Source organism: Arsukibacterium sp. MJ3 (assembly GCF_000987765.1).
Taxonomy (GTDB): Bacteria; Pseudomonadota; Gammaproteobacteria; order Enterobacterales; family Alteromonadaceae; genus Alishewanella.
Map to the genome: position 1 here is coordinate 1 of NZ_LAHP01000008.1, position 57,671 is coordinate 57,671.

The window sequence follows — 57,671 nt, forward strand, 5'->3', positions numbered from 1 at the left end:
TTATGTTTAAAATGCATAAAAATACACTGCAAAAAGGAGCGGTAAATACAAAATGCAGCTTACGCCTGCCACTAAACGCATTTTATTTTTACCCATAACCTCAGCAGCATAAACCAACTTAGGTGACCAAAAAATAGGTAATAGAGACCAGACTATGGCGATGAATAGCCAGCCCTGCCAGAAAGCTGGCGTGAGATAAGCCTTGCCCGCAATGAAGCCGTAAAAAGCGACTAGACACAAAGCCATAAATAATGCATTTGCTACTTCTTCTACTTTTACGATCCGAGGGCTTTTATCCTTTCCAGATACATACTCAAAGACCTTAAACGGAAAAGGCAGAACGATTAATGCAACCAATATCCAGAAGGTTACTTGCCAAAACATGGTTTAACTACTTTTAAACATAACAACTTAGTGTTTTATCCGGCACGTTGTTCATTGACGGATAAACGCCTGTTGAACGGCCCGGCTCACTTAATTTTTGGTATGGCTGATGCTAATGGAATTTGTATATTTAGGGAACAATTAATTTACAGACTTTTGTTACATAGGTGATTTGCTTTAGTGCCTTTTTATTGCTTCTCATCATATTATTAATCAGCTCTTTTCAAGATATGCCAACCATTGCGTAATACTTGGCCTCAGGCAGCTTTAGCCTGTTTTTGTTCACTCTACATCCTTACTGCTCAGCCGTCGGGGTTACCCTCAGGGCGATGCGCTATAACTGACGCCAAATGTAGTGACCCAACCTGACAATGCGAGCAACGCCAACACGGTGTTTCCCGCTCAGTAGCCGTTGCTTCATCTTTGGGTTTACGCTGCGCTTCCTGCTGCCTGATTATCGTCAGCTTTCGCTTGCGACATCGATTGGCCAACAAACCATAGTGCCTGATCCGCATAAAGCCTTTGGGTAAGACATGGCTCAGATAACGCCGGATAAACTCTGGTCCGCTTAAGGTCATCGCTTTACGTTTGTTGTCATCCCGATAGTCCCGGTAGCTAAAACTCACACCCTCTGCACTAATCCGCTGTAAACGGCTCTCATGTAACACACCTTTGCGGGTATAACGTCCTAGATAACGCAGTACCGTCTGCGGTTTACACAGGCAAGCTTTGCTAAACACCGTCCAAGGTGTTGTCAGCAGTGCATCCTTGTCCGGGATACTCAGTTTCTCATCACGCAGTTGTTGTAACATCTTTGCCCGGAACACCGTAGATAGCGCCTTCACCGGGAACAAGTAACCCTTATCTATCACCTGCCAGCGTTCTGCCTTGCTTAACATCCCCCCGGGGATTAAACAGTGCAAGTGAATATGCTGCGTTAATGTTTGGCCCCAGGTATGCAGTACGGCTGTCATACCCAGCTCTCCTGTGCTTTTACGATGCTGCAGCGCGAACTTACTCAGTGTTTGCCACACCGCACTAAAAAGACTTTTGTAGAGCTTTTCCGGCGCATACTGGCTAATGACATTCAGTTCATGTGGCAGAGTAAACACCAGGTGGAAGTACTTTACCTGCAACAGATTGGCCGCCTGCGCCTCTATCCAATCACGGGTACGCTGCCCCTGACATCGCGGACAATGCCTGTCTCTGCATGAGCAGTAAACTACTTGTTGCTGCTGGCAGTTATCACACTGCCATAGCTGCTGCCCTAAGGCTAAGGTACGACATTGCAGGATGTGTTTACAGGCGGCTTGTTGCTGCCAGTTCATTGCATAATGTTGTTGATAATCCGGTAAAAACCGCGTTAACACATCACTCAGGTGTAGGCTCATCATGTCGTCCAGCCCGCCAGTAAATCTCTGGCACCGCTGCCCATCTCCGGCAGCCAGTGAAGATAACGCTGAGTTGTCTTAATGTCGGTATGGCCTAATTGGTTTTGTAATTCATACAACGGCATCCCCGCAACCAACTGATGTGTCGCATAGGCATGCCGTAAACTATGGAGACTACATTGATTTGATATACCAGCAGCTCGAACCGCTTCTTTAAATGGCTTGGTAATACAACTGCTGGACATTGGCTTATCCATGCCACGACCAGAATAAAACAGATAGTCTCGGGGGCGATATAACTGCCAATACTCACGAAGTAAGTTAAGCACTGCCGGTGCAAGCACTACGTACCGGTCTTTATTGCCTTTACCAGCCAGCACTCTAAGTGTGCTTCTCTGGCCATCAATGTCAGCGACTTTGGTGTGGATTAGCTCCATTAATCTTAAGCCGGTTCCGTAGCAGGTCATTAACATAAAGCGATGCTTTCTGTTAGGACACAGTGAAATGACTAACTGTACTTCTGTTGGTTTTAGCATTACCGGCGCTTTAACCGGCCGCCTTGATAGCGGCTTGGTGATAGTAATCTCCTTGTGAAGCACCGCTTTAAAAAAGAAACAGATACCATTGAGTTGAACATGAATAGTATTGCGCGCTAACTGTTTCTCTAGCGTCAGATACCTGAAGTATTGCTCAAGCTGCTCTTCACTAATAGTGTCCGGCCGTTGGTGGTAGTGACGGCTTAACTGCTCAACCGCATACAGATAAGTTTCTTCGGTTCTTATAGCAAGACCACGCAACCGACATTCGTCGATCATCGCCTGACGTAACGGGGTCATGATTATTCTCCGGTTATGTAGGGAACATTCCCGGAGTAAGTGTGGCTCAATATCAGGGGGAGTGCTGAGAGCTCCGCGCAGCGGCTTAGTTCAACAGCTTATTAGTTTGGAATATCCACGCTTTCACACAGTGTAAATTCCATTCTATCTTTTGTAAAAAAAATACATTATCTAATAACCATCGGTAAATCAACAAATTTTTGTAAGTTGTATAGGAACAGCTTGGAGAAAGCGTGGTTTAAACTTGCGATTTACTTGCTAACAATAAATTTACCTAATACTGTATATTTATACAAATTAATTTATTTTAGGAGCATTGCTTATGTCATCGCCTTTTTTACAGTACCTTGCTGAATTTATGTTTGCACGTCGTTATGCGAAAAGAACTGTTGAAGCTTATGTTTACTGGGTTAAGTTTTATATTCTTTACCACAAAAAGCAGCATCCATCGTCATTGTCAGAGCAGGATGTTGAGGCGTTTTTAAGCTTTTTGGTTAATCAGCGCAATGTAGCCCCGCGAACCCAGGCTACGGCATTAAATGCGCTGAGTTTCTTATACAGTAAAGTGCTACAGCAGCCGCTATCACTAAATTTAAATTTTAATCGTTCCCACGTCTCACCTAAGCTACCCGTGGTATTAACCCGTGCTGAAATTTCGGCGCTGTTAAAAGTAGTCGACCCTAAATATAAACTGCTAACACAATTAATGTACGGCAGCGGGCTGCGACTGATGGAGGCGGTTAGATTACGCGTGCATGATATTGATTATGATTACTTGTCTGTAATGGTGTGGCGAGGCAAGTTGGTTGGCAATACTTATTTCCGTCCGGCAAACTGAGTACTGATCCAGACAGTAAACTGCTGCGCAGACATCATCTAGACGAAACCTGCTTAAGGCGTGAAGTTAAAATTGCAGCTAAAAAAGCTTCAATAGCCAAAAATGTCACTTGCCATACGCTGCGTCATAGCTTCGCTACCCACTTATTAGAATCGGGTGCCGATATCCGCACCGTTCAGGAACAACTCGGTCATTCGGATATTCGTACTACCCAAATTTATACCCACGTACTTAATCACGGCGCCAGTGGAGTGAAAAGCCCATTGTCACAATTGCTATAAAAAAGGGCGCTAAAGCGCCCCAGGTTAAAAATAGTTTTGGTTAAAAACAATCACCCGGCACTCGTACCGAGCCTTCCATTAACACCCTGGCGCTGCGGCTCATAATGGCTTTAGTTACAGACCAGTTGCCATTAATTAGCGTGGCTTCTGCACCAACTTGTAAAGTGCCTGACGGATGACCAAAGCGCACGGCTTGGCGCGCCCCTCCCCCTGCAGCCAGGTTAACGAGTGTACCGGGAATAGCGGCAGCAGTACCAATAGCCACGGCTGCCGTGCCCATCATGGCATGGTGTAGTTTGCCCATCGACAGCGCCCGCACCAGTAAGTCGATGTCGGTAGCGGCAACAGTTTTACCACTAGACGATACATAGGTTTGTGGTGCTGCCACAAATGCCACTTTTGGTGTGTGCTGGCGCATGCTAGCCTGGTTAATATCGTTTATCAGGCCCATTTTAAGCGCACCATAGGCGCGAATGGTTTCAAACCGCGCTAACGCGGCGGCATCGCCGTTAATCGCATCCTGCAATTCGGTACCGCTATAACCAATATCGGCAGCATTAACAAAAATAGTCGGAATACCAGCATTAATTAAGGTGGCCTTAACGCTGCCAATACCTGGCACATCTAATTGATCAATCAGGTTGCCAGTCGGGAACATGGCGCCGCCGCCCTCGCCTTCATCAGCCGCCGGGTTTAAAAACTCAATTTTCACTTCTGCTGCCGCAAAAGTTACGCCATCTAGCTCAAAGTCACCGGTTTCTTGTACTTCGCCGTTGGTGATGGGCACATGGGCAATAATGGTTTTACTAATATTGCCCTGCCAGATACGTACCGTACAAATACCGTTTTCTGGAATACGACTTTTGCTCACTAAACCATTGCTAATAGCAAATGAGCCCACTGCGGCACTTAAGTTACCGCAGTTACCACTCCAGTCAATAAAGGGTTTGTCTATCGCTATCTGGCCAAAAATGTAATGAACGTCGTGATCGGCCTTGCTGCTTTTACTTAAAATAACTGCTTTGCTGGTGCTAGAAGTAGCGCCGCCCATGCCATCGGTATGTTTACCATAAGGGTCGGGGCTGCCAATTACCCGCAGCAATAATTTGTCGCGGGCTGCGCCCGGCATCCGGGCAGCTTCTGGTAAGTCGTCGAGTTTAAAAAACACGCCTTTACTGGTACCACCACGCATATAGGTGGCTGGAATTTTGATTTGTGGTGTAGTCATAGTTGTTACCCATTGAAATCTATAAATTTGCTGGGAGTACGAGCCGAAAACCCTATTTTGCTTGCCGCAGCAACTCGCTCACGCTTGCGCGCTCACTCAGACACTCTACGGCAACAAAACAGGGCATCGGCTCTCCCATATCAAATTCGGAGTATAATTCCAGAAAAAATTGCTGCTCTTTCTAGTCGATATCTGCGGGACTTGATAGCGAAGCCAAACATAATCACTTCAAACGTTATACAGCACCCTGCAAAAAGTCTTGCGCAAAGCGCTGCAGTACACCACCTGCTTCGTAAATCGACAGCTCTTCTGCTGTATCCAGCCTGCAGATCATCGGCACTTCAAACGTTTCACCATTTTTGCGGTGAATAACCAGCGTTAAGGTTGCCCGTGGCTTACGCTCACCGGTTACGTCATAGGTTTCAGTGCCGTCTAATTGCAGCGTAGTGCGGGTAGTGCCGGCTTTAAACTCTAACGGTAATACACCCATACCAATTAAATTAGTACGGTGAATACGCTCAAAGCCTTCTGCGGCAATGGCCTCTACCCCGGCTAACCGCACACCTTTGGCCGCCCAGTCACGTGACGAGCCCTGGCCGTAATCGGCGCCGGCCACAATAATTAGTGGCTGTTTACGCTGCATGTAGGTTTCAATGGCTTCCCACATGCGGGTAACTTTACCCTCTGGCTCTAACCGGGTTAACGAGCCTTGTTTTACTTTGCCGTCTACCACAGCCATTTCGTTAATCAGTTTCGGGTTGGCAAAGGTGGCGCGCTGAGCAGTTAAGTGATCGCCCCTATGGGTAGCGTATGAGTTAAAATCTTCTTCTGGCAAACCCATTTTGTGTAAATACTCACCGGCCGCACTGTCTAACATAATGGCGTTTGACGGCGATAAGTGGTCAGTAGTGATATTGTCACCCAATACCGCCAATGGTCGCATGCCGGTTAAGCTGCGCTCGCCGGCAATAGCACCCTCACCTTCGGTTGCCCAGTAAGGTGGCCGGCGAATGTAAGTACTTTGTGGCCGCCAGTCGTACAACGGGCTTATTTGCTCACCAAAATCGACCGCCACGGTAAACATGGGCTCGTAAACCCGCCGAAATTGCTCGGGCTTAACGCTTTTTGCCACTACCGCATCTATTTCAGCATCATCTGGCCAAATATCTTTTAAAGTAATCGCGGTACCTTTATCGTCGTAACCCAGTATGTCTTTTTCAATATCAAAGCGAATGGTACCGGCAATGGCATAGGCTACCACTAAGGCCGGTGAGGCTAAAAACGCCTGCTTGGCATACGGGTGAATGCGGCCGTCAAAGTTACGGTTACCCGATAATACAGCGGTAGCGTATAAATCGCGGTCAATTACTTCTTGTTGAATAACCGGGTCCAGTGCACCACTCATACCATTACAAGTAGTGCAGGCAAAACCGACAATACCAAAGCCCAGCTGCTCTAGCTCAGGGAGCAAGTTAGCGTCTTCTAAATATAATTGCACCGTTTTTGAGCCAGGCGCCAGCGAGGTTTTTACCCAGGGTTTGCGGCTTAACCCTTTAGCATTAGCATTACGCGCCAATAAGGCCGCGGCAATAACGTTGCGCGGGTTAGAGGTATTAGTACAGCTGGTAATAGCAGCAATAATAACCGCGCCATCAGGCATTTTGCCCTCTTCCAGCAGGTACTTACCAGCAATACCACGCTCAGCTAACTCGCTGGTGGCTAAGCGGGTATGTGGGTTTGACGGGCCCGCCATGGTGCGACCCACACTGGATAAATTAAACTTAAGCACCCGCTGATATTGCGCCGTTTTTAAACTGTCGGCCCATAAACCGGCTGTTTTAGCGTAGGTTTCTACCAGCTGCACTTGCTTGGCTTCACGGCCGGTTAAGGTTAAATAATCCAGCGTTTGCTGATCAATATAAAACATGGCTGCGGTAGCGCCGTATTCCGGTGTCATATTAGAAATGGTGGCTCTGTCGCCCAAACTTAAACTGGTGGCGCCTTCGCCATAAAACTCTAAATAACTGGATACCACTTTTTGCTGGCGCAAAAACTCGGTTAACGCCAACACAATATCGGTGGCCATAATGCCAGGTTGGGCTTTACCGCTTAGCTCTACGCCAATAATGTCGGGCAGGCGCATCCAGCTGGCCCGGCCGAGCATTACGCTTTCTGCTTCCAGACCGCCCACACCAATAGCAAGCACACCCAGCGCGTCAACGTGTGGTGTGTGGCTGTCGGTGCCTACCAAGGTATCGGGGAACGCCACGCCATCTTGCGCATGGATCACCGGTGACATTCGCTCTAAATTAATCTGGTGCATAATGCCGTTACCCGGCGGAATAACATCGACGTTTTTAAAAGCTTTTTTAGTCCAGTTAATAAAATGAAAGCGGTCGTCGTTGCGCCGATCTTCAATAGCGCGGTTTTTTTCAAAGGCATCTTTATCAAAGCCAGAAAACTCTACCGCTAATGAGTGGTCGACAATTAATTGGGTGGGCACTACCGGGTTAACCTTAGCAGGATCGCCGCCCTGCTCGGCAATAGCATCACGCAAACCAGCTAAATCGACTAAGGCGGTTTGGCCTAAAATGTCATGGCATACTACCCGTGCTGGATACCAGGGAAAATCTAAGTCGTTCTTGCGATAAATAAATTGCTTTAAAGAATCGGTTAGCGTGGCTTTATCGCAGCGACGGACTAAGTTTTCAGCAAATACCCGCGAGGTATAAGGCAGTTTGGCATACGCGCCGGGTTCAATGGCATCGACAGCAGCCTCGGTATCAAAGTACTCGAGGTTGGTGCCGGGCAGTTTTTTACGATATTCACTGTTCATTATAGTTACCTGTGTTTCTCAGTGGTAGCGGCGAGATAATTTAAGAGCTGCAGCAACGGCCGAGTTGCTGTGGTGAGCATGGCGGGTGTTGCAACCGATCAGTTGCCATACCCGCTAACCTTAAAGTAAATACTTACCGCTCGGTAATCGGCTTAACGCTGCGTGGCTCTACGCCAACGTAGTCGGCACTTGGCCGGATAATACGGTTATCGGCGCGCTGCTCCATTACATGGGCGGCCCAACCGGTTAAGCGGCTACAAACAAATATTGGCGTAAACAATTTAGTTGGAATACCCATATAGTTGTAAGCCGAGGCATGGAAAAAATCGGCATTACAAAACAGCTTTTTCTCCCGCCACATTACCGCTTCGCAGCGCTCAGATACGTCATACAAGCGGGTATCGCCATTGGCCTTTGCTAACTTCTCTGACCAGGCTTTAATAACCGCATTACGGGGATCTGACTCTGAATACACCGCATGGCCAAAGCCCATGATTTTTTCTTTACGCGCCAACATACCCAGCAGTTTTTGCTCAGCATCATCGGCATTATCCATTTTTTCAATCAGCTCCATTGCCGCTTCATTAGCACCCCCATGCAGCGGGCCGCGCAACGAGCCAATAGCACCGGTAACACAAGAATGCATATCACTAAGGGTAGAAGCGCACACCCTTGCCGTAAAGGTAGAAGCATTAAACTCATGCTCGGCGTATAAAATTAGCGACGACTCCATTACCTCGGTGTGTAACGCCGACGGCTTCTCACCATGCAGGGTCCATAAAAACTGCTCGGCAATAGAATTGGCATCTGTTTCTACTTCAATCCGCTTATTATGATGGCTGTAGTTGTACCAATAATTCACCATGCCCGGAAATAGCGCCAGCATTCTATCAGTAACATCTTGCTGCACAGCAAAGTGTTGCTCGGTTTCCAGGTTACCCAGCATGGAGCAGCCCGTGCGCATTACGTCCATCGGGTGGGCTGAGGCCGGTATACGCTCTAACACGTCTTTTAGTGCCTGCGGCAGGCTGCGCATTCGCTTTAATGTAGTTTTGTATTCGGTTAGCTCACCTTTATTGGGTAACTCACCTTTTAAAATTAAAAACGCCACTTCGTCAAACGCGCAATGTGCTGCTAAATCTTTTACATCGTAGCCACGATAGGTTAAGCCTGAACCGGTTTTACCCACGGTTGATAAGGCAGTTTTACCGGCTACCTGACCACGCAGGCCGGCACCAGATAGTTGTTTTGCATTTGCCATTGTCTTGCTCCATATTTCTAAGAATTCGGTTGTTAATTCAACAGATATTTAGTCTGTTAATACATTCGCGTTGGCTTACTTATTTTTGCCGTCGTTAAACAAGGCATCAAGTTTTTGCTCAAAGCTGTGATAATTTAAAAAATCGTATAACTCAGCCCGGGTTTGCATGGTCTCTACCACCGCTTTCTGATCGCCATTGGCCAGAATAGACTGATACACCTTTAGTGCAGCTTTGTTCATCGCCCGAAATGCGCTTAGCGGGTACAACACCATTGCTACCCCAACGTTGGCTAGCTCGGCAGTATTAAACAGTGGCGTTTGGCCAAACTCGGTAATATTTGCCAACACCGGTATTTTTAACGCCTTGGTAAAAAGCGTGTATTGCTCCAGCGTGTGCACCGCTTCAGCAAAAATGGCATCGGCACCGGCAGCTTCACAAGCCAAGGCTCGCTCTAATGCCGCATCAACACCTTGCTGGGCTAACGCATCGGTGCGGGCCATAATAAAAAAGCTTTCGTCAACACGCGCGTCAACACTGGCTTTTACCCGGTCAACCATTTCATCTAACGACACAATTTCTTTATTTGGCCGATGGCCACAACGCTTTTGCGCTACCTGATCTTCAATATGAAAGCCAGCCGCACCGGCCCGGCTCATTTCTTTAACGGTACGGGCAATATTAAAAGCACCACCCCAACCCGTATCGGCGTCAACTAACAACGGCACGCTGGTTGCGGCCGTAATACGCCGGATATCTTCACAAACATCATTTAACGAGGTCATGCCTAAATCGGGTAAACCAAATGAAGCATTAGCTACGCCCGCGCCAGAAAGGTAAATAGCCTGATGGCCACTACGCTCAGCCATCATGGCGGTGTAAGCATTAATGGTACCGACGATTTGTAATGGTTGGTTTGCCGTAATAGCTGCGCGAAATTTGGCGCCAGCAGAAAGTGTATTAGCCATATCAAGTTCCCATTTGTTCAAGTTGTAATTCAATGTTACGCCGCGATGCTGCTATATGGCGGCGCATTAATAAATCGGCCAGCTCACCGTCACGGTTGGCAATAGCAGTAATAATAGCTTTATGCTCGTCAAACGCACGCGACACCCTGGGGCCATTCATACCAAGTTGCACCCGGTACATTCGTACCAGATAATACAGTTCGTCACATAAAATATTAATTAAGTAACTGTTTTTACTACCTAAAATAACCCGATAATGAAAATCTAAATCGCCCGCTTCCTGGTAATAACTTTCTCCCTCACGCACCCGCTGCGAGGATAAATGCTGATCCAATAACTGGCGCACTTCGGTTATTTCATCGTCGCTCATGTGTTCTGCCGCTAATTTGCAGGCCAGCCCCTCCAAATTCTCCCGTAACTGATACAACGCCAATAAGCCCGTTGTCGACAATTTTACTACTCTGGCACCGGCATTAGGAATGCGTTCAATTAAATGGCAGCGCTCTAGTCGCGCTAATGCTTCACGCAGCGGTGCGCGGCTTAAGTCGAAACGGCGGGCCAGCTCTGGCTCGCTAATTTTGCTACCAGCGGCCATATCACCGTCTACTATTGCCCGCTGAATTTCTTGTAAAACTCTATCGGCCGCAGTAATGGGTTTACGTAATGCAGGATGAGGCTGATACATATATTGTCGACATAATTAATCACGTAGTACTTTTTAAGCGCATTAATGGCTTATGTCAAGTTAAAATAGGACGCATTGTCGACAATATGCGCCTAAAGTAGTAATTCAATATAATACAAATACGCTTTATCTCAGCCGCTACCCTAGCGGCCCCTGCTGTAACTAGCATTTATATTTAGATTTTTTTGCTATTAAAATTACAGAAAAATGTTAAATCATATATAAACAATATTTGCCCCTAAAAAAGGGCGAAGGCGGCAAAACTGTGAAGTAGCGGCATTAAAGGGGTGGATAAGCTGGGGGTAACCTGAGCACAAACGGTGGGTAACCTGATTAAAGCAAGCAATTACAGCGCAACAATAAACAGGAAAAAGTGAAGTAGCTTTACTACACTTACATTACTTTATTGGTAACGTCTTTTCGATAGCGCACGGCTCATTCCCTATGAGCCATTCCCCTAGGCCCAGAACAATTTAGATTGGTTCTGGGCTTCTTTTATCTGCAACACCCTAATTGTTTTTTAATATTTATTTTATATCAATGTTTTAATTTCGTTTTACACAGTGGAAATAACTGATAAAAATTAGCGGTAGTTTGCTCTGCTAAAGCCGCCACGCTAATGCCTCGTAAGTCACTAATGGCTTCGGCTACCGCAGTAACATAGGCTGGCTGGTTAGTCTTGCCGCGAAACGGTACTGGCGCTAAATAGGGTGAGTCAGTTTCAATTAACAACCGATCAAGTGGTAACTTTTTAACCACAGCCCGCAGCTCATCGGCGTTACGAAAGGTCATAATGCCGGAAATGGAAATATAAAAGCCCAGATCAAGCGCCGCTTTGGCCATCTCGTAGCTTTCTGTAAAACAATGCAGCACCCCGCCTGCTTGTTCAGCGCGGTGTGATTTTAATAAGGCAATGGTATCAGTGCGGGCATCACGGGTATGCACAATTAAAGGCTTGTTTACCTGCCGTGCCACGTTAATATGGCTGACAAAAGCAGTTTGCTGCGCCCGTTTCGAGTCGGGGGCATAAAAGTAATCAAGCCCGGTTTCTCCAACAGCCACCACAATGGGTTGCTGGCATAGTGTTAGCAACTGCTGCTCATCTACGGTATCGGTTTGGTGCAGCGGATGTTCGCCACAAGACACTGATACCTGGGGGTAAGCCACTACAGTGGCTGCCATGGCAGCAAAATCTTTGATACTAACCGAGACACACAACATGTGTTCTACCTGACGCTCCCCTGCAGCGGCAATAACTTGCTCCAGGCTTAAGCCCAGCTTTTCCAATTCGAGCAAGTCAAGATGACAATGCGAATCTACAAACAAAACAACCCCTTAATGGTATTTACTACATGGTATAGGTAGGGTCGGTACTGTTTTGCATACCGCCCACTAATTTTTCAATTTTGCCGGATAAATTGGATTTATCATCAATAAAAGCCACTCCAATGCCAGCCGGATTAGCGCTTTGTGCGCCATGCGGTGCAACCCAAGCCACTTTACCAGTTACCACCATCGGCTCTAATGCGTCTGGCAGGGTTACGCTAAGTGCCAGTGACTGGCCCATTTTATAGTGCCGGGCAGAGCGGACAAACAAGCCACCATTTTTAAAAAAGGGCATGTAGCAGCGATACAATTCTTTAATATCAGTAAAGCCCAGCGTTAGCTCTTCCATTTCGCCTCCTGATGATGCAATAAGGGTGTTAATTCGGTTAGTAAACCACTTAACGCTAAGGCACTATTTTGCCCTATTATTTGGGTGGCGTCACGACACCAGCGCTGATAAGCCGTTAAAAGTGTGTGCTGGCGTTGAAATTCAAACGGTGTACTTAGGCGCTGGCGTAAATAAAAGCCCAGTATACCGGCAAGCTCAGTCGTGCCATCCAACTGTTTAACTGCACTGTTGTGCTCAAGCTGGCCACTAAAATAATCGTCTAACAGTGTCAGCACGCTGGCAAGGCTATCGGCTGTATTGGTTTTTAGTAACCTTAACGCCTTTAACGGCGAGCCTTGACAATACTCCAGTAAAAAAGGCGGCAGCGGCTGGTTATGTTGCTGGCTTAACCATTGCCGGCTTTGCTCTGCATTGCCAGCGCTAAGCTGCCACTGCTGACAACGGCTGCGAATGGTAGCAGACAGCTGCGAATAATTCTGGGTAATTAACATAATGTAACAACCGGCTGGCGGCTCTTCCAGGGTTTTTAACAGAGCATTAGCTGCCGCTTCCGTCATGGTGTCAGCCGCCGGTATAATAACCACCTTAACACCATGCTGCTGAGCAGCGCCCTGGGTAAAGCGGGTAAGCTGGCGAACAGCATCCACGCCGATATGCTGAGTGTCGCTATACAGCAGCAGTAAATCAGCATGATTGCCAGCCAGGCGAAGTAAACAACTCTTACAGCTACCGCAAGCACCGGTTAGTAGTGGTGTTTTACAGAGTAAAAGTGCCGCCAGCGCCTCAGCCATGGCGCGCTTACCTATACCCGCATTACCACTGAACACCAGCGCATGCGCCAGCTGATCGTTACCGGCCAGCGCCTGCAACTGCTTAAATTTTGCGTGTAACCAGGGATATAACTCAGCCATTGCACTGCTCTTTAGACGATACGGGAAAATAGCTGTTTAGTGCTATTATAATAGCCAGTTGCACGTCGGCCAGCGGCTTGCTGGCGTCTATAGTAACAATAGCGGGCTCTGTGGCCGCAATATCGCGGTATTTTTGCCGAGTTCGGATGAAAAAATCCAGCTGCTCTTGTTCAATCCGATCAAGTTGGCCACGGGCAGCAGCCCGGCTTAAACCAATAGCGGGGTCAATATCAAGGTAAAGGGTAAGATCGGGTTTGGTGTTACCCAGCACGCTGCTGCGCAAATTATTAATCAGTTGCTCGTCTAGCTGACGCCCTCCTCCCTGATAGGCCCGCGACGACATATCATGTCGATCGGCGACTATCCAGTCGCCTCTGGCCAGCGCCGGTCGGATCACGTTTGTCAATAACTGTACCCGCGCGGCATACATCAGTAATAACTCGGTTTCTGCTGCTAACTGCTCATTGCTGTCGACTTGTTTAACTAAAGTACGTAGCTTTTCGGCCAACGGCGTGCCACCGGGCTCGCGCGTACTGACTACCACTATCTGCTGTTGCTGCAGATAGTGGCAAATCGTTGCCATAGCGCTGCTTTTGCCAGCACCTTCAAGCCCTTCTACCACAATAAACTTACCTGTTTTACTCATTGTTTTTTCCCAAAATATATTTTCTTACCGCCGCATTATGTTGCTCAAGCGATACTGAGAAAACATGAGAGCCATCGCCGCGACTGACAAAATAATAGTACTCGCTGGTGTCAGGCTTTGCTGCAGCCTGTAAGGCACTGCTGCCAACTAAAGCAATAGGCCCTGGTGGCAAACCATGATGACGATAAGTATTGTACAGATGCGGGTTGCGTAAATCGGCGGAGGTAATGCGGCCACTGTAATCGGTTAAACCATAGATCACGGTCGGATCGGTTTGTAAGCGCATATTGGTGTTTAACCGGTTAACAAATACTGAGCTTACTAAGGATTTTTCCGCCAATAAACCACTTTCTTTTTCAATAATTGAGGCCATGATCAGTAATTGATAACGGTTTTGTAACGGCAACTCGCCCTGTCGTTGTTGCCAGGCTTGCTCTAACTGCTGCATAAGGGCTTGTTGCGCCCGCTTAACCAACGAACTGGCACTGCTACCGGCGGTGTAAAAATACGTATCGGCAAACAACAACCCTTCAGGATGAGTTGGCGCGGGGCCCCAGTCAGCAGGCCAGTCCAGTAAATCGAGCATCTGCAGGGTACTGTCAATATCCTGTGTCAGATAATGTGCGGCGTGTAAGCGGGCTAGTGCCTGCTGGGCCGTTTCACCATCAATAAACGTCAAACTAAATTGGGCGTCGGGGCCACTGACAAATAAGCGTAGCAGCGCCAGTAATGTTGGTTCTGCCGGTGTTTGATAAGTGCCTTGGCGTACTTTTGTTAGCTCAGGTTGCCATTTTAAATAAAGCCGTAATAGCTGGCAATCATACGACGTTAGCTGCCCCTGACTTGCCCATTGCTGACATAAACTACGGGCACTACTGCCCGCTGCCAGGGTAATATAAGGCTCGTTAACACTTATCGGGCGTTGTTCCAGCTGTTTAAATGCATAGTTGAGTAACAGCGTTATTAATACACCTGCCAACAACATCAGTAATAGCAGTTTTTTTAACATAGCAGCTCATTACACCAGGTTTTGGCCAGCGCCAGATCCAGTGCTTGGTTATGGTAAGATTGTACCGGCACCAGTCCCATCAGGGCGTTGCTCAATACCATGGCATCTACCTCAGCTAATGCTGGCAATAGCCAGTTCACTTCGGCAATATCTGGCCGTAAGCTCAGTACATGGCCACGCATTACCCCTGCTACGCCTGCCCGACCTAATTGCGGCGTAACCCAATGGCCGTTGTGGTGTAAAAACAGGTTGGCAGCAATAGCCTCTGTAATAAAACCCTGCTGATCGCACACCAGCATGTCGTCTACGCCTCTGCTATGGGCTTCTTGTTTTAACAGCACTTGCTCTAACCGGTTACAATGCTTTAACCCCGCTAATGCAGGTTGCACCGCTAACCGTAATTCGGCTAAAGCCAGTTTAACGCCTTGCTGCTGCCAAACGGTATAATCCAGAAGCGCACTGTGGCTGATAAATACTCTGGCTGGGGAAATACCAACAGGGCTGTAACCGCGGCCACCCTCACCGCGGGATATTTGAACTTTTAACACCGCATTAGCGAGTTTTTCCGCCGCTATGGCCTCGGTTACGGCCACAGAAACTAGGCTCCAGTCTGTAATAGTAATTCCTAGCTGCCTGGCAGTATGCTGCAAGCGCGCCAAATGCAGTGGCCAATGCAGCGGCAAACCATTGCTCACGCGGATAGTGCTAAAGAAACCATCACCGTATAGAAAACAGCGATCATAAGTACTGATAGTGTTAATCACGTGGTGTTATAACATCCAAAAATAAGGTCGAGTATGCCTTAATTTTCAGATAAAACAAAGGCTGCCGCGGCAGCCTTTGTAACACAAGAAGCTCAAGAAGCTGGCTAAATCCGTTTAAACAGGATAGAACCGTTGGTACCACCAAAGCCAAAAGAGTTACACAAAGCATACTCCAGTTTCGCCTGCCTGGCGGTATGCGGTACGTAATCCAAATCACAGCCTTCACTGGGGTTATCCAGATTAATGGTTGGGGTAACCAGCTGATCCTGCAACGATAACACCGTAATAATAGATTCAACAGAGCCGGCAGCACCGAGTAAGTGCCCCATCATTGATTTAGACGAACTCACCATTAGCTGAGCAGGTTTTGCACCAAAAATAGTCTTAATGGCCATAGTTTCCGCAATATCACCGGCTGAAGTCGAGGTACCATGTGCATTAATATACTGCACCTGCTCTGGGTTAACTGCTGCATCTTGCAGGGCATTTTTCATTGCCAAAGCGGCACCAGTGCCGTTTTCTGGCGGTGATGTCATATGATAAGCATCGCCACTCATGCCAAAACCAACCAGTTCAGCATATATCTTTGCGCCACGGGCCTTGGCGTGTTCGTACTCTTCTACAACCATGACACCGGCACCATCACCTAACACAAAACCATCTCGGTCTTTATCCCAGGGACGGCTTGCTTGTTCTGGTGCGTCATTACGGGTAGACAGTGCCCTAGCAGCGCCAAAGCCGCCCATACCTAAAGGCGTTGATGCTTTTTCAGCACCACCGGCAATCATCGCGTCAGCATCACCATAAGCAATCATGCGTGCCGCCTGGCCAATATTATGCACGCCGGTGGTACAAGCGGTAACAATACTAATATTGGGCCCTTGCAATCCAAGAATAATTGACACCTGGCCGGCAATCATATTAATAATGGTCGAAGGAACGAAAAACGGAGACAAGCGCTTTGGCCCGCTGCTAAGTAATTTAGTGTGATTTTCTTCAATTAAACCTAAACCACCAATACCTGAACCAATTGCGGCACCAATACGCGGCGCATTTTGCTCGGTGATTTCCAAACCCGAATCGCGAAAAGCCTGAATACCCGCCGCCACACCATACTGTATAAACAAATCCATTTTCTTGGCATCTTTTGCCGGAAAATATGGCTCAATATCAAAGTTTTTAACCAGACCTGCAAATTTAGTAGTGTAAGCACTGGTATCGAAGTGCTCAATAAAGCCAATACCACTTTGAGCGTGTTGCAAAGCTTGCCAGCTACTGGCTACGTCATTGCCAACTGGCGTTAACATTCCCAGACCGGTCACTACCACACGACGTTTTGCCATCGTGTCCTCCGTCTTAGCAAATTATATCTGTCTTGAAACGAAAACGGGTAGCTGCGCTACCCGTTTTACAAGCTTTCAGCTTACTCAGCGTGGGCTTTGATGTAATCAATCGCAGACTGAACAGTCGTGATTTTCTCTGCTTCTTCGTCTGGAATTTCAGTATCGAATTCTTCTTCTAACGCCATTACCAGCTCAACAGTATCCAGTGAGTCAGCACCCAAGTCGTCAACAAAAGACGCTTCATTTTTCACTTCGTCTTCTTTAACACCCAGTTGCTCGATGATAATTTTTCTAACGCGTTCTTCGATGTTGCTCATCTTTTCTTCCTTTTTCTCATATAAATCGCAACAATTCGTGCAATTTTGTGTGGCGGTAGTTTATGCGTAAGCTGCAATTGTTGCAAGCATGCTTACCAGCATTTTTTGCTGGTCAAACCTGCTCTGCTTATAGCATATACATACCGCCGTTAACGTGAATTGTTTCACCGGTAATATAGGCCGCCGGCGCGGATACCAAAAACGCTACTGTAGCAGCAATTTCTTCTGGCTTGCCCAACCGATTGGCCGGAACCTGCGAAAAAATAGCTTCTTTTTGTTCGTCTGATAATTCTTTAGTCATATCGGTATCAATAAAACCTGGCGCAACCGCATTTACCGTAATACCACGAGAAGCCACTTCACGCGCTAAGGATTTAGTAAAACCTAATACTCCGGCTTTCGCTGCTGCATAATTCGTTTGACCCGCGTTACCCATTGACCCCACAACAGAACCAATAGTAACAATGCGACCATAACGCTTTTTCATCATACTACGCAATACTGCTTTGCTTAAGCGAAATACCGATGTCAGGTTGGTTTGAATAATATCAAACCATTCATCGTCTTTCATCCGCATCAGCAAATTATCACGGGTAATACCAGCATTATTAATCAAAATATCGATTTCACCAAACTGCTTTTTTATCTCGGCTAAACATTGCTCAATCGAGGCCGGATCGGTAACGTTTAATACCATACCCTGGCCTTGCTCTGCCAGATAAGCAGAAATAGACTCGGCGCCTTTCTCGGTGGTGGCAGTACCAATAACCGTAGCACCTAATGTCGCTAACTGTTCAGCAATTGCCCGCCCAATACCACGACTAGCGCCGGTAACCAGGGCAACTTTGCCTTCTAAAGAGAGTAAGTTTGTCATTGTTATTCCTGTGAAAGCTGATTCAAAGCAGACTGAAGTGAAGCCTGATCGGTTACTGAACTGGTAATCAGGCTTTTATCAATACGTTTAATAAGACCGCTGAGTACCTTACCGGCACCTAGTTCAATTACGTCGGTAACCCCCTGCTTAGCCAGCCATTCAATAGTTTCAGTCCAGCGCACCGGGCTATATAACTGGCGTATAAGGGCCTCTTTTATTGCTGTGCTATCGCTGGCAATACTAACATCAACATTATTAACCACTGGCAATAACGGGGTATTAAAATGCAGTGCAGCCAAATCATTAGACAATTGTTTAGCAGCCGGGCGCATTAGCGCACAGTGCGATGGTACACTTACCGGCAGTGGTAATGCCCGTTTTGCACCGGCAGCTTTGCATAATTCTCCGGCGCGCTCTACTGCCGCTTTATGGCCGGCAATTACCACCTGCCCGGGTGAATTATAGTTAACCGGCGACACTACTTCGCCTTCTGCAGCCTCTTGGCATGCTTTAGCAATAGCAGCATCGTCCAAACCAATAATAGCCGACATACCGCCAACACCAGCCGGAACCGCTTGCTGCATGTAATTACCGCGCTGCTCTACCAGTTTTACTGCATCACTAAGGCTTAGCACGCCAGCACACACTAATGCCGAATATTCACCAAGCGAGTGGCCTGCAAAATAAGCAGGCTGGGCACCCTGTTGTTGTTGCCATAAACGCCAGATAGCAACTGACGCGGTCAGTAATGCCGGTTGCGTGCGCTGAGTTTCATTTAAGTCTGCTTTCGGGCCATTGGCCACCAGCGCCCATAAATCATAACCCAATGCGACAGACGCCTCAGCAAAGGTTTTATTTACAATGTCATGCTGATACAAATCGCTCAGCATACCGACGCTTTGTGAACCTTGACCGGGGAATACAATTGCAAGTTTTTTAGTCATTTTTTTGTCCTGCCGCGTAAATCAATAACGAACCAGAGCAGACGCCCAGGCAAAACCACCACCAAAGGCTTCTAACAATAAAGTTTGCCCGCGTTTAATCCGGCCATCTCGTATTGCTTCATCCAATGCGGTTGGCACCGTAGCTGCTGAGGTATTGCCGTAGCGGTCCAGGTTAATCACCACCTGATCCATCGACATGTCGAGCTTACGGGCAACTGCCGAAATAATGCGCAGGTTAGCCTGATGTGGCACCAACCAGTCAATCTGTGATTTATCCATGTTATTGGCACTAAGCGTTTGCTCAACAACCTGAGATAATTTGTTTACGGCCACTTTGAACACATCATTACCTTTCATACTACCCCAAGAGCTATGCACTGAGCTTTCATCTCCACGTATCGGATTATCAACATATAATAGCTCTGAGTATTTGCCATCAGCGTAAATATGGGTAGATAAAATACCGGGTTGCTCCGACGCCTCCAGCAGCACGGCACCGGCCGCATCACCAAATAAAATGACCATGGAACGGTCTTCAGGACTGATCAGTCGGGATAAACAATCAGAACCTATTACCATAATACGCTTGGCAATACCGGTTTTAATATACTGATCGGCCACACTCAGGCCATAACAAAAACCAGCACAAGCGGCCGCAATATCAAAGGCAGGGATTGGCGGCAGATCTAATTCCCGCTGAATTTCACAAGCCGCGCTTGGAAAAGCTCTGGCAGCGCTGGTAGTGGCGCAAATAATCATATCAATGCTGTTTTTATCAACGCCGGCAGCGGCAATAGCCTGTAATGCAGCCTGCGCGCCCATAGTAGCAACTGATTCATTGTCGGCGATGATTCGTCGCTCTTTTATACCGGTTCGCTCGATAATCCATTCATCGGTGGTTTCCACCATGGTTTCTAAATCAGCGTTGCTGCGAACTTGTGACGGGAAATAACTCCCGGTACCAATAATGCGTGAGTACATGCGAGCCTATGCTTTATCAATTAATACCTGTTCCAACCGATCTTTAATTTTGGCGGGCACTTGGTGTTCAACCTCGCGCACAGCTTGTCGGATGGCACTTAAAAATGCGTCTTTGGTCGCATTTCCATGACTTTTCACTACAATTCCGCGCAATCCTATCAGACTTGCCCCGTTGTAGTGGTCGGGGTTCACCCCCTGATAAAGACTTTTTATAAAAGGTTTTAGCAACCAACCGAAAAGTTGAGAGCTCTTTCTCTGCCGTAAGCTGGTTTCAAAGCGGCGTAAAATGAGTTTCGCCACCCCTTCACAGGTTTTTAATGCCACATTGCCAACAAAACCATCACAGACAATCACATCCGCCTTACCGGAAAAAATATCATCACCTTCAATGTAACCAATGTAATTAATGTCGTTACAGCTGGATAGCAATTGTGAGGCGCGCTTTATTTGATCTGAGCCTTTAATTTCTTCTTCGCCCATATTCAGTAAGGCTACTTTGGGGAAATCGATACCGACAACCTCTTCGGCCATAACTGCGCCCATCACGGCAAACTGAAATAAAGTATCGGCATCGCAATTTACCGTGGCACCCAAATCCAGCATATACACCGGGTTACCTTTACAACTGGGCAAAACACTGATTAAAGCCGGGCGTTCAACACCATTGAGCATTTTTAACACGTAGTGCGCCATAGCAATTAACGCACCGGTATTACCCGCACTAACACAGGCTTGCACCGTGCCCTGCTCGACCAGATCCAACGCCCGGCGCATAGAAGAATCGCGTTTGTTACGCAGCGCCACCGACGGTTTATCGGCCATGCTAACGTCATTATTGCTGGCAACCAGAGTTAATTGCGGGTGAGGAAAACTATTATAGAAACTGAGTTGCTGTTCCAGCAAGGTAATATCGCCGCACAACATTAAATTTAGATGAGGAAATTCTGCAATCGCTGCCAGGGCGGCAGGTATAGTAGTTAGGGGGCCGTTATCGCCCCCCATCATGTCTAAAGCAAGGTTACACTTTAGTGGTTGCACCAGGTGCATCCAAACTTATATTACTTTACGGCCTTTGTAAAAACCATCGGCAGTAATGTGGTGACGACGATGCGTTTCACCCGTAGTTGAATCAACTGACAACGTAGGGCCAGTTAACGCATCGTGAGAACGACGCATGTCACGACGTGCACGAGATTTTTTGTTTTGCTGAACAGCCATTGTTTTTCTCCTAAATTACTTTTTTTTCAGTTCTTGCAGTATGGCAAAGGGGTTTGGTTTTTCTGGTTCTGGCCCTATGTCTCCGAAACTCATTGCATCAGCACTGAGATTACAGTCAGCAGCATCATGCATCGGAAACAGCGGTAATGCCAGAATAAGTTCATCCTCAACCAACTGCCGTAAATTTATTTCGCCGTGCTCGTCACGAACAATAACGTCGTAACTCTCCGGAATTAACGCCAGAGCGGCATTGTCATCCCCTTTAACCGGGGTATATATAAAACTACTTTCTAGTGCCAGTAGCATAGTTTCGCCACAGCGCTCGCAACACACACTAACACTGCAGCTGGCAGTACCTTGCAATACCGCTAAACCTTGTTGATCTGTTGCGCATTCAATTCTTACAGCTACTTCACCCTGTTTTATCACAAGGCTTTCTGTTAACCGGATTAAAGATTGCAACGGCAAGATGCCATCAAAAGTCGACCGCTTTTGGGCGGCTTTAACCGGGTCAAACGTAACGGGAATTTTCAATTTTTGCATAAGGCGCGCATGATATAGAACCCAGCCCCCGCTGTCAAAGGGTTGCCACAGTTTTTTATACTTTTTATTAGCGAATATAATTAGCGGCTTTGTTAAACACCCTATAGCTTGGCATAATAACAATTATTCAGAATAAAACCGAGCCGTCAATGAGCATTTCCGAGTTACCTGCACTGTATTTAGCATCTACTTCAGTATATCGGCGTCAATTATTAGCTAAATTAACGCCGCATTTTACTACTATTAAGCCAGACGTTGACGAGACAGCACTGCCAGGTGAAGATGCTACCACTCTGGTAAGCCGGCTGGCCCTGACCAAAGCCAAGGCAGTTGCCGCTACCTTAAGCCACGGGCTGGTAATAGGTTCTGACCAGGTCGCGGTATTTAAAAACCAGATTATCGGTAAACCTCATACCCGGGACAATGCCATCGCACAGCTCAGCCAGTTTAATGGTAACAGTGTCACGTTTTTAACCGGTCTGGCACTCGTTAATGTCCAAAGTGGCCAATGCCAGGTTATCGTCGAACCGTTTACAGTATGCTTTCGCCAGCTTACTCAGCTGGAAATTGCAATATATGTTGACCGAGAACAACCGTTTGACTGTGCCGGTAGTTTTAAAAGTGAGGGGCTAGGTATTAGTCTGTTTAGTGCCATGCAAGGTAATGACCCAAACAGCCTGATAGGCCTGCCACTTATTAAGCTGTTACAGCTGCTTAATAATGAAGGTGTTAATCTGCTTACACTTAAATATGAGCCAGCAAAGCCGGTAAATTGTCAATAATAGCTTTAGGCTGATACTGGCCAAGCACATCAGCACCGTGCACACCATGAGTTACCCCTACCCGCGGCATATTAATAGCTTGTGCCATTTTCATGTCATGGCTGGTATCACCGACCATAATTGCATTCGCGGGCAGAATGTCTAACTGCTGGCTAATTTGTATTAACATATCTGGGTGTGGTTTAGATTGCGCTTCATCGGCACAACGGCTGGTAACAAAATAATGACCAAGACCGGTATCCGCAAACATCCGGTCTAAACCCCTACGGGCTTTGCCGGTAGCAACTGCCAATAAGATATTTTTCTCGGTCAGCGTTTGCAACAACAGCTCTACGCCAGCAAATAAAGGCGACGGGGTAGTATCGTAAAGCGTATAGTGATCGCGATAATGCTCAAACAATTGGCGGCGTTGCTGGCTGTCGGTGTCAGGAAATAATACCGCAAAGGCCGGATCCAGGCTTAACCCAATTATTTGTTTTACCGCATAGTCGCTCGGCACTGCCAGCCCGGTTAAGCCGGCAGCAGCTTGCATTGACGAGACTATGCGGCCAATAGAATCCATTACCGTTCCATCCCAATCGAAAATGACTAAATTGACCTCTGACATACTACTTTCTCGTTAATTTAGTGAGCGCTTTTTCCAATTGCAAATCTAACGGTGCTTCAACCCGCAAGGTGGTTTGCGTGTTTGGATGCATAAAACTTAAACTTTTTGCATGCAAAAACAATCGGTTTAACCCCAACTGTTGCATCTGGCTACTAAAGGCATTGTCGCCGTATTTATCATCGCAGGCTATTGGATGGCCCTTACACGCCGCATGCACCCGAATTTGATGGGTACGCCCGGTAACCGGAAAAGCTTCCACCAGAGTGCCTTCACTGTAACGTTGTAATATCCGAAAGCGGGTTTCAGAGGGTTTACCGTTAATGGCATCCACCTTTACCACCCGCTCACCGGATTGCAGGGTGTTTTTACGCAGCGGTTCTATCACACTGCGCACTTTACTATCCCAGTCACCGCTTACCAGTGCCCAGTATTTTTTTTCAACAGTTTTATCGCGCAACTGCGCGTGTAAATGGGTTAACACCGAGCGTTTTTTAGCGATTAACAAGCAGCCCGACGTATCGCGGTCTAGCCGGTGAACTAACTCAAGGTTTTTTGCTACGGGTCGTAAGGCGCGTAATGCTTCAATAACACCAAACTTTAAGCCACTGCCACCATGTACCGCCATGCCAGAGGGCTTATTCAGTACAATAAGGTCATTATCTTCAAACAATATATGGCTTTCTAACTCACTGACCAAGCTCAATTTAACCGACACCCGATCCGGTTCGGCCGCCACGGTCAACGGTGGAACCCTTACAACATCGGCCTGTTGCAATTTATACTCAGGTTTCACCCGTTTTTTATTAACCCGGACTTCGCCTTTGCGTAAAACCCGATATATCACACTTTTTGGCACACCTCTGAGCCGTGCCAGCAAAAAATTGTCTATACGCTGGCCGATAAAATCGTCTTCGATTTCAAGCATTTGTATCGGTAATCTGATTTCATCCGTCATGCGTTCTAAATACTCTGCTAAAATTACTTTTAAGTTGCTATCCAGTGCAAATTAGTGGGATAATCGTCCGGCTAATTATGCCAAAAGAAGGCAATTAGGGCGCTCATTGTGACATTAAGAGAAACTGTGCGGCACCGTCTGGGGATGTGATCATACCGAAATCGTGGTGAAAACCAACGTTTTTATAGCCCCGGCGTTTAAATAAGCCATTTGCCTGAGGTAATGTTGCGTAATCTGTTACCAATAACGGCAAAACACAGTTTCCAGTAACATGAGCAAAAAGAACAATTTGCTATAACGCAACGCCGAACGGCGGTGTGTTTCAGATTCAAACGAAAACAGATAACTGTAAATAGTGACAATTTGGTTCCCTCAGGTATCCCAGTCGTGAGACTGCATCATTTGATATTTGATAACATCTGAACACCCAGGTGCCCAGTATGGTTGCGTTGTGGCTGCATAATAGAGTCACCCAACAATGAAAAGAATGCTAATTAATGCAACGCAAGAAGAAGAAATTCGCGTTGCTTTGGTCGATGGCCAAAAACTGTATGATCTGGATATTGAAAGCCCAGGCCATGAACAAAAGAAAGCCAATATCTACAAAGGCAAAATTACCCGGGTTGAACCAAGCCTGGAAGCTGCTTTTGTCGATTACGGTGCTGATCGTCACGGTTTTTTGCCGTTAAAAGAAATTTCCCGCGAGTACTTCCCTAAAGGCTATAGCTTCGATGGCCGCCCCAATATTAAAGAAGTGGTAAAAGAAGGTCAGGAAGTTATTATCCAGATTGATAAAGAAGAACGTGGCCAAAAAGGTGCTGCGCTAACGACTTTTATCAGTCTGGCAGGTTCTTACCTGGTATTAATGCCAAACAACCCGCGTGCAGGTGGCATTTCACGACGCATTGAAGGTGACGAGCGTCAGGAACTGAAAGACTCTTTAGGCCAGTTAGAAATGCCAGATGGCATGGGCTTAATTGTTCGTACTGCGGGTGTAGGTAAATCTTACGAAGAGCTGGATTACGATTTAAAAGCCTTACTAAAACATTGGTCTGCTATCACTGAAGAAGCAGCCAAACGATCTTCACCCTTTTTAATTCATCAGGAAAGTAATGTGGTATTTCGCGCTATTCGCGATTACCTGCGCCGTGATGTTGGTGAAATTTTAATTGATAACGCGAAAATTTTTGAAGAAGCCAAAGTTTATATTCAGCAATTTCGGCCAGACTTTGCCCACCGGGTAAAAATGTACGATGGTGAAGTACCGCTGTTTATGCATTATCAAATTGAAACTCAGATTGAAACCGCCTTTCGCCGCGAAGTTCGCTTACCATCAGGTGGCTCAATTGTTATCGATGGCACCGAAGCGCTAACCGCTGTTGATATTAACTCATCAAAAGCCACCAAAGGTGGCGATATTGAAGAAACCGCTTTTAATACTAACTTGGAAGCCGCAGACGAAATAGCCCGGCAGTTACGCCTGCGCGACCTTGGCGGGTTAATTGTTATCGACTTTATTGATATGACGCCAGTGCGTCATCAACGGGAAGTTGAAAACCGCTTAAAAGATGCGGTTAAACATGACAGGGCTCGGGTACAAATTGGCCGCATTTCGCGGTTCGGTTTACTTGAAATGTCACGCCAACGTTTGCGTCCATCGTTGGGTGAATCTGCTGGTCACGTTTGTCCCCGCTGTCATGGTCGCGGCACCATCCGCGGCACCGAAAGCTCGGCCTTATCAATTTTGCGTTTAATTGAAGAAGAAGCCATTAAAGATAACACCAGCCAAATTCATGCGCAGGTCCCTATCTCTGTGGCAACGTATTTGATGAATGAGAAACGTGAATCGGTTCGACGCATTGAAAAACGTAATGGTATCCAAATTTTTATTATTCCAAATGAACATTTGGAAACACCCAATTATGAAGTATCACGCATTCGGATCGATGAAGAACTGGATGATGTTAGCTACAACATGGTTAAAGCCCCTGAAGTTATCAGCAGACCATATCAACCAAGCGTTGAAGTTATTAAAGAAAAACCTGCTGTGTCGGCCATTAATATTGCCCATTCGGCGCCAGCGCGCACCACTGCTGCAACAACACCTGTAGCAGTAGCCACGTCGCAACCCGATTTATTCAGTAAACTCAGCAAATGGTTTAAAGGCTTAATTACTGGCAGTGACGCAAAAACAGAACATGCTAAACAACCTGCCCCACACACTACGGCCCGTAAAGATGAGACGAAAACTCAGCGGGATGGTGGTCGCTACAATCGAGACAATAACCGTGACAATAACCGTGACGGCAGTCGCGATGCAAGCCGTGGTAACGTTGACAACAAAGCAGATGGTAAGAATGACACCACACGGCGCCGTAATAATAAACGTCGTCGGCCTGATCAGATTGAGCAGGTTGTTGATAAAGACGACAGTAACAGTACTACCGCCACGGCGGCACCGGTAAAACAAGAGCGGGCGCCAAGGCCACCTCAAGAGCGGATTAATCGCCCGGCTGAAGCACGTAAACCACAAGCAGAACGTTCTGACGTTGTCGTTACTGAGCATGACGAAGAACCGAAAGAGCGCAGTGTTGCAGCAGAACGTCGACAGCGGCGCAATGCACGTAAATCAGTGCGCTTAACGCAGCATGCTGATGCTACTGTTATTACACCTGTTGTGGTTAACCCAACACTTGATGCAATGCAAGAACCGGTAACTGAGCAAGCGCCAACTGTTCAGGCAGCGCAGCAATTTGACGAATCAGAAGCCAGCACTGCTGCACTAATCACTGAAGATATGCCAGCAACGGCTGACGTTAAAGACGACGCCGCAGCGCCAACGATTGCCACGTTAGATGTGAATGATCAACCGGCCGCTGAAGCAACGACTACGTCGGCAGAGCAAGCTGAAAGTGACAGTGTTGAACCACGTAGCCGCAACCGCCGCTCGCCACGTCACCTTCGGGCTGCGGGCCAAAAGCGTAAAAAAGATCAGCAAGCTGAAACACTAAGCATTACCGAAACACAAAGCACTGCCGAAACAGTAGACAATAGCGAGCAAACTGAACAGCCAGTGGCAGTTAGCGCCGCCAATATGGATGCGGAACCAACCAAACAAGCTGAAGTGATAACCGACACTGTAACAGCTCCTGAAGCTGAGATGCCGAGTACTGCAGATACTCAGCCGGCAACAGAAATGACTAACACGGAAGAAAATCCAGTAAAAGCACCCGCTAAAAGCAGAGCTAAACCTGGTAGACCTCGTGGTCGTCGTAAAGCAGCTGAAGCCGATGCTGAGCAAGCAAAAAGTGACAAAGGAGCAACGACAGATACCGATGTTTCTATCGCTATAGCCCCAGCAGCTATAGAGAAAAACGAACACGCTGCTGCTGAAAAAATGGTATCAGCTAAGCCTTTAGCTGAAACGGTTACTGAAACAGCAGGAGCAGTGACAGCCATAAAAGCCAACCCGGTAAAATCGGCCGGTCGTTTTGGTAATATGGTCGTGGCCGATATGGCCAAGCCCGCGACCAGTACAACCAATACCGCAGCGGCTGACACCCCTGCAGCCGCTGCAGCAGAGCGGCCAGCGGTAAGCAGTTCAAGCCGGCAAGCCGGTTCAGCGTTTGCCCGTCAGGCAGCAAGTGCACCAATGACAAAGCCAGATAAAGCGGAATAAAAAACCCCCCGGTTAACGGGGGATTTTTTAAGTCGATTTTGTTATTTAAAACCAGCGTAATAGCTGGTTTTTTTATTGTTAAAAATCGTATTTGGCGCTAAATTGTAAGCGATTCATATCACCCTCCAAACCAGATTCAACTTCGCGATTTGCAAACTTGTATTCAATACCAAACATTAATTTTTTCGCTGCCTGATAGATCAGATTGGTTGTCCAGCTGCTGGTGTTTTTGGTTACACCTGCGCCGGTAAGGCCGGTATCGTTATCAACACTCAGCATTGAGTACACCAGGTTGCTACGCCACTGATCACTCCAGTTATGCCGGTAGGCAACAGAAAAAGCAGTAGAGTCGATAGCTTCAAGTTCGTTATTAGCGTCTAGCACCGCACCGTTTGCGGTATTAAGACCAATATAACGGCCTACACCTGAGCCGGTAGTGGCACTAAGACGAATGTCATTGTTGTTAGACAACATAATTTTTGCCGTAGCACTCAGTCCAAACGACGAGGTAGTACTGTCAATAGTGGCGGTTTCATAAGCTAATTGCCGTACTAATGCTGACACTGACCAAGTACCCCAATCCACTTTCTGCCCATATTTAAACACCAAATCAGGTATCGCATTATCATCAGTAGTGATCCGGCCACCACCACCAAAAGGCGTTACCGTAGTTTCAGGGTTCTCAATAGCAACTTGAAAGTTACCACTGGTATAACGAATTTGTGCCTGACGGGCAAAAGGCATGGCGTCAGTATTACCGATAAAGTCTAAGGTATCAGGTAAAGCATTCAAATCCATGAAGGTTGACCAGGTTTGACCGAATAACCAGCCATCATAGGTAATAAATGCCTGACGAATACGTGGCGAGTAACTATTGGTTATGCGCTCATCACCACCTGATGTTGCCAGAAAATCCAACTCAATATGGCCACCAACGGTTTTACCGTTTTCAAGCTGAGTGGTTGTTTTAAAGAAAAAACGCGACTGGCGAGCATGAAAGTCGACGGTACCATCTTCATCCACTCCTCCTACCGGAGTAAGACTAGGAATATAAAAATCGCGGCCTATGCCCGTCGCTATCTTACCGTCTGAGCTGTCGGTATACATGGCATCAAGTTTTATATAACCACCAAAGGTCACATCAGTATCACCAATGTTAAAGCCATTAGCCTGGGCACTACCTGCGGTTAACGCCAGCGCTATTGCGACAGCAAGTACACTGAAGGTCTTTCTTTGTCTCATCTGAAGTTCTCCATCTTTATTATTGTAATAACATCTAATGTGTTTTAATAAATTCTGACAATGCAACTTTGGGCGACAGACTTTAAGTTCGCAATTAGCCTTTAGTCGCAGTTAGCGCAAAAGCAAATGCTTGGCTAGACTATGGTCTAATTTCATTTAACGCCGCATTTAGATAGAAAGTAACTTGTTATTATTATTTTACCAACATTGCAGATCCACAGGGGAATCTATGTCACATCCAAGTCTTTATCCGGTGAGTGCAACGGCCAAAGCCAGAACGCATATTACAGATGACGTTTACCAGAGTATGTATCGTCAGTCTGTCGAACAGCCAGAACAATTCTGGGCGGAGCAAGGTAAACGTCTTGATTGGATTACACCCTACAGCAAAATTAAAGAGTCCAGTTTTGAGTTGGGTAAAGTAAAAGTGAATTGGTACAGTGATGGCACATTAAACGCCAGTTACAATTGCTTAGACCGACATTTGGCGACCCGGGCTAACCAGGTTGCTTTCTACTGGGAAGGTGATGAACCAGGAGTACAATCTGAGGTTACTTATCAGCAATTGTATGACCAGGTGTGTAAGCTTGCTAATGGCATGAAATCGCTGGGTGTTACCAAAGGCGATAGGGTTACCATTTACTTGCCGATGATCCCTGAAGCCGCAGTAGCGTTATTAGCTTGTGCCAGAATTGGTGCGGTGCATTCGGTGGTATTTGCCGGGTTTTCACCTGATGCACTAGGTAGCCGGATTGTTGACTGTGATTCAAAATTGGTTATTACCTCTGATCAGGCACTTCGAGGCAGCCGGGCTACCCATTTAAAAGACAATACTGACGCCGCACTTGGTCATCTGGGTAGCGACAGCCCGGTTCAAAATGTCATCGTGGTTAAGCACGTTGGTAAAAATATTGATTTTCATCCTAAACGTGATGTGTGGTATCACGAGCTGGTTGCCAGCCAAAGTAATAGCTGTGAGCCAGAACCAATGAATGCTGAAGACCCACTATTTATTTTATATACCTCAGGCTCAACCGGAACACCTAAAGGCGTACTGCACACTACTGGTGGCTATATGGTGTACGCCGCGATGACTCACCAATATGTATTTGATTATCACGATGGTGATATTTATTGGTGTGCCGCAGATGTAGGCTGGGTAACAGGCCACAGTTATATTATTTATGGGCCGTTGGCCAACGGTGCCAGTAGCGTGATGTTTGAAGGGGTACCCACCTACCCTAGTGTGAAGCGTATAGCTCAAATTATTGATAAATATCAGGTTAATATTTTATACACTGCCCCTACCGCTATTAGAGCGTTAATGGCACATGGTGACAGCCCGGTTGAGGGCGCCAACCTGAGCTCGTTAAAAATCCTTGGCAGTGTTGGCGAACCAATTAACCCAGAAGCCTGGAATTGGTACTATGAGAAAGTTGGCAGCAGTAAATGCCCCATTGTTGATACCTGGTGGCAAACCGAAACTGGTGGTATTTTAATTACACCGTTACCCGGCGCAACGGCGTTAAAACCAGGATCAGCCACCCGGCCTTTCTTTGGTGTTAAACCCGCTATTGTTGACAATGAAGGTAACCAATTATCTGGGGTAGCCGAAGGAAACCTAGTCATTCTCGATAGTTGGCCAGGACAAATGCGCACCTTGTATGGTGATCACGACCGATTCGAGCAAACCTATTTTAGTAACTATGCCGGTGTGTATTTTACCGGTGATGGTGCTAAGCGCGATGAAGACGGCTATTACTGGCTTACCGGCCGGGTTGATGACGTATTAAATATATCAGGTCATCGTCTAGGTACCGCTGAAATTGAAAGTTGCCTGGTAGCGCATGATGCAATTGCTGAGGCAGCAGTAGTTGGGTATCCGCATGACATTAAAGGTCAGGGTATTTATGTGTATGTAACGCCGCGCATAGGTGTTGAACCAAGCGATGAGCTAACTAAATCTATTCGGGCTTGGGTTCGCGAAGAAATTTCCCCAATTGCCACTCCAGATCTAGTGCAATGGGCACCTGCCGGCTTACCAAAAACCCGTTCAGGCAAAATTATGCGGCGCATTTTACGTAAAATTGCGGCGAATGAGCATGACCAACTGGGCGATATTTCTACGCTGGCCGATCCATCAGTAGTTGAAATTTTAGTAAATAACCGTTTAAATCGTAAGTAAGGCTAAAACAGCGTATACTTTACGCTGTTTTTCTCCAGTTGCTGCAAAAAAGGCTGCTATTGCGGCCTTTATAATAATGACAATTCTGGATCTTACCGGGAGATTTATATGGCAAAGCTTATTGTTGCAGACGACCATCCTTTATTTCGTAATGCCCTGATTAATGCGATAAGCAGTACCTTTGTTGCCACAGCGACGGTTGAAACCGACAGCTTTGACACAACCTGCTCTGCTCTGGAGCAACATCCTGATACCGACTTGCTGTTGCTCGATTTACATATGCCTGGTAACTGTGGTTTTCTGGGATTAATTCAGTTACGCAAAAACTATCCCAGTCTACCTATAGTGATCATTTCTGCCAGTGAAGAATTAGACGTTATTCGCCGGGTTATCGCTTTTGGTGCGTCGGCTTTTATTCCTAAGTCAGCTAATCCGATTGATATCAGCACTGCGCTAAATGCAGTACTGGCGGGTGAATTGTGGGTACCCGCTAAGCTGCAAAAAGCCGTGTTTGAAGCACAAAATGCCGGTGAAGATCTGGATCTAGCGGCAAAAGTTGCACAACTTACCCAGCAACAATACAAGGTATTGTATTATTTAACCGAGGGCTGGTTAAATAAACAAATTGCCTATGACTTACATATTTCAGAGGCAACCGTTAAAGCACATATTACCGCGATTTTTCGTAAGCTTGGCTGTACCAACCGAACCCAGGTTGTTATTCAGGCGCAGCGCCTGACATTAGAACCCCCCGTTAACCGGGCTATGGCGCAACAGTACTAATACTGGCGCTATGCCAAGGCTTGTTATAACAAATTACTGCGTTTTAGCATCTTAAAATGATTTAAACTGGCTCTGAGTGCCGCCGGTTTAATTGGTTTGGCCAAATACATTAATCCGGCCGCCTTCGCCAAAGCCGCAAGATCAGCCTGCGGCGAAGCGGAGACTAAAATACCGCCAACATTACCCCAATAATGTTTAATCTGCTGATACAAATCTAAGCCGTTTAAATGTTGGCCTAATTGATAATCAATAAGCATAACATCAGGTGCAGGCGCAGTGCGGGCATAAGCCAATAACTCAGCATCGTCATAAAAACAACTTACTTCCGCTATTTGCCATTGCTCTAACAATACTTTTAACGCAGCAAGATTAGCGGCGTCATCATCAATACACACCACGGTCAAACCAGGTAGAGGCCGCTGAACATGTTGACCAGGTAATGGGAATACCTGACGATAGGGTTGTTTTGCCAGCGGCAGCGTAATGCTGAACAGGGTCCCCTTACCCGGCCAGGAGCGCACAGTAAGTGAGTGTCCAAGTAGTTTTGCCATCCGGTTTACCACACCTAAACCTAAGCCGACCCCTTGTTGCCCTTTCGCCGTGGCATCGATCCGGTAAAAATCTTCGAAAATCCGCGCCAAATCATGTTTAACAATGCCAGGACCAGTGTCCCACACCTGCAGAATGAGTTTATCGCCACGCTTTCGGAAGCCTAGCAGCACGCGGCCTTTTACCGTATATTTAATGGCATTTGACAACATGTTTTGTAAAATCCGTCGTAAATAAGTTGCATCAGTTTGCACGTAATCGTCAGCCATGCGTACCGTTAAGCGTAAGCCTTTTTGACTGGCCAGCAAGCTGTATTCATCAGCAAGTTGTGACAGTAACTCCTGTAATGCCACTGGCTGAACATCAGGTTTCAGTTTGCCATCATCTAATTTCGCAATTTCCAACAAGGTTGATATCAGCTCTTCTGACGCTTTTAAAGAATTATCCAGCTGACACAATATTGCTTTTTGTTGCACCTTCTCTTGTGCACCATTTAACGCCGCTGTAAACAAACGAGCCGCATTGAGTGGCTGCAGAATATCGTGACTGGCGAGTGCTAAAAAGCGCGTTTTAGAGGCATTAGCTTCCTCAGCTTCGGCTTTAGCGTGCAGCAATTGCTGCTCTGTCTGCCGCCGCCGGTCAACCTCAGCTAGCAACTCGTGGTTAATATCAGAAATGGTCTGAGTGCGCTCTTGCACGCGGTCTTCTAAATGTTGTTTGGCTTCTGCCAGAGCTTGCACAGCCGTTACGTGCTCAGAAATATCGGTGAAACTAGTGACAAAACCACCACCAGGGATGGGATTACCACGCATTTCAATGACTCTGCCATCAGGCCGAACCCGCTGAAAAACATGCGCAGTGCCTTTTTCCATATGCATAATGCGTTTATCAACATGCTCATCCGGATTGCCCGGACCACATAACCCCCGCTCGGCATTTAACCTGACAATGTCGGCCACCGAGCGGCCTACTCTGACCATACCCTCTGGGTAACTGAACATTTCAAGATACGCTTTATTCCAGGCAACGAGTTTTAACTCGCGGTCAACCACACTTACGCCCTGACTTAAATGCTCGAGGGTAGAGAATAAAATTTTTCGTGAGAACTGAATTGCCTGAGTGGTATCGTCAAACAAGGTGACAACGTCTTCAAAACCAAGTTGCCGCCCCTCTAACACCGCATTCACCATTGCCGATGCTGATGCAGCACCAATAACACCTGCCAGTTCACGCTCTACATGTTCTACCAGGCCAACACTGGGTAAATCATCCAACTGTAAGCTGATATGTTGTTTGCGGCCAAACTCCACTAAGCACTCTTTCGCCCGGTGTGAACCAACAAAGCGTTCCAGTAAAATTTTTAAGTCAGTGTTGCGAATACGAATGCGCCTTGCCGGGGTATCCTGATGATCAATCGGTAAGTTAGGTTTAACAAACGCTACCGCCTGTAAGCGGTCTTGCAGATTGACATTGGTTAGCATTGAAACCAGCAGGTAAGCCAGGATATTAAACCCCAACGACAGCAATACACCGTGGCTTAAACTGTCCAGCTCGATACCGAACATCGACGTAGGTGACAACCATACTAATCCAGACAAGCCTTGTTGCATAATATCGCTGTTAATCACCCCAGCGTTGACCAACTGCGGTAACATTAGAGTATAAAACCATAGCACTAAGCCCAAACTTAAGCCTGCATAAACGCCCCAGGCGTTGCCGCGGCGCCAGTACAAGCCACCAATTACTGCTGGAGCCAACTGAATAGCCAATGCAAAGGCCATTAATCCGGTTTCTGCCAGTTCATAGTCTCTAGCAAAAATAAGGTAGTAAAAGTAAGATAAGCCCATAACCAGCAAAATCATGGCCCGGCGTACCAGTATAATCAGCATACTGTAATCGTGTGGCATCTCTTTGCGACTATTGGTTTGCAGCAAGCTGGGCATCACCACATCGTTACTTATCATGGTACTTAGTGCCAACGTGGAGATAATAATCATCGAAGTTGCGGCTGAAAACCCCCCAATAAACACCATCGCACTTAAGCTGTTCCAGCCCGATTGTGCCGGGATCAACAACACAAAACTATCTGCCTGTGGCAGCATCGTCGGAAACATTTGCATACCGGCAACGGCTATTGGCACCACAACCACGGTCACTAATAACAGATAACCAGAGAACCAGCGTCTGGCATGGCGTAAATGATGGTGGGAGACATTTTCAACAAAGGCAACGTGAAACTGCCGTGGCAGTAAAAAAACGGCTGCCATCGCCAATATAGTTTTAGTGGTAAACTCTACGATACTCGAGGTAGTGTATTGCGTTTGCAGGTCAGTCGCATGCGCGGCAAACGCACGTAACATATTCTGCTCTTTATCCAATATAAAGACATAAACTGCGATAGCTAAGGTTAATAGCGCAAACAGTTTTACCACTGACTCAAAAGCAATTGCCACCATCACGCCGCGGTTTTGCTCAGTTAAGTGCAACTTACGGGTACCGAATAAAATAGCAAAAAAGGCCATCGCTATAGCACTGAGCAAGGCGCTGTCTTGATACCAATGGTCAACGGTATCAGAAAAATCGCCACCAAGTAATACCTGATATGAACTGGCTACCGCTTTTAATTGTAACGCAATATAGGGCACCACCACGATCAAACAGATGATTGCCACCAGCATGGCAATATTTTTTCGCTTACCGTAGCGGGCTGAAATAAAGTCGGCTACCGAAGTAACATTTTGTTTTTTAGAGACATACAACAACTTAAACAAAAACGGTTGCCCAAAAATAAACAGCAAAATAGGCCCGAGATAAATGGGAATGTAGTCCCATCCCCGTGTTACAGCAGTGCCTACAGCACCGTAGTAAGTCCAGGAAGTACAATACACCGCTAACGCCAGACTATAAATTAACCCACCATACTTTCGTATAAGCCGGTCGTCGGCATGCCGCTCACCCCAGTTAGCAATCCAGAACAACCCACCGACATATAATAGTGCCAATAAGGCGACAGTCCATGCCGTCACGGCATTCTCCTCACGTTAAATATGTCCTACTTTGTGCTGCAACAACCCTTACTGTCAATCTCTGAACATAAGGCTTCGACTAAAGTCGGGCTGGCGCCGCAGTTAACTACTGCTAGATTAATAAGGCTCGATAAAAATAACTAAAGGAGAAATATGATGGCGGACCATAAAAGTAACGCTCAGGCATATTGGCAAGCGAACCTTCGCTTGATCATTATCAGCTTAGCGATATGGGCTTTAGTGTCCTATGGCTTTGGTATTTTGCTGCGGCCATGGCTAGCAGGTATTGCAGTTGGAGGCACAGACCTGGGTTTCTGGTTTGCGCAACAGGGTTCTATTTTAACCTTTATCGTGTTGATCTTCTTCTATGCCTGGAGAATGAACAAGCTCGATAAGGAATTTGGCGTGGACGAGGAGTAAGCAAGATGAGTCAATTTGCAATTAACCTGATATTTGTTGGCGGCTCCTTCGCCCTCTATATCGCAATAGCAATCTGGGCACGGGCTGGCACCACTAAAGAGTTTTATGTGGCTGGTGGCGGTGTTCACCCAGTAGTAAATGGTATGGCCACGGCTGCCGACTGGATGTCAGCAGCGTCATTTATTTCTATGGCCGGCTTAATTGCCGCAGGTGGTTACGCTAATTCAACCTTTTTAATGGGCTGGACCGGTGGTTATGTGCTGCTGGCGATGTTACTCGCCCCTTATCTGCGTAAATTTGGTAAGTTTACCGTACCCGATTTTATCGGTGACCGCTTTTACAGTGTTGGCGCCCGGATGGTAGCCGTAGTCTGTCTAATCGTTGCTTCTGTTACTTATGTTATCGGCCAGATGACCGGTGCCGGGGTGGCTTTTTCACGTTTCCTCGAAGTCAGCAGCGACATGGGTCTGATTATCGCCGCGGTTATCGTGTTTTTATACGCGGTTTTGGGCGGCATGAAAGGCATTACTTACACCCAGGTGGCGCAGTATGTAGTGTTAATTATTGCTTACACCATTCCTGCAGTATTTATCTCTTTGCAATTAACCGACAACTTTTTACCACCGTTGGGGCTATTCTCTGAACATACTGAGTCAGGCATGCCACTGCTGGCCAAGCTAGATGAGGTGGTGCGTGAGCTGGGCTTCCGCGATTATACTGCCGATGTCGACAACAAATTGAACATGGTGTTATTTACCTTGTCTCTGATGATTGGTACCGCCGGTTTACCACACGTTATTATTCGCTTTTTCACTGTACCTAAGGTGGCTGATGCCCGCTGGTCTGCCGGTTGGGCCTTGGTGTTTATTGCCTTACTGTACTTAACCGCACCAGCCGTTGCCTCTATGGCTCGCTTAAACCTGATGAATACCATTTACCCGGCAGGCCCAACAGCTGACTCTATTCTGTTTGCCGAACGGCCAGACTGGATGAAAACCTGGGAAACCACCGGTTTAATTAGGTTTGAAGATAAAAACGGTGATGGACGGATCCAGTTATATAATGACAATGTTAACGATCCAAGTGCTCAGGCGTTTGCGGCTACGGCTGCAGAACGTGGTTGGAACGGCAACGAACTGGTAGTTAATAACGATATTCTGGTACTGGCGAACCCTGAAATTGCCAACTTACCAGGCTGGGTTATTGGTTTAATTGCTGCCGGTGGTTTAGCCGCAGCGTTATCCACTGCTGCTGGCTTATTGTTGGCTATCTCATCCGCTATCAGCCATGACGTCATAAAAGGCACGCTGAAACCGGACATTAGTGAGAAAGGTGAGTTAATGGCCGCCCGTATCTCGATGGGGGTAGCCATTGTGGTAGCAACCTGGCTCGGTATGAACCCACCCGGGTTTGCGGCACAAACTGTGGCATTAGCCTTCGGTATTGCTGCAGCATCAATATTTCCGGCGCTGATGATGGGCATATTCTCTAAGCGGGTAAATAGCGTAGGCGCTATTTCCGGTATGCTGGCAGGGTTAATTTCGACCTGTGTGTATATCTTCTTGTACCTGGGCTGGTTCTTTATCCCGGGCACAGCGACCTTCGCTAACGTCGAAGCTAACTGGTTATTCGGGATCTCGCCACTGTCGTTTGGTGCAGTAGGTGCGATGATTAACTTTGCTGTTGCCTTTGCGATATCGTCAGTAACTGCACCACCACCAGTTCGGATCCAAGAGCTGGTAGAGAGCGTGCGATTCCCGCGCGGCGCTGGTGAGGCGGTTGATCACTAAGTTATAATGACGATAACAGCAGCGGTTAGTTGCTGAATGTTGAAGTAGTAGCGGGCTTTCAAATGAAAGCCCGCCTTTTTTAAAAAAAATAAGCAGGAATACACTATGTTGTGGGAATTAATAGCCACTATTTTTGCTGGACTAGGTGCGGCAGGTATTGCCCTCGGAATACGTTTTATCAGCAGAAATAAAGCGCCTCGCTGGTTAATACCGGTATTTGCAGCGCTTGGTATGCTGGGCTTTCAAGTGCAAAGCGAATATAACTGGTACCAACACCAGGCTAGCTTATTACCAGAGGGAGTAGTTGTTGTACGCACGGTTGAACAACAGGCCTTTTGGCGGCCATGGAGTTATGTTTATCCACAAACATTACGTTTTATTGCCGCCGATATTGCTAATGCGGCACCTAACCAGCGTAATAACGCCATTTGGCTGGTCGACTTATACTTTTTTGAACGCCGGCTCTCGGCCAAACGGGTACCGCAAGTGGTACATTGCCAGCAACAGGCCCGAGCCGATTTCACTAAGCAATTACCTATTCCCGCACCGGGCGAAGCCATTAGTAAAGACTGGATTAAACTGGATAACAACGACCCTTTACTGTTGGCGTTGTGTCATCGCCAACCAGTGTAACATTATTTTGTTAACCTTAATTAACAACAATGAGCTGAGGTCTTATGGAAGTCGCTGAAGTTACTACTTTTTTAGCTGGCACTACGCCGTTTGACCAGCTTAAGACAACTGAACTTGCCAGCCTGGCTGAGCAAATTAGCGTCTATTATTGCCAGAATGGTGAAACCGTGCAGCTAAGTTCAGAGCGGCTGATGATTGTGCGCACGGGAATTTTTGCACTGTTTAGTGATCAGCAAACCTTATTGACCAAGCTGGAAGAAGGTGATTTTTATGGCTATCAGTTATTACTAACCGGCTTGGCAGACAATGACCAATTAGTGTGTGAAGAAGATGGTCTGGTGTATTGGTTAACTGCAGAAGCCTTTCACCAATTGCGCTATCAATATAAAAATATTGATATCTTCTTTCAGCGATTATTTAGCCGGCGTTTACACCAATATAAAGCGCAACAACAACACTCGCGCTTCACCCTTAAAGTAAGTGATGTAGTACAGGCTCGCAAAGTAGCAATAAGTGGTGAGCAAACCGTGCAACAAGCTGCCATATTAATGACGGAAAAAAGAGTATCGTCTTTGCTGGTAGAACAAGACGACCGGCTGGTCGGTATTATTACCGATCGTGATTTACGCAGTCGGGTACTTGCCGACAACTTAGCGGCACAAACCCCAGTAAATCAGGTAATGACTGCCAAGCCGCATACCATTGATAAACATGCCTACCTGTTTGAAGCGGTTCAATTGATGAGCCGGCATAATGTGCATCATTTGCCAGTGCTCGACAAACAACAGAGTTATTCCATGATCACTGCGACCGATATTATTCGCTCACAGCAAGATCACCCGGTATACCTGATAGGCGAAATACATCGGCAAACCAGTGTTGATGGCTTGGAGCATTGTGCCAGCCAGATCACCAACTTAGCTTTAACCATGGGTAAACAACAAGTGCCGGCCCACGAGGCTGGCCATATTATTACCACCATTACCGACGCATTAACCCAACGCTTAATAAAACTGGCTCAAATTGAGTTTGGCCCATCGCCATGCGTATTCAGCTGGTTGGCTTTTGGCTCACAAGGCCGGATGGATCAAAGCTTAAATGCTGATCAGGATAACGCCTTGTTGCTAGAAAAAGAGCCTGTTGGTGACGTTGCTGACTATTTTGCCGCTCTGGCCGATTTTGTTTGCCAGGGGCTGGCACGTTGCGGCATTATTTTATGTCCGGGTAACATCATGGCCTCCAATAGCGCCTTACGCTTAAGTCTGAAAGGCTGGTCAGGACAATTTGCTAAATGGGTAAACAGCCCTACCCCGGAGGCACTGCTAAAATCGAGTATCTTTTTTGATCTCAGGGTTATAGAAGGTAGCAAAGGCTTATTTAATGCATTGCAAAACGATATTCTGGCCCGTACCAATGGTAATACGTTATTCTTGTATCATTTGGCACAAACCGCATTGCAACGTACCGCGCCATTAAGCTTTTTGCGTAACTTTATTCTGGAACATGATGGTAAACAGAAAAAAGGACTTGATCTAAAAAAACGCGGTATTAGCGTAATTACCGATATCGTGCGGGTTTATGCATTATCGGCCGGTATTGCCGAAATTAATACCCGCCAGCGCTTGGTGAAATTAGCCAGCAACGGCATCATGGATGCGAAAGATACCCAGAACCTGTCTGATGCATTTGATATATTGGCGCAGTTACGTTGGGATAAGCATCAACACGATTTGACTGAAGGCCATGAAGTGAGTAATTTACTCGACCCTAAAGTGTTATCTGGCTTGCAACGCCATCAATTAAAAGACAGCCTGACCGTGATTAATGATGCCCAGTCTGCATTAAAGCATCGCTTCTGTCGGGAGATGTAAGCATGCTAGGTTGGTTACAACATAAAACCACACCGCTAAGCCACATTGTGCAAACCTTTAATCAATGCCTGCCACCAGCGGGCAATATCCGGGCAGCCGAGTGTTCATTTTTAGTTATTGATTTAGAACTCACCGGCTTAAATGCCAAGCGGGACCATATTGTCAGCCTGGGCTGGGTGCCAGTTCGCCAGCACGAAGTGGTATTAAGCGAGGCACGGCATTATTTAGTGATAAGCCCGGTTAGTGTCGGGCAAAGTGCCATATTTCATGGCTTACACGATAAAGACTTTGACGATGCCCGCGAGTTGGCTGACGTATTAACTGAATTACTACAACGCTATGCGGGCTATATTTTTGTCGCGCATCACTGCCAGCTAGACTATCGATTTTTAAACGTTGCCTGCCAGCGTATTTTTGCTAAATCGGCTAAATTCAGTTTTATCGACACCCTGAATATTGAACTTTATCGCTTACAAAAGCAGGGAATTGTCATGAAAAAAGATGCGCTGCGCCTGCCACAATGTTTAAGCCGACATAAGCTGCCGCAAAGTAATCAGCATCATGCACTGGCAGATGCCTATAGCAGCGCCTTATTACTGCTAAGCCAACTTAAACACAGCCATGCCGATATAACGTTAGCCGACTTACAACTACAAAGCCGTTAATTTGCGGCAACAAAAAAGTAGCAGTTCATTACATCCAGGCTTTGCCACTGCTTTGCAACTGAAACAAGCCATTTTCTAAAAGGTTTTTGCCCTGCTGTGCATCAATGTAAGGAATGTCTAGCGCTCCAGCAGCCAGCACCAGCTTAACAGAACATAACCCCGCGCGGCGCATCAACCAGCTTTGTTTAAACTGCACTTGCTGTAATTTGTATTTGGCAAAACAATAATAGTCGACACCAAAATACCCCCGCCGCACATAATAATAAGAGGGATCTTCAGCATAGCCATAGCGGTACCAGCGCATAACAATCAACAACGCCCAGAATATCAGGGGTACGGTACTTAGCAATGCCAGTGTGGGTAACTGTTGCATCAAGAGTATAGACGGGCCCATAACCGCTACCGGTAACCAAAACAATCCAAAACAACGCCAGATGAAGCGCCGGCTTATCGGGGTAAATACCAGGGTGCTGAGTTGATTATCCGGATAAGCCCCCGCTAACAACTGCTGAGCCTGCATTGGGGTAACCGATGGCACCATAATTTTTTGTTCAGAAGAAAATTGTTGCAGCTGGCCATTAATTTGCTCAAAACAAAGATTAACCCTACCCAAAAGCATATCAAGCCAGTCACGCTGTAGCACCACCCATTGCAATCGTGACAAGCGCATGCTGACTTCGTGTCGGGTTAACAGACCACTGCGTCTGATATAATTATCCTGCTTTTTATGCAGGGTATAGCCATAAAAAGATAACACCGAACCCAGTACTGAGAACACAGTAAACAGTAACATAATAAACAGCGTTAACGATATCGCATATAAGCCTATCACTAACCAGGATTGCTGCGCCGGGTCAAACATTGATCCAAGATCAACTCCCGCCAGCAATAGTAACTGCTGTATTTTGTCAGCAAGCTGGTTATAAAAAGGCGCGGCGATACCTAAAAATAGCAAAATACGGTTATTACTAATGCCGTGAATAATTAAATCCGTCACACTGCGGCGATTTAACAGTTGTTCATTACTCGTTACCTGAGTTATCGGAGCTGCAGCGTCAGCAGCCGTCGTTTCAACGGTTATCAGCTCAGTCTGGCGTAAAGCCAGAATTTGCTGTTTCAGTGCTTCAGCAAATGGCCGACGCAATGCCATCAGTCTGGCCTCTTGTTTAACCGAGCCGGCCGTATCCAATTGCAGACAGACAAAGTCTCCCGGCCGATAAAACAGTGGTTGTTCCAACGTAATATTCTGGATCCGGTTGAAAGGTAAATTAAGATAGGTTTTACTGAAGACACCAGAGCGGATTTCGACGGTGCCAGAGGATAATCGATATTGAAAATAGTAATATTTTAACAATGCGACTATTACAACCAATAGCATAACCCCAACAAGCAGCCCAAATGCCGGCCCGGGATTGTCTTTAATCCGGTTAAATAACAGAATAAATGGTGGTATTAAATAAACAAATTGCCCCACTACAAAGCGTGATATGGCAACAGCAAAATACAAAATAGCAATAGCAGAAACCCGCTGCCAGTCAGCTGTAGCCGCCGGCTTTAACAAAGCCAATACCGGCTCGCTATTGTTGCTCATCTTGCACCGCATCTTTATGTTGCAGTACAAACTGGCGAATGTGCTGCGCCCGTTCAAGTTCAAGGCCCGGGATCTCAAATGTGTGAAGCGTGCCACCCGCGCTAAATAGTTGCAATCTTGCCAAGCCAACCCGTCGTTCCAGTGGCCCTTGCTTTAACTCAATATGTTGCACCCGCACTACCGGTTGGGTAACCACTTTTCTGAAAAAAATTCCGCAGCTGTAACTAATATCATGTTGGCGCAAGGCAAAATGTTTATGTTTATCGGCTTGCCAAAAATAAATCGCACGCAGCAGTGTATATAATGGCAGCAAGAACAAGCCATAGTAAATACCTTGCCGTAATTCAGCCGGTAACACCAACCAGGGTTGCAGCCAAACCAGCAAAAGCAGTAGCCATAACACAGCGTATTTCGCGGCATTAATCTGTTGACGAAGAACGGAATAGCGCCGGGAGAGAGGCTCAAGCTGCAGGCTAGACAGTGTGCTCAGCTGCTCACTATTAATTTGCTGATTAGTAAAGCTGCTGTTATTCATCAGTTTATTCCGGCATATCCGCGCCGGCGACAGGCCGGTATTTCAACTGTATGCCTTTTAGAAAATGCCGTAATACCTGGTCCTGACATACTCGAAAATGTTTATGATCAGCACGGCGGAAAAAGGCACTTAATTCAGGCTTACTCAGATTGAAATCAGCCAGTGCCATCATTGCCATAATATCGTCATCTTTGAAATCCAGCGCAATCTTCAGCTTACGGAAAATAATATTATTATTCAGCCGTTGCTCTGGCTCAGGCTGCGGGCCTTCTTTACGACCACGTTTGTGTACAATAAGACCATTTAAAAACTGCGCCAAGTCGACATCGCTCATTACGCCAACATCACTATCGTCGTCTTTACTAAGCCAGCCTATCATTTGCTCCCGGCTTGGTGTTGCTCCACCCAAAGCCATAATATCGCTCATGGTACTGTTGTTGTATTCGAAGGCATACCGCAAGCGGCGTAAAACGTCATTATTAATCACAGTGCAATCCTGTTGTGGGCTATAAAACAACAAAGGGCGCAGAACGCGCCCTTTATTTCTGCTGCAAGGCTAAACTTATTTAGCGCGGCTGCGGTATTCGTCGGTACGGGTATCAATTTCAATTCTGTCACCAATTTCAACAAATGCCGGCACCATTAATTCAAAACCGGTATCCAGTTTAGCTGGCTTCATTACTTTACCCGACGTATCGCCTTTGGCCGCTGGCTCAGTATAAACAACCTCTCGTACCACAACGGTAGGTAAATCAACTGAAATTGCACGCTCGCCATAGAACACAACCGAACACTCCATGCCATCAGTCAAATAGCGCAATGCTTCAGTCATGTTTTCAGCTTCAATTTCGAATTGGTTAAACTCGGAATCCATAAATACGTACATCGGATCAGAGAAGTAAGAATAAGTCACTTCTTTGGTTTCCAGCAGCACTTGTTCAAACTTGTCATCAGCTCGGTATACCGTTTCCATACCCTGAGCATTAAGCAAGTTTTTCATTTTCATTTTAACCACGGCAGAGTTACGACCGGATTTGTTAAACTCGGCCTTTAAAATTACCATTGGTTCTGTGCCAACCATAATTACCTGGCCAGCACGCAGTTCTTGGGCTGTTTTCATCATTATTGAAATATCTTCATTGTTGGGAAAAATTGGGCGTTATTATAAATTTTTTTTTAGCAAAGTGCACGAGGTTGCTGGCAAGATCTCCATTTGCTAGTAATTGCTGCTGCCAAAGCCGGTTATGCTCGGCAAGCTGTGGCAAAATGCCATAGAAATTGCGCCAACTGACCTCAAGTTCAGCATTGGTGTTCCAGTTATAATAAAACTGCTGTACGACCTTCGCAAGTGGTATTGGCATTGCCTGGCAATAGCGATGAATAAATGCCTGTAACTTTAGCAGATGGGCATTTTCCTGCTGCCGGTAAATTTGCCAGACAAAAGGCCGCCCGGCCCAATGTGCACGGATAATTGAATCCTCACCTCTGACAAAATTCAAATCACAAGCGGCTAACAATAAGTCATAGTCTGGTTGCGCTAAAAAGGGTATGGTTTTTAGCGTCAGCGTACCCAGTTGCACCGGAGCACCGCTTTGCAATGCCGGATAGTACTGACTTAGCGTTACTGCCAGCTCACCATGCGGGATAACGCACAATATTCTGCCCGGCAACTTTTGCCACTGTTGTAGTAAGCTATTAAATTGATCATGGCTATAGGCAAACATCGACACTTTAAACTGATAATCGCTAGCCGACACACCGAGTTTTTGCCAAAAAGCTTGCTGTGCCGCATCATCGGCCATAAATGTGGTTAGCCGCTGCTGCAAATTTTGCTCGTACAGTAAGCCACCGGTTTTAGTAGTAAATCCCGGGAAAAAGAAATATTTGTTAAGTGCCAGTTGTGGCTGCGGTGATGCTACACCATGACAGCCCTCAACCCATTGTTCAGCCGATAAATACTCCAGGTTTAACCAAAGTGGTGCCGGCTGTTGGCGGGCCATCTGTTGCTGATAAGCCAGCGGCACCGAACACGCCAAGGCTTCGATCACTACTGTCGCAGGCGGCAATTCATCCCAGTTAACGGCAGCATGCCACAGATGCACATCCACTCCCTGCAGTTGCTGCTGTGGGCAGTCAAGGCAAACTTGCGGGCAAATTCGTTGAAAACTGGCTAAATCATCGACCCATAAGCGTACAGAAACACCCTGCTCTGCCACTAACTGCCGACTCAAGCGCCAACAAATGCCGATATCACCAAAATTATCCACCACAGAGCAAAAAATTTCCCATAACGCTGCAGGGCCAGTAGTAGAAACGTGTAAATGAGCAGCTGAAGTAACCATTAAAACACCATGCGCACGACAATTCCCAACGCAATGCGCAGAAACAGCCAGATTATAACGATAAATAACCCCGTAACCAGCCATGCCAGCAGACACGAAAAGAGATAGCGTATCCGAAACTGTAGTCTGCTCCAAAAATCATTAGCGCCAGTGTCCGCTGTCGGCTGACCGAACAGTATAATCAGCAGCATAATATTAAGAAAAAAAGCAAAAGTGAGTAAAGTAGTTAATTGCCAACGCTGACTTAATGCCACTGGCGCCAAAAAAATTAAATAACCCTGCATGCAAAGACTAAACACGGTCAGTAACAGCCACAACGGTTGCAGAGGCCTTAGTTTACGGGCAACAGCATAATAAAACATTAGCATTTGTCAGCCCCTCCCTGTCGTAAGGTTGCCGGAAAAATCGGTAATATACCGGATTCACCAGCCATATCGCCTACCAGCCAAATTTCACTAAAGGGATGCTGCTTAGGCAGATTTAGTTTATCAAGATGCGACAGCACATCCTGACCAGTCCATAACGGATTAGCATTGCGGATAACCAGCCATACATTGGCACTTTCATAGTGTTTTTCAGCTTTACTGCTAATAATGCGGTTGAGTGCGGTTAATAACCTATGAGCCGGAGGTGCACGCAGCAACGCCATTAACTCACGGTGCGTTTCAGCGCTTAACGTCCTGCCCAAAATTTGCATAGCTTCAACTTCACTGCCATACAGGTGGGCAATTTCCAAATCGAGTTTAGTGTCTTCATAATAACAAGACACATCTGGCCGTGCCGGCTCGTTATGCCAGATATGTTGCATTTTTATACCAGACCGCTGCTGATACAGCCGCATAAATATACGGGCTGCTTCATGCTCAAGTTTTACTTTTTCTTCTGCGCCATTCATCGGTATTACCTTAACCGTCTCAATTTGCTGCTGTAAAATAATAACGCCAGATTTCTGTTATTACCGGCAGCACTGATAATAGTAAGATCAATCCCATGCAACTATTAAAAATACGCTGAAATAGCGGCTTAGTAAGTACTTTTCGTAACGTAGCACCAAACACTAACCACATGCCAACACAGGGAAACGCCACCAATAAAAATGCCAGCGTAATCATTATCACCTGATACCAATACACGCCAGTAACCGACGTAAAGGCGGCTACCGCGCCTGATGCCATTATCCAGGCTTTGCCGTTTACCCATTGAAACAACGCTGCCTGAATAAAACTTAATGGCTTACTTTTACCAGTAGCAATCGTTTCTGGCCGGGCCGAAGCAATGTGCCATGCCAGCCATACCAAGTAAACTGTACCGATTATTTTTATTAATTGATGTAAATGTGGATAACGGTCAAATACCACGCCAAAGCCTAAACCAACCAGTAACACCATTAATGGAAAACCCAGACAGATACCGAGCCAGTGTGGCACACTTTTCCTGATGCCATAGTTTACGCCAGATGACATGATCATCACATTATTAGGACCCGGTGTTACGGTCGTTGAAAAGGCGAAAAACAATACTGCTAAAAACAACTCCATACTTAACCTCAGATATGCAAACAACAAAAAACAAAAAACATGCAGAATAATAACAGAGTCGTTTATCCTACAATGCAATTTATATAGGTTTAATTCTCAGTTAAGGCTGCACATTAGCATGCAGTTTCACCATTATTTTACTTTTGCAGACATATTATAACGTGCTGATTTGCTTTCACTAAATTATTAGCTAGACTGGTTAGGATAACAAAGGAGAACGTTATGAATAAAATTATTGGTTTAGCATTATTAGTTGTGGGTGCGGTACTACTTTATTTTGGTTTCAACGCTTATAACTCTACCGCGTCAGAAGTGACAGAGTTAGTTACCGGCAGCCCAACAGACAATGCCGTCTGGTATTTGGTGGCGGGTGGTCTGGCAGCGATTATTGGTCTGGGTGTATTACTTAAAAAATAAACGATTACATTGTGCTTAATAGCCGTAAATTAACTACACTACCAGGTAAAGTAAAAAACATAGTAGTCGCCTTTACTTTACCCGGTAGCGTCAATTCGCTATAAGTTAGAGTTTACTCTTCCGTTTTACCCCAAGTATCACGCAGTGCTACTGTACGATTGAAAACCAGTTTCGCCGCAGCAGAGTCGCGGTCAGCACAGTAATACCCTTCCCGCTCAAATTGATATGCTTGTTGCGCTATTGCCCCTTGTAATGAAGGCTCAGCGTAACCCTGTTTTATCACCAATGATTGCGGATTTATTACCGTTAAAAAATCAGCTTCAGCCGCCGGATTTGCCACACTAAATAACCGGTCGTATACCCTAAACTCAGCAGGCATTGCATGAGTAGCTTCAACCCAGTGGATTACCCCGCGCACTTTACGGCCATCAGCCGGGTTTTCACCCAGTGTTTCTGGCAAATAACTACATTTTAGCTCTAGAATATTACCTGCTTCATCCTTAATTACTTCATCAGCATGTATCACATAGGCATTACGTAAACGTACATCGCTGTTAAGCACCAAGCGCTTATATTTTTTATTGGCCTCTTCCCGAAAATCAGCACGGTCGATATACACCACCGGGCCAAAGGGCAGTTTACGGCTGCCCATCGTCTCATCTTTAGGATGATTTGGCGCATCCAACCACTCTATAGTCGCAGGATGGTTGGTAATAGTCACTTTAAGTGGGTCTAAAACAGCCATGGCTCTTGGTGCCGCAGAATCTAAATCTTCACGAATACAGGCTTCTAAGGCACTCATTTCAATAACATTGTCTTGCTTAGTCACACCAATACGTTTAGCAAATTCGCGAATGGCCGCCGCGGTATAACCACGCCGGCGCAAACCGGCAATAGTAGGCATACGTGGATCGTCCCAACCGCTAACGGTTTGTTGTTCCACCAGAGTTTGCAGTTTACGTTTGCTCATTACTGCAAATTCCAGATTTAAGCGAGAAAACTCAATCTGTTGCGGGTGGCAGGCAATACTAATATTAGTTAAGATCCAATCATATAAACGTCGGTTATCCTGAAATTCCAGCGTACAAAGTGAATGAGTAATGCCTTCCAGTGCGTCCGATATACAGTGGGTAAAATCATACATCGGGTAAATACACCACTTATCGCCGGTTTGATGGTGATGAGCAAATTTCACCCGATAAATAACCGGATCGCGCATACACATAAAGCTCGAAGCCATATCAATTTTAAGCCGCAACGAGCATTCACCCTCTTTGAAGCAGCCAGCACGCATTTTCGCAAACAACGCCAGATTTTCCTCAACGGCGGTGTCACGCGTTGGGCTATTTTTACCTGGTTGAGTTAAATTGCCACGGTATTCACGCATTTGTTCTGCATTTAAAAAGCATACATAAGCCAGACTTTTTGAAATCAGCTCTACGGCAAAATCATGCAATGCGTCAAAATAGTCAGAAGAATAGCGTATGTCACCACTCCATTTAAAACCTAACCAATTTACGTCCTGAGCAATCGAATTAACAAAGTCGATATTTTCTTTTTCAGGATTGGTATCGTCAAAGCGAAGATTACACTGCCCCTGGTAATCTTCAGCAATACCGAAATTTAAACAAATAGATTTAGCATGGCCAATATGCAAAAAACCATTCGGCTCGGGTGGAAAACGCGTTTGCACCGCGCTATGTTTGCCGCTAACCAGATCGGCATCGATAATCTGCCGGATAAAATTTGTTGGGCGATGTTCAACGTCCGCCATAATATTAATTGTCCTTGTTAAATCAGATAAAAAGAGCCTTAATGGCCGGCATTATAACACTGCTAATGGCAGTAGCTATTGCCGGCATGGAAAAAAGCGGTATGTACTGGCTATGACTCTTAGTGGCGGGCGCTATACTTAGCCTGCGGGTCGGTAAGCCGTTGGGTATTGTGCCATGCCCAGTACCCGGTTTAGCCAGATGGCATGAGATGGCAACTTTTGTCTGGCCATTTGTAATCGCTGGATAATTGCCGGATGCACGCCGGTTGGCGGACGATCTACGCCATACCGGTGTTGGCACTCCTCTTCTAAAAAGTCCATCCCATATAAAATACACTCATAACTTTCATGGTTCCATAAACTGCTGGTATCCGTTGCCGGCCGGTTATCTGCGGATAAGCTATAACTGCTAACGGTGGCCATTCCGGGGTACCATTGATCCTGAAAATCGTGGGCACTGGGTGGTTTAATCCGCAAGTAAGCCAGTTTTGCTTTTAGTCGTTCGGTGATCCGCTCTGGCTTTTGCACTTCGCGCCAAAATGCGGTATCTGAACGTTTTGTCATACAGTAATGCATATTAATAAAATCAAGAATTTCATAAAACCGGTTTGCCATTAACCGGTTATGCCGACCAGCAAACACCGCCATATCCTCGTCATCATAAGGAAAGTGCTCTGCCAGTAGCGCAGCGCCCAGATCACTTAATTATAAGCCAGTTGATTCCAACGGTTCAATAAACCCGCCCGACAAGCCTATTGCCACACAATTACCACGCCAGTTTCCCTGGCGCCGGCCCACTTTAAAATCAACCACTCTGGCCTTCAGATGTTCAGTACCCGGCCCCTGATAGGCACGCATTTCCTGCTCGGCCTGTTCCACGCTAATAAACTGACTGGAGTGGACATAACCGACAGAGCGCTGATTTTGCATTGGTATATCCCAAATCCAGCCAGCAGAAAGCGCGGTTGCCGTGGTATAGGGCCTGACCATGCCAGGATAAAACTTATCATATGGCAGATGCATGGTAATGGCCCTGTCACATAACAGCCACTGTGAGCAGTCTTCAAAACCCACACCTAGCTGCTCTTCAATTAACTTTGCCTTAAACCCGGTGCAGTCGACAAACAAATCCGCCGTTAAACGCTGCTGCTGATCAGTTGTTACCGCTACAATGCGATCAGAGCCCTGCATTTCAATGTCGGTTAAATTTGCCAGTCTGTGCACCACCCCGCGTGCGGTGGAAAAGTCGCGCAGGTAATCAGCAAATTTCTGGGCATTCATATGATAGGCATAATTTAAATGGGAACCCATATCCCATTTTCCGAGCATTAACGGCGCTAGCCCCATTTCGCAAATAATAGGTTGGGCGGAGCAGGTTTCCATAAATGGAATACTGCGGTCGCTCTTTAGCCAGTCGCTGCCGGCTCTGTCGATAGGTTGCACCCGCATACTGGTAAAGGGATGATGGTAAAAACTATTATCGTTTTGAACACAGTTACAGTATTTAATTGATTGCTTAAAAGTGGCGTCAGTCGCTTTCATAAACTCCAGCTCATCTATCCCTACTACTGTCAGTAAATGGCGCATAGAGGGAATGGTTGCCTCGCCGACCAAAATCCTTGGAATATCCGGTGATTCCAGTAGTTCAATCAGCACGTTTTGCTCAGTACCTTGTTTGTTCAGTGCACCATTGAGGTAAGCTGCCGTCATCCAGCCGGCTGAACCACCACCGACAATCAGCACTTTACGTTTTCGCATTGCGCGCTCCACCTTACTTTTCTTATTATGTTTTTTTAAAAGTAACCGAGTAAACGCCGTAAGCCCGGCGCAGCATATTCAACCAATTGCTTTTGCATATCTGGTAATACCAACGGCAACTCTACTTTTTGTCCGGCCAGGTTTTCACGATAGGTACCGCTTTGCTCTTTGTCTGACCCTGCCAGAATCCGCTCTCGCCAGTCGGAAGACAATTCAGCTAACCCCAAAGGCTGCAATAAATCAGTAAAATAGGCTTCTGCTTGCGGTGTATCCAGTTCTTTCAGGTGCTTAATTACGTCCTCATATCTTACCAATTTGCCACCGGTGCCGAGCCAGGCGACCGCATTATGGGTATAAATTTCATGCAGGGTCGGCGCTTTCTGGTAAATGCCAAAAATCATCATATTTAGCATTTGCTCGATTGAAACTTTGCCGCCTTTTAAATGATCCATCGAGCCCTGAAAAGTATCAGACAGAAAAAAACGGGCGCGGGCCAGCACCCAGTCATAGGGGTCACGCACTATCACAATTTGCCTGACATTCTTCAGGGCGATTGCTGAGCTGTCAGAGAACAATAAATGGCCCCAGCTGAGTTTTGGTTGTGCAGTACTGAATGCCGCCAGATGCTGTTGCAAAATAGGGATCTGAATAAACTGCTGATCATATTGCTGGGCTACCGGCACAAACATTCTGAAAATATTTTTCAGCAAATGAGTGCCACATTTTGGAACAGAATTCAGAAATACCGGCTGCTTCAGCTCAGCTTGCTGAAAATTAGCATTAATGCTGTTTAACGTATCGGGTTTAGCACGGATGGTCGGCATGGTTCTCTCTTTATATTTCTTGTATTTCTTGTATTTCTTGTTACAGATACCCATCATAAAAAGGCGGGCACAGCTAGGTAATGGTTTTACCCTGTTTTTCCCTGTAGTGTAAACCTGCTTTGTAAATATAAAAGCCGACTTTCGTCGGCATTTTTTCAACAGCTTAATTTTGCTCTTAGAACTGGTAAGACACGTTCAGAAACATCCGGCGACCTAGCCAGTCATACTGGCTATAGAACGCTGACGTACCCATCCGGGTAACCCCGCCAATAGAACTAACCTTTGGTGGCTCTTTATCGAAGGCATTCGCTACACCAAAGGTTACATCAACCCCGGCATCACGGAAGTCTTTGGTCACTGAGAACGCGTGGTAAATTACTGCATCTGAGTGTAATACCAGCTTCACTTCGTCACCCCGATAAGTTGCGGTATCACGGTATTCGCCCTGACCATACCGGGTGTAGTTAGACACTGACCCTATATAACGTGCGGTCCAGTTAAATGTCCAGTCTTCATAGTCTAATGCAACCATTAGATTACCGACATCTTTAGGCCGGCCAAACTCACCTGTTCTGTCAACCGACTCACTGGTAGCAAACAGCTGCTGTGATGCCTCTAACTGGCGGGTGTGCTGATAAGTGGTACTTAACTGACCTACTGGCGTATCTATCCGGTAACCTAAGGTTAAGTCGAAACCCCGATTAATCTGAGTTGCGATGTTCAGGTAACCACCGCGCACATCGCTTATCCGTAAATCAGTAGGATCACGATCAAATTGGACACATAGCGGCTCTGTACTAAAGTTTTCAGATAAATAACAGTTACCAACGATTTGAGCTGCGCTTAAGTTAGTCACTTCGCCGGTTATCTGAATATCAAAGTAATCTAAAGAAGCGGTAAACTCAGTAAATTCAGGGATCCAGACTAAACCCATGGTTTTGGCCACAGAAGTTTCTGCACTCAGCTGACCAGCTCCACCGCCTGTCGTCACTGTAGCAGTAATCGCGCCACCGCCAAAGTCAGCAGGGATACCTTCAGCGGCACAGTTATTGGCAACAATTTCACGGGTTGTACCTGCGGCTAAACCATCACCCCAGTTAATACAAGGATCAATGGCACGTTGTGCAGCAAAACTGGTTTGGTTATTCAGATACAGCTCGTACAAGGCAGGTGAGCGGAACGATGACCCCCGTGATGCCCGCACCCGGAAACCCTGACCAATTTGCCAGTTTACGCCGGCTTTAAAGGTGCGATCACTACCATAAGAAGATACGTCGGTATAACGGCGTGAAAGAGTGAAGTCTAACGCTTCAATTAATGGTAGGTCACGTAATGCCGGGATTTGAAACTCCGCAAATACCGCCTTAGTGTTATGTTTTCCTTCAGTAATACCGGCTGAGGTTTGGCCCCAGGTGTTTGCGCGTAAAGTTTCAGGTCCTGGTGTATCTTTGATAGAGTCGCGCTGATAGCTGGCGCCTACCGCAACGCCGACAGGTCCAGCCGGTAATTCAAATAAATCACCGGTCATATAACCTTCCAGTGATTGCTGTTTGTACACGGTATTACCGGTTTGCTGACCAAACAGGAAATCACGCACATCACCGGTAATATTACCTGCCAGGAACTGCGGGTCTAACCATGGCACATCAATACATGGCACACCACGAATAGCAGTTACTTCGCCAACACAAGAACCCGACTCGAAGTTATATGGTGATATGGCATCTTCATAAATAAGCTTCGATTGATACTCACCATCACTATGGCTGTCCTGATAAGAAACATCCCAGAACCAGTTACCGAAGTCACCGTTTAAGCCCAATACAAAACGGCGATAATCAACGGTAATTTTATCACCTGAATGGTCAGTGATTGGCGTCGGGCTTAACCACTGAGCACCAGTCCAGCCAGCGCTTAATGGATCACCGGCAAAAAAGTCTTCGTTATACTTATAACTCCAGAACTGACGGTAACCGTTGGTTTTAGTGGTTCTGCGATTTAACAAGGCTTCACCATACAGCATGACGCTATCGCTCAGTTCATAATCACCCTGAGCATAAGCGGTAAGCAATTCCGTTTCAGGAGTCAGGGTTTCCAGATCTTGAAACGGATGATCGGCATTGGCTACCGCATCTGAGGTACGATTATAAGCTACTGGGAACCAACCGGGAGGCGTTGTCATAAAATCCGGGTTTGTTGGATCAGTAGCAAAACCTGGAATATAGTTGCCTAAATTACCGTCGTAATCGAACTGAGCTTTGGCACCGGCTGGTACGTTACCACCTTCACCCTGATAGTCATACAGCCAGACATGGCCCCATAATAAGTCATTACAATGGTAGCTGCCGGTTCTTGGGTCAATCGGATCTGCCCGCTCTCCCGTTGCCGGGTCGAAAATATAACGCTCTGCACAGTTAAAGAAACTGCGTTGCCCTTGAGCCAACTCTTTTTGTTTTTTATAGTCACCCACTACCCGGAATGAACCGCGGCCAAAGGTTTTACCGTAAGTACCGTTTAACTGGAAGTTCTCACCACCACTTTCGGTAGGTTGTGAGGTGTTAAAGTTAATAGAACCTTCGTCACCTTTTTTAGTGATAATGTTGATAACACCGGCAACCGCATCAGAACCATACAATGACGATGCACCATCTTTTAGAATTTCAATCCGATCAATCGCGGATAACGGCAGCACGTTTGGATCAAAAGATGATACCTGACCACGAGTACCGGCAGGGCCTGCACGGCGACCGTTTAATAAAATCAGCGTACGGTTGGCACCTAATCCACGTAGTGAGATATTCTCTGAACCGGTACCACCTTCAGTAACAAAAGCGGTGGAAGCGGCGGCAGTGATCTGGTTTGAACCAGCAGCAACGGTAGAGTTACGTAACAACTCACCCAGGTTGCTGATACCCTGGCTGGCAGCAAGGCTAGCACTGATTACTTCAATTGGCGCGGCCTGATCCAGGCCATCCGTTCGGATGCGCGAACCGACAACCTGAATACGTTCGGTTTTCACTTCGACTTTTTCGGTTTCGTTATTTTGTTCCTGCGCTTGCAGACTAAACATTGACGAGGCCAGTACACAACTGATTGCTATTGCTAGGGGTTTTATCCTGGAAAGTGGCGCAATATTTTTCATATTAGTTTCCTGATATTTTTTTATTATCTTGTGCGGCGGGACCTGCAACGCAACTTTGCCAAAGTTCAACCGATATCTGAAACTATACTAGTATCTCAAACGAGAATTGCAATTACAAATGTGTGTTTACCGCTAATTTGCGCTATCTCTTTTACTATTTACCCATATAAAATAAAAAAACCGCCAGCAGGCGGTTTTTTATTTGTGCTGTAATTACAGGATTACCAGCCAGTGATTTCTTTTAGTGCTTTACCGATATCAGCAAGACTTTTCACGGTTTTAACACCGGCATCTTCCAGTGCTGCAAATTTTTCATCCGCAGTACCTTTACCACCAGAGATAATGGCGCCAGCATGCCCCATCCGCTTACCTGCAGGTGCAGTAACACCTGCAATGTAAGATACTACCGGCTTAGTCACGTGCTCTTTAATATAAGCAGCCGCTTCTTCTTCAGCTGAGCCACCAATTTCACCAATCATCACGATAGCTTCAGTTTTTGGATCTTCTTGAAATAACTTTAAAATATCAATAAAGTTAGAACCTGGAATTGGGTCACCACCAATACCAACACAAGTAGACTGGCCAAAACCGTAATCCGTGGTTTGTTTTACCGCTTCATAGGTAAGGGTGCCTGAACGTGACACAATACCCACTTTACCAGGCAGGTGAATGTGGCCTGGCATAATACCAATTTTACATTCGCCCGGCGTAATAACGCCCGGACAGTTAGGGCCAATTAACACTACACCCAGTTCATCACATTTTACTTTAGCTTCCAGCATATCCAGCGTAGGAATGCCTTCAGTAATACAAACAATCAACGTAATGCCGCTGTTTGCCGCTTCTAAAATAGAGTCTTTACAAAACGCTGCCGGTACATAAATAACTGACGCCGTAGCACCAGTTGTTTCAACCGCTTCTTGTACTGTGTTAAACACTGGTAAACCAAGGTGCGTTTGGCCGCCTTTACCGGGTGTTACGCCGCCAACCATTTTAGTGCCGTAAGCAATGGCTTGCTCAGAGTGAAAAGTACCCTGGGCACCAGTAAAACCCTGACAAATTACTTTAGTATCTTTATTAATTAATACGCTCATTACTTACCCCTTATGCCTTAGCCGCTGCTGCAACCACTTGCTTGGCAGCACTGGTCAGGTCTGTGTCAGCGATAATGTTTAAACCGCTTTCAGTCAGTACTTTCGCTCCTACTTCTGCATTATTACCTTGCAGACGGACAACGACCGGCACTTTAACGCCCACTTCTTTCACAGCACCAATAACACCTTCAGCAATCATATCGCAACGCACGATACCGCCGAAAATATTAATGAATACCGCTTTTACGGCATCATCAGACAGGATAATTTTGAATGCTTCAACAACGCGCTCTTTGGTTGCACCACCGCCAACATCAAGGAAGTTAGCAGGTTGGCCGCCATGCAGTTTAACAATGTCCATGGTACCCATTGCCAAGCCCGCACCGTTAACCATACAGCCGATATCACCACCTAGAGCAACATAATTCAGCTCCCATGCCGCAGCGTGTGCTTCACGTGGATCTTCTTGTGAAGGATCCTGCATGGCTTTTAATTCTGGGTGACGATATAACGCATTGCTATCGACAACCAGTTTTGCATCTAGGCAGTGTAAGTCACCAGCCGGTGTAATAACCAGTGGGTTTACTTCTAACAACGCCAGATCTTTATCCTGAAACAGTTTAGCCAAGCCCATAAATATCTTAACAAATTGGTTAATCTGCTTACCTTCTAAGCCAAGTTTAAAAGCTAAGTCACGGCCTTGGTAAGGCTGAGCACCGACTAATGGATCAATTGCAGCTTTTAAAATTTTCTCTGGTGTCTCATGGGCAACAGTTTCAATTTCTACACCACCTTCAGTCGACGCCATAAATACAATACGACGAGAAGAGCGATCGACTACGGCACCTAAATACAATTCTTTTGCAATGTCTGTACAAGGTTCAACCAGGATCCGGCTAACCGGCTGGCCTTTTTCATCAGTCTGGTAAGTAACCAGGTTTTTGCCAAGCCATTTTTCTGCGAAAGCTTTAATCTCTTCTTTCGTTTTTACCAGCTTCACACCGCCGGCTTTACCGCGGCCACCAGCGTGAACCTGAGCCTTGACAACAAATACATCGCCGCCGATTTTATCTGCAGCGGCTACCGCTTCTTCTACCGTAGCTGCGGCGATACCTTTAGATACCGGCAAACCATATTGGGCAAACAGTTGCTTACCCTGATACTCGTGCAAATTCATGGCTAATTTCCGTTCATTTGAATATGGAGGCTGCCCGTTGTGGTGCAGCCTGATATGTCGATCAGCACATAGTATAGTGCCAACCGGCCTAATACAAAACGCTGTTGTCGCCAGACAACCGCATTTTTGTGTCTTTTCACTGAATAACTAAATATCCAGTAAAATACGGGTTGGATCTTCCAGTAACTCTTTAATGGTTACCAGGAAACCGACAGACTCTTTGCCATCAATAATCCGGTGATCATAAGAAAGGGCCAGATACATCATAGGTAAAATTTCCATCTTACCATCGACTACCATTACCCGGTCTTGAATTTTATGCATACCTAAAATAGCAGACTGTGGTGGATTAATAATTGGC

At 46.4% G+C, this 57,671-nt stretch carries 51 protein-coding genes and 1 pseudogene (1 of these 52 running past the window's edge); 12 read left to right on the forward strand and 40 right to left on the reverse strand.

The window, feature by feature from the left end:
• Window positions 1-6 precede the first annotated feature (6 nt).
• From VT06_RS07610 to VT06_RS07620, 3 genes are all read right to left on the reverse strand, one after another.
• The gene (locus VT06_RS07610) at window positions 7-384 is read right to left on the reverse strand and encodes a hypothetical protein (RefSeq protein ID WP_046553702.1); all 378 of its coding nucleotides are present in this window, start codon (window positions 382-384) and stop codon (window positions 7-9) included.
• 302 nt (window positions 385-686) lie between these two features.
• Window positions 687-1,775, reverse strand: coding sequence for an IS91 family transposase (locus VT06_RS07615; RefSeq protein ID WP_200897935.1), 1,089 nt, complete (start codon window positions 1,773-1,775; stop codon window positions 687-689).
• Complete coding sequence (locus VT06_RS07620; protein WP_046553704.1) at window positions 1,775-2,611, reverse strand: site-specific integrase; 837 nt, start codon at window positions 2,609-2,611, stop codon at window positions 1,775-1,777. Before VT06_RS07620 ends, VT06_RS07615 begins: the two co-directional genes overlap by 1 nt.
• A gap of 322 nt (window positions 2,612-2,933) precedes the next feature.
• Between VT06_RS07620 and VT06_RS18775 the strand changes: the two genes are divergently transcribed.
• Together VT06_RS18775 and VT06_RS18780 are read left to right on the forward strand one after the other, a co-directional pair.
• Window positions 2,934-3,449 (forward strand): phage integrase N-terminal SAM-like domain-containing protein, encoded by a 516-nt coding sequence (locus VT06_RS18775; protein WP_304413417.1) that lies wholly within the window; start codon window positions 2,934-2,936, stop codon window positions 3,447-3,449.
• Window positions 3,401-3,730: a tyrosine-type recombinase/integrase gene (locus VT06_RS18780; protein ID WP_304413418.1), complete on the forward strand. Its 330-nt coding sequence runs from the start codon at window positions 3,401-3,403 to the stop codon at window positions 3,728-3,730. Before VT06_RS18775 ends, VT06_RS18780 begins: the two co-directional genes overlap by 49 nt.
• Window positions 3,731-3,770: 40 nt before the next feature.
• Here the strand turns inward: VT06_RS18780 and prpF are convergent, their stop codons facing one another.
• The 19 genes from prpF to yceD all read right to left on the reverse strand — a co-directional run bounded on the left by prpF (window position 3,771) and on the right by yceD (window position 21,931).
• Entirely contained in the window at window positions 3,771-4,958 is a 1,188-nt protein-coding gene (gene prpF, locus VT06_RS07630) for a 2-methylaconitate cis-trans isomerase PrpF (protein ID WP_046553705.1), read from the reverse strand.
• A 235-nt stretch (window positions 4,959-5,193) separates the two neighbouring features.
• Entirely contained in the window at window positions 5,194-7,794 is a 2,601-nt protein-coding gene (gene acnD / locus VT06_RS07635) for a Fe/S-dependent 2-methylisocitrate dehydratase AcnD (RefSeq protein WP_046553706.1), read from the reverse strand.
• 133 nt (window positions 7,795-7,927) lie between these two features.
• Window positions 7,928-9,055, reverse strand: a complete 1,128-nt coding sequence (prpC, locus tag VT06_RS07640; protein WP_046553707.1) for a 2-methylcitrate synthase — start codon at window positions 9,053-9,055, stop codon at window positions 7,928-7,930.
• A gap of 75 nt (window positions 9,056-9,130) precedes the next feature.
• Window positions 9,131-10,021 carry a methylisocitrate lyase gene (gene prpB, locus VT06_RS07645; RefSeq protein ID WP_046553708.1) on the reverse strand — a complete coding sequence of 297 codons (891 nt, stop codon included), beginning with the start codon at window positions 10,019-10,021 and terminating at the stop codon, window positions 9,131-9,133.
• 1 nt (window position 10,022) lies between these two features.
• Window positions 10,023-10,706, reverse strand: coding sequence for a GntR family transcriptional regulator (locus VT06_RS07650; RefSeq protein ID WP_046553709.1), 684 nt, complete (start codon window positions 10,704-10,706; stop codon window positions 10,023-10,025).
• Between the two features lie 537 nt (window positions 10,707-11,243).
• The gene (locus VT06_RS07655) at window positions 11,244-12,032 is read right to left on the reverse strand and encodes a TatD family hydrolase (protein WP_046553710.1); all 789 of its coding nucleotides are present in this window, start codon (window positions 12,030-12,032) and stop codon (window positions 11,244-11,246) included.
• A gap of 22 nt (window positions 12,033-12,054) precedes the next feature.
• Window positions 12,055-12,381: a PilZ domain-containing protein gene (locus VT06_RS07660; protein ID WP_046553711.1), complete on the reverse strand. Its 327-nt coding sequence runs from the start codon at window positions 12,379-12,381 to the stop codon at window positions 12,055-12,057.
• Entirely contained in the window at window positions 12,369-13,292 is a 924-nt protein-coding gene (holB, locus tag VT06_RS07665; RefSeq protein WP_046553712.1) for a DNA polymerase III subunit delta', read from the reverse strand. Before holB ends, VT06_RS07660 begins: the two co-directional genes overlap by 13 nt.
• Window positions 13,285-13,938 (reverse strand): dTMP kinase, encoded by a 654-nt coding sequence (gene tmk, locus VT06_RS07670; RefSeq protein ID WP_046553713.1) that lies wholly within the window; start codon window positions 13,936-13,938, stop codon window positions 13,285-13,287. The genes holB and tmk overlap by 8 nt, the downstream gene beginning before the upstream one ends.
• Window positions 13,931-14,947: an endolytic transglycosylase MltG gene (gene mltG / locus VT06_RS07675; RefSeq protein ID WP_046553714.1), complete on the reverse strand. Its 1,017-nt coding sequence runs from the start codon at window positions 14,945-14,947 to the stop codon at window positions 13,931-13,933. The genes tmk and mltG overlap by 8 nt, the downstream gene beginning before the upstream one ends.
• Entirely contained in the window at window positions 14,941-15,711 is a 771-nt protein-coding gene (gene pabC, locus VT06_RS07680; protein ID WP_046553715.1) for an aminodeoxychorismate lyase, read from the reverse strand. Before pabC ends, mltG begins: the two co-directional genes overlap by 7 nt.
• Window positions 15,712-15,815: 104 nt before the next feature.
• Complete coding sequence (gene fabF, locus VT06_RS07685) at window positions 15,816-17,054, reverse strand: beta-ketoacyl-ACP synthase II (RefSeq protein WP_046553716.1); 1,239 nt, start codon at window positions 17,052-17,054, stop codon at window positions 15,816-15,818.
• Between the two features lie 80 nt (window positions 17,055-17,134).
• Window positions 17,135-17,371 (reverse strand): acyl carrier protein, encoded by a 237-nt coding sequence (gene acpP, locus VT06_RS07690; protein ID WP_046553717.1) that lies wholly within the window; start codon window positions 17,369-17,371, stop codon window positions 17,135-17,137.
• 127 nt (window positions 17,372-17,498) lie between these two features.
• Window positions 17,499-18,245: a 3-oxoacyl-ACP reductase FabG gene (gene fabG, locus VT06_RS07695; protein WP_046553718.1), complete on the reverse strand. Its 747-nt coding sequence runs from the start codon at window positions 18,243-18,245 to the stop codon at window positions 17,499-17,501.
• A 2-nt stretch (window positions 18,246-18,247) separates the two neighbouring features.
• Entirely contained in the window at window positions 18,248-19,189 is a 942-nt protein-coding gene (gene fabD / locus VT06_RS07700; RefSeq protein ID WP_046553719.1) for an ACP S-malonyltransferase, read from the reverse strand.
• A 21-nt stretch (window positions 19,190-19,210) separates the two neighbouring features.
• Window positions 19,211-20,170 carry a beta-ketoacyl-ACP synthase III gene (locus VT06_RS07705; protein WP_046553720.1) on the reverse strand — a complete coding sequence of 320 codons (960 nt, stop codon included), beginning with the start codon at window positions 20,168-20,170 and terminating at the stop codon, window positions 19,211-19,213.
• A 6-nt stretch (window positions 20,171-20,176) separates the two neighbouring features.
• The gene (gene plsX / locus VT06_RS07710; RefSeq protein WP_046553721.1) at window positions 20,177-21,217 is read right to left on the reverse strand and encodes a phosphate acyltransferase PlsX; all 1,041 of its coding nucleotides are present in this window, start codon (window positions 21,215-21,217) and stop codon (window positions 20,177-20,179) included.
• A 6-nt stretch (window positions 21,218-21,223) separates the two neighbouring features.
• Window positions 21,224-21,388, reverse strand: a complete 165-nt coding sequence (gene rpmF, locus VT06_RS07715; RefSeq protein ID WP_046553722.1) for a 50S ribosomal protein L32 — start codon at window positions 21,386-21,388, stop codon at window positions 21,224-21,226.
• Between the two features lie 15 nt (window positions 21,389-21,403).
• The gene (gene yceD / locus VT06_RS07720; protein ID WP_046553826.1) at window positions 21,404-21,931 is read right to left on the reverse strand and encodes a 23S rRNA accumulation protein YceD; all 528 of its coding nucleotides are present in this window, start codon (window positions 21,929-21,931) and stop codon (window positions 21,404-21,406) included.
• A 149-nt stretch (window positions 21,932-22,080) separates the two neighbouring features.
• Between yceD and VT06_RS07725 the strand changes: the two genes are divergently transcribed.
• On the forward strand, window positions 22,081-22,713 hold the full coding sequence (locus tag VT06_RS07725; RefSeq protein WP_046553723.1) for a nucleoside triphosphate pyrophosphatase: 633 nt from the start codon (window positions 22,081-22,083) through the stop codon (window positions 22,711-22,713).
• On the opposite strand, the gene VT06_RS07730 is transcribed toward VT06_RS07725, so the two are convergent.
• Both VT06_RS07730 and rluC read right to left on the reverse strand, forming a co-directional pair.
• Window positions 22,676-23,320, reverse strand: coding sequence for an HAD-IA family hydrolase (locus tag VT06_RS07730; protein WP_046553724.1), 645 nt, complete (start codon window positions 23,318-23,320; stop codon window positions 22,676-22,678). The two genes, VT06_RS07725 and VT06_RS07730, sit on opposite strands and share 38 nt — an antisense overlap.
• A 1-nt stretch (window position 23,321) precedes the next feature.
• A complete protein-coding gene (rluC, locus tag VT06_RS07735) occupies window positions 23,322-24,275 on the reverse strand; it encodes a 23S rRNA pseudouridine(955/2504/2580) synthase RluC (RefSeq protein ID WP_046553725.1) in 954 nt (317 codons plus the stop codon).
• Window positions 24,276-24,753: 478 nt separating this feature from the next.
• Between rluC and rne the strand changes: the two genes are divergently transcribed.
• Entirely contained in the window at window positions 24,754-27,954 is a 3,201-nt protein-coding gene (gene rne / locus VT06_RS07740; protein ID WP_046553726.1) for a ribonuclease E, read from the forward strand.
• Window positions 27,955-28,032: 78 nt separating this feature from the next.
• Here the strand turns inward: rne and VT06_RS07745 are convergent, their stop codons facing one another.
• Entirely contained in the window at window positions 28,033-29,196 is a 1,164-nt protein-coding gene (locus tag VT06_RS07745; protein ID WP_046553727.1) for a DcaP family trimeric outer membrane transporter, read from the reverse strand.
• 229 nt (window positions 29,197-29,425) lie between these two features.
• On the opposite strand from VT06_RS07745, the gene acs reads away from it, so the two are divergent.
• Together acs and VT06_RS07755 are read left to right on the forward strand one after the other, a co-directional pair.
• Entirely contained in the window at window positions 29,426-31,381 is a 1,956-nt protein-coding gene (gene acs, locus VT06_RS07750; protein WP_046553728.1) for an acetate--CoA ligase, read from the forward strand.
• 108 nt (window positions 31,382-31,489) lie between these two features.
• Complete coding sequence (locus tag VT06_RS07755; protein WP_046553729.1) at window positions 31,490-32,164, forward strand: response regulator transcription factor; 675 nt, start codon at window positions 31,490-31,492, stop codon at window positions 32,162-32,164.
• 23 nt (window positions 32,165-32,187) lie between these two features.
• Here the strand turns inward: VT06_RS07755 and VT06_RS07760 are convergent, their stop codons facing one another.
• Window positions 32,188-35,739, reverse strand: a complete 3,552-nt coding sequence (locus VT06_RS07760) for a PAS-domain containing protein (RefSeq protein ID WP_046553730.1) — start codon at window positions 35,737-35,739, stop codon at window positions 32,188-32,190.
• Window positions 35,740-35,895: 156 nt separating this feature from the next.
• On the opposite strand from VT06_RS07760, the gene VT06_RS07765 reads away from it, so the two are divergent.
• The 5 genes from VT06_RS07765 (at window position 35,896) to VT06_RS07785 (ending at window position 41,118) form a co-directional block, all read left to right on the forward strand.
• A complete protein-coding gene (locus VT06_RS07765) occupies window positions 35,896-36,159 on the forward strand; it encodes a DUF4212 domain-containing protein (protein WP_046553731.1) in 264 nt (87 codons plus the stop codon).
• A gap of 5 nt (window positions 36,160-36,164) precedes the next feature.
• On the forward strand, window positions 36,165-37,949 hold the full coding sequence (locus VT06_RS07770) for a sodium:solute symporter family protein (RefSeq protein WP_046553732.1): 1,785 nt from the start codon (window positions 36,165-36,167) through the stop codon (window positions 37,947-37,949).
• 105 nt (window positions 37,950-38,054) lie between these two features.
• On the forward strand, window positions 38,055-38,582 hold the full coding sequence (locus tag VT06_RS07775; RefSeq protein ID WP_046553733.1) for a hypothetical protein: 528 nt from the start codon (window positions 38,055-38,057) through the stop codon (window positions 38,580-38,582).
• 44 nt (window positions 38,583-38,626) lie between these two features.
• Complete coding sequence (locus VT06_RS07780) at window positions 38,627-40,453, forward strand: DUF294 nucleotidyltransferase-like domain-containing protein (protein ID WP_046553734.1); 1,827 nt, start codon at window positions 38,627-38,629, stop codon at window positions 40,451-40,453.
• A 2-nt stretch (window positions 40,454-40,455) separates the two neighbouring features.
• Window positions 40,456-41,118 (forward strand): exonuclease domain-containing protein, encoded by a 663-nt coding sequence (locus VT06_RS07785; protein ID WP_046553735.1) that lies wholly within the window; start codon window positions 40,456-40,458, stop codon window positions 41,116-41,118.
• Between the two features lie 28 nt (window positions 41,119-41,146).
• Here the strand turns inward: VT06_RS07785 and VT06_RS07790 are convergent, their stop codons facing one another.
• The 7 genes from VT06_RS07790 to VT06_RS07825 all read right to left on the reverse strand — a co-directional run bounded on the left by VT06_RS07790 (window position 41,147) and on the right by VT06_RS07825 (window position 47,124).
• A complete protein-coding gene (locus VT06_RS07790; protein ID WP_046553736.1) occupies window positions 41,147-42,709 on the reverse strand; it encodes a PH domain-containing protein in 1,563 nt (520 codons plus the stop codon).
• Window positions 42,696-43,244: a PH domain-containing protein gene (locus tag VT06_RS07795; protein WP_046553737.1), complete on the reverse strand. Its 549-nt coding sequence runs from the start codon at window positions 43,242-43,244 to the stop codon at window positions 42,696-42,698. Before VT06_RS07795 ends, VT06_RS07790 begins: the two co-directional genes overlap by 14 nt.
• Window positions 43,245-43,248: 4 nt before the next feature.
• Window positions 43,249-43,731, reverse strand: coding sequence for a DUF1456 family protein (locus tag VT06_RS07800; RefSeq protein ID WP_046553738.1), 483 nt, complete (start codon window positions 43,729-43,731; stop codon window positions 43,249-43,251).
• Window positions 43,732-43,806: 75 nt separating this feature from the next.
• A complete protein-coding gene (gene efp, locus VT06_RS07805) occupies window positions 43,807-44,364 on the reverse strand; it encodes an elongation factor P (RefSeq protein ID WP_046553739.1) in 558 nt (185 codons plus the stop codon).
• A 16-nt stretch (window positions 44,365-44,380) separates the two neighbouring features.
• Window positions 44,381-45,586: an elongation factor P maturation arginine rhamnosyltransferase EarP gene (earP, locus tag VT06_RS07810; RefSeq protein ID WP_046553740.1), complete on the reverse strand. Its 1,206-nt coding sequence runs from the start codon at window positions 45,584-45,586 to the stop codon at window positions 44,381-44,383.
• 361 nt (window positions 45,587-45,947) lie between these two features.
• The gene (locus VT06_RS07820) at window positions 45,948-46,481 is read right to left on the reverse strand and encodes a hypothetical protein (protein WP_046553742.1); all 534 of its coding nucleotides are present in this window, start codon (window positions 46,479-46,481) and stop codon (window positions 45,948-45,950) included.
• Window positions 46,482-46,500: 19 nt separating this feature from the next.
• A complete protein-coding gene (locus VT06_RS07825; protein ID WP_046553743.1) occupies window positions 46,501-47,124 on the reverse strand; it encodes a LysE family translocator in 624 nt (207 codons plus the stop codon).
• A gap of 222 nt (window positions 47,125-47,346) precedes the next feature.
• On the opposite strand from VT06_RS07825, the gene VT06_RS07830 reads away from it, so the two are divergent.
• Window positions 47,347-47,541 (forward strand): DUF3185 family protein, encoded by a 195-nt coding sequence (locus tag VT06_RS07830; RefSeq protein WP_046553744.1) that lies wholly within the window; start codon window positions 47,347-47,349, stop codon window positions 47,539-47,541.
• Between the two features lie 112 nt (window positions 47,542-47,653).
• On the opposite strand, the gene glnS is transcribed toward VT06_RS07830, so the two are convergent.
• The 7 genes and pseudogenes from glnS to odhB all read right to left on the reverse strand — a co-directional run.
• Entirely contained in the window at window positions 47,654-49,315 is a 1,662-nt protein-coding gene (glnS, locus tag VT06_RS07835; RefSeq protein WP_046553745.1) for a glutamine--tRNA ligase, read from the reverse strand.
• 138 nt (window positions 49,316-49,453) lie between these two features.
• Window positions 49,454-51,073, reverse strand: a pseudogene (locus tag VT06_RS18600) (tryptophan halogenase family protein).
• 35 nt (window positions 51,074-51,108) lie between these two features.
• A complete protein-coding gene (locus VT06_RS07845; protein ID WP_046553746.1) occupies window positions 51,109-51,897 on the reverse strand; it encodes a hypothetical protein in 789 nt (262 codons plus the stop codon).
• Window positions 51,898-52,072: 175 nt separating this feature from the next.
• On the reverse strand, window positions 52,073-55,039 hold the full coding sequence (locus VT06_RS07850) for a TonB-dependent receptor domain-containing protein (RefSeq protein ID WP_046553747.1): 2,967 nt from the start codon (window positions 55,037-55,039) through the stop codon (window positions 52,073-52,075).
• Between the two features lie 221 nt (window positions 55,040-55,260).
• Complete coding sequence (sucD, locus tag VT06_RS07855; protein ID WP_046553748.1) at window positions 55,261-56,133, reverse strand: succinate--CoA ligase subunit alpha; 873 nt, start codon at window positions 56,131-56,133, stop codon at window positions 55,261-55,263.
• A 10-nt stretch (window positions 56,134-56,143) separates the two neighbouring features.
• Window positions 56,144-57,310, reverse strand: a complete 1,167-nt coding sequence (gene sucC / locus VT06_RS07860; protein WP_046553749.1) for an ADP-forming succinate--CoA ligase subunit beta — start codon at window positions 57,308-57,310, stop codon at window positions 56,144-56,146.
• Window positions 57,311-57,457: 147 nt separating this feature from the next.
• Window positions 57,458-57,671 carry the final stretch of a 2-oxoglutarate dehydrogenase complex dihydrolipoyllysine-residue succinyltransferase gene (odhB, locus tag VT06_RS07865; RefSeq protein ID WP_046553750.1) on the reverse strand. It continues 1,001 nt past the right edge of the window, so only the last 214 of its 1,215 coding nucleotides appear in the window; its start codon lies beyond the right edge, outside the window; it ends in the stop codon at window positions 57,458-57,460.

What these genes read in the sequence shown, in the direction of transcription:
- acpP (WP_046553717.1), bottom strand. Translation starts at nt 17,371, where the DNA reads ATGAGCAACATCGAAGAACGCGTTAGAAAAATTATCATCGAGCAACTG.
- acs (WP_046553728.1), top strand. Translation starts at nt 29,426, where the DNA reads ATGTCACATCCAAGTCTTTATCCGGTGAGTGCAACGGCCAAAGCCAGA.
- VT06_RS07745 (WP_046553727.1), bottom strand. Translation starts at nt 29,196, where the DNA reads ATGAGACAAAGAAAGACCTTCAGTGTACTTGCTGTCGCAATAGCGCTG.
- VT06_RS07730 (WP_046553724.1), bottom strand. Translation starts at nt 23,320, where the DNA reads ATGTCAGAGGTCAATTTAGTCATTTTCGATTGGGATGGAACGGTAATG.
- holB (WP_046553712.1), bottom strand. Translation starts at nt 13,292, where the DNA reads ATGGCTGAGTTATATCCCTGGTTACACGCAAAATTTAAGCAGTTGCAG.
- VT06_RS07790 (WP_046553736.1), bottom strand. Translation starts at nt 42,709, where the DNA reads ATGAGCAACAATAGCGAGCCGGTATTGGCTTTGTTAAAGCCGGCGGCT.
- VT06_RS07820 (WP_046553742.1), bottom strand. Translation starts at nt 46,481, where the DNA reads ATGAATGGCGCAGAAGAAAAAGTAAAACTTGAGCATGAAGCAGCCCGT.
- rne (WP_046553726.1), top strand. Translation starts at nt 24,754, where the DNA reads ATGAAAAGAATGCTAATTAATGCAACGCAAGAAGAAGAAATTCGCGTT.
- prpF (WP_046553705.1), bottom strand. Translation starts at nt 4,958, where the DNA reads ATGACTACACCACAAATCAAAATTCCAGCCACCTATATGCGTGGTGGT.
- VT06_RS07850 (WP_046553747.1), bottom strand. Translation starts at nt 55,039, where the DNA reads ATGAAAAATATTGCGCCACTTTCCAGGATAAAACCCCTAGCAATAGCA.
- mltG (WP_046553714.1), bottom strand. Translation starts at nt 14,947, where the DNA reads ATGTTAAAAAAACTGCTATTACTGATGTTGTTGGCAGGTGTATTAATA.
- VT06_RS07660 (WP_046553711.1), bottom strand. Translation starts at nt 12,381, where the DNA reads ATGGAAGAGCTAACGCTGGGCTTTACTGATATTAAAGAATTGTATCGC.
- sucC (WP_046553749.1), bottom strand. Translation starts at nt 57,310, where the DNA reads ATGAATTTGCACGAGTATCAGGGTAAGCAACTGTTTGCCCAATATGGT.
- VT06_RS07845 (WP_046553746.1), bottom strand. Translation starts at nt 51,897, where the DNA reads ATGCCGACCATCCGTGCTAAACCCGATACGTTAAACAGCATTAATGCT.
- fabD (WP_046553719.1), bottom strand. Translation starts at nt 19,189, where the DNA reads ATGACTAAAAAACTTGCAATTGTATTCCCCGGTCAAGGTTCACAAAGC.
- plsX (WP_046553721.1), bottom strand. Translation starts at nt 21,217, where the DNA reads ATGCACCTGGTGCAACCACTAAAGTGTAACCTTGCTTTAGACATGATG.
- VT06_RS07775 (WP_046553733.1), top strand. Translation starts at nt 38,055, where the DNA reads ATGTTGTGGGAATTAATAGCCACTATTTTTGCTGGACTAGGTGCGGCA.
- VT06_RS07825 (WP_046553743.1), bottom strand. Translation starts at nt 47,124, where the DNA reads ATGGAGTTGTTTTTAGCAGTATTGTTTTTCGCCTTTTCAACGACCGTA.
- efp (WP_046553739.1), bottom strand. Translation starts at nt 44,364, where the DNA reads ATGAAAACAGCCCAAGAACTGCGTGCTGGCCAGGTAATTATGGTTGGC.
- fabG (WP_046553718.1), bottom strand. Translation starts at nt 18,245, where the DNA reads ATGACAAACTTACTCTCTTTAGAAGGCAAAGTTGCCCTGGTTACCGGC.
- VT06_RS07785 (WP_046553735.1), top strand. Translation starts at nt 40,456, where the DNA reads ATGCTAGGTTGGTTACAACATAAAACCACACCGCTAAGCCACATTGTG.
- sucD (WP_046553748.1), bottom strand. Translation starts at nt 56,133, where the DNA reads ATGAGCGTATTAATTAATAAAGATACTAAAGTAATTTGTCAGGGTTTT.
- VT06_RS07620 (WP_046553704.1), bottom strand. Translation starts at nt 2,611, where the DNA reads ATGACCCCGTTACGTCAGGCGATGATCGACGAATGTCGGTTGCGTGGT.
- VT06_RS07795 (WP_046553737.1), bottom strand. Translation starts at nt 43,244, where the DNA reads ATGAATAACAGCAGCTTTACTAATCAGCAAATTAATAGTGAGCAGCTG.
- earP (WP_046553740.1), bottom strand. Translation starts at nt 45,586, where the DNA reads ATGGTTACTTCAGCTGCTCATTTACACGTTTCTACTACTGGCCCTGCA.
- prpB (WP_046553708.1), bottom strand. Translation starts at nt 10,021, where the DNA reads ATGGCTAATACACTTTCTGCTGGCGCCAAATTTCGCGCAGCTATTACG.
- VT06_RS07770 (WP_046553732.1), top strand. Translation starts at nt 36,165, where the DNA reads ATGAGTCAATTTGCAATTAACCTGATATTTGTTGGCGGCTCCTTCGCC.
- VT06_RS07755 (WP_046553729.1), top strand. Translation starts at nt 31,490, where the DNA reads ATGGCAAAGCTTATTGTTGCAGACGACCATCCTTTATTTCGTAATGCC.
- yceD (WP_046553826.1), bottom strand. Translation starts at nt 21,931, where the DNA reads ATGCAAAAATTGAAAATTCCCGTTACGTTTGACCCGGTTAAAGCCGCC.
- VT06_RS07705 (WP_046553720.1), bottom strand. Translation starts at nt 20,170, where the DNA reads ATGTACTCACGCATTATTGGTACCGGGAGTTATTTCCCGTCACAAGTT.
- VT06_RS07615 (WP_200897935.1), bottom strand. Translation starts at nt 1,775, where the DNA reads ATGAGCCTACACCTGAGTGATGTGTTAACGCGGTTTTTACCGGATTAT.
- prpC (WP_046553707.1), bottom strand. Translation starts at nt 9,055, where the DNA reads ATGGCAAATGCAAAACAACTATCTGGTGCCGGCCTGCGTGGTCAGGTA.
- VT06_RS07765 (WP_046553731.1), top strand. Translation starts at nt 35,896, where the DNA reads ATGGCGGACCATAAAAGTAACGCTCAGGCATATTGGCAAGCGAACCTT.
- VT06_RS07725 (WP_046553723.1), top strand. Translation starts at nt 22,081, where the DNA reads ATGAGCATTTCCGAGTTACCTGCACTGTATTTAGCATCTACTTCAGTA.
- fabF (WP_046553716.1), bottom strand. Translation starts at nt 17,054, where the DNA reads ATGGCAAAACGTCGTGTGGTAGTGACCGGTCTGGGAATGTTAACGCCA.
- VT06_RS07610 (WP_046553702.1), bottom strand. Translation starts at nt 384, where the DNA reads ATGTTTTGGCAAGTAACCTTCTGGATATTGGTTGCATTAATCGTTCTG.
- acnD (WP_046553706.1), bottom strand. Translation starts at nt 7,794, where the DNA reads ATGAACAGTGAATATCGTAAAAAACTGCCCGGCACCAACCTCGAGTAC.
- rluC (WP_046553725.1), bottom strand. Translation starts at nt 24,275, where the DNA reads ATGACGGATGAAATCAGATTACCGATACAAATGCTTGAAATCGAAGAC.
- VT06_RS07830 (WP_046553744.1), top strand. Translation starts at nt 47,347, where the DNA reads ATGAATAAAATTATTGGTTTAGCATTATTAGTTGTGGGTGCGGTACTA.
- rpmF (WP_046553722.1), bottom strand. Translation starts at nt 21,388, where the DNA reads ATGGCTGTTCAGCAAAACAAAAAATCTCGTGCACGTCGTGACATGCGT.
- VT06_RS07780 (WP_046553734.1), top strand. Translation starts at nt 38,627, where the DNA reads ATGGAAGTCGCTGAAGTTACTACTTTTTTAGCTGGCACTACGCCGTTT.
- VT06_RS07650 (WP_046553709.1), bottom strand. Translation starts at nt 10,706, where the DNA reads ATGTATCAGCCTCATCCTGCATTACGTAAACCCATTACTGCGGCCGAT.
- VT06_RS18775 (WP_304413417.1), top strand. Translation starts at nt 2,934, where the DNA reads ATGTCATCGCCTTTTTTACAGTACCTTGCTGAATTTATGTTTGCACGT.
- glnS (WP_046553745.1), bottom strand. Translation starts at nt 49,315, where the DNA reads ATGGCGGACGTTGAACATCGCCCAACAAATTTTATCCGGCAGATTATC.
- tmk (WP_046553713.1), bottom strand. Translation starts at nt 13,938, where the DNA reads ATGAGTAAAACAGGTAAGTTTATTGTGGTAGAAGGGCTTGAAGGTGCT.